The following is a 41,238-nucleotide window of genomic DNA, read 5'->3' as shown; positions in this document are numbered from 1 at the left end:
GCGGGTGTAGTTTAATGGTAAAACCTCAGCCTTCCAAGCTGATGACGAGAGTTCGATTCTCTTCACCCGCTCCAATTACCGACATATACGCGAGAATTTGCTCGCACACATAACCGCACGGTGTCCCGTGCAACAAGCAGAACGTCATTCGACGTTCTGCTTTTTTTGTTTTTCAGCATAATAGCACCGAATTCAACAACGCTTAAATGACGTTAATTCGGGAAAAGGATGGAAGACAAGAAGGAGGGATTCCTATGATTCAAGTACGTCTTCAACCGTTCACCGTATACGAGAGTGCTTTGATGCGCACGACTTCGACGTTAATTGAGACGAACGAAAGCTTGATTGTGATTGATCCGACCTGGTTGCCCGAAGAAATCGCCACGATTCGCCGGGACGTCGAATTACGACGCCGGGGGAAAAAGCTGTATGTCATCTATACGCATCAGCACTATGACCATATCATCGGGGCTTATGCGTTCCCCGATGCCACCGTCATCGCGTCTCAAGCGTTCGTCGAGACGGATGCGAGTTCTCAGCTCGATGAGATTCAATCGTTCTACGAACAGTATTACATCGATCGTCCCATCATCAAACCTGCTGTTGATATTATGATTTCGGAAGATGGTACCCTCGCCCTCGGCTCTACACCCATCACGTTCTTATTGACGCCTGGTCACGAGTCGACCCACATGTCTTTAATCGTCGAGCCGTTACGTCTGCTCGTGTGTGGCGATTATGCCTCCAATATCGAGCCCCCGTTCATCGAACACGATGCCGAGGCGTATTTGACGTCGTTGCAGAAACTTCAAGCTGCCATTTACGAGTATGAGATTCGATGGCTCATTCCTGGCCACGGCGACTTGTGTGACGACCGTAGCAAAATGATGGAACGACTGAGCGCCGCCGAAGAATATATCCTCGCCTTGCCAGAAGAACGCGTCTGGTCTCCGCATTGGCCCGAACACGCTTTCTTCCAGCGCGTCCATGAACGTAATCGGAAGCACGTCGAGCAAAAAGCAAAAGATCGCGAGTCGCGGCAACAAGATTATTGACACAAAAAAATCGCAACGTCTCCCCAAGACGTTGCGATTCCCCCCTATTATGTAGACCTATTTCTTTGTGACGCGTTCTGAACGGACCGTGAACATACGGTCAATCCCATAAATGGTCACGCCGGTGACAGCGAGCAATCCAATCATAGCTGATGAAAACATTGACCATACCCCCATTGTTCACAAATTCGTCATAATCACCCCGTGCCTTCATTATAGAAGAAAATAATTCAAAAAGAAAGCGTTTTCTTCAAAGTTTCTTCACAATTCTGTCACGCTTCTCTTTTTACTTTTGCTTGTCTAGCCTTACGCAAATATGTGTAGGTTTTGTGGAATGTGGGAATACACTCTATAAGAATAAAAGAGACAGAAAGCTGTTCGTTGAGGAGGAAGAGGCATGATCAAGTATGGCACGTTGGTGCGGGTCGAAGGGAAATACGCCGTGTTACGTTGGAACAACGGCTCGAGCTTTATCCCAAGACGATTCTTGCCATCAGAAGCACGTGTTGGCGATACCATCATTCGAGATAACCACCATTACTATCTCGAAGAAGACATGACACCCAATTTCGATGCGCTGATTAAACAACATTATAAAAAGTAGACAAAGACAGACCGGTTTCTTTCCAGTCTGTCTTTGTCCGTTCATTTCGTTCGGTCATGCAGCCAGTCGAAATCGACCGGTCCGACTTGTTTGGCCGTGATGATGCCGTCTGGCCCAATTACGTAGGTGGTCGGGAGCGCGACGACACGATACGTCTTCTCCACCGTCCCCGTCTCGTCCAATAGGATTGGGAAACTGACCGGCACTTCCTGTAAAAACGCATCGACGTCTCGTTTACCGAGCCGTTCGTTTTTCGTCGCATTCACCCCGAGCACAGGGATGCCTGTATCTTCGCCGAATTCAATCAACTCTGGCAACTCTTCCCGACACGGTGGACACCACGTCGCCCAAAAGTTCAGGATGACTTGTTGCCCTTCATAGTCGGCGAGGGACACCGACTGCCCTTCCGTCGTCTCGAGCTCGAACTGTGGCGCCCGCTGTCCGACTTCAAGACCGCCGAGCACGCCGTCGTCCGTGGCGACTTCGACCGTCGGCTCACTCGCTTGGCTCGTCTTGTACTCGTCGTAACCTTTATAAGCCAATCCTCCAATGAGGCCGGCCATGATGAGACTGATCGCTAGTTTATGAAATCGCATGATTTACCCCTTGTTCTGTGGACTGTTCACTCCTAAACTTAACTTATCACATCATTCAAAGGAGAGTAACTATCTTGCAACTTCACAATGAGAAAGTTAGCCTCACCCTAAAAGCGCACGGCGCCGAAATGACAAGTTGGAAAGTCGAAGGAACGGAGCTCCTTTGGCAAGGCGACCCGACGTATTGGGGGCGGCAAGCCCCAATCCTATTCCCTTTCGTCGGAAGGCTGCTTGACGACCGCTACTTATATGAAGGACTGACATACACGATGAGCCAACACGGATTTGCACGAGACGAACTGTTCGAGGTCGCCGAGGCTTCGGACACACACGTCCGGTTCATTCTTCGTGATTCGATCGAGACCCGTAAACACTATCCGTTCTCATTCGAACTGAACGTCATCTATCGCTTGATCGGCGAAGAGTTGAATGTGACGTACCACGTCGTCAATCGGGATGATGTCGTACTCCCATTCAGCATCGGCGGACATCCGGCCTTCAACATTCCGTTTGCCGGGGGCACGTTCGAAGACTATACGATTGACTTTGGGGAGACACGAACACTCGACCGTCTCTTGCTCGAAGGACCTTACTTGACGGGTGCTTATCAACCGCTTGGGGAACGTCGTTATATCCCGTTGACGCATCATTTGTTCGACCAGGACGCCCTTATCTTTGAACAAATCGAATACGCGGCGCTCCGGCATCAGCCGAGCGGCCGGGCCATCGTCATGGAATCCCCCCAGTTCACCCACTTCGGCATCTGGTCACCTCCACATTCCGACGCCCCATTCGCCTGTCTCGAGCCGTGGTTCGGACATGCCGACTATAAAGGGCACCGGAAAGACATCCTCCATAAGGAAGACATGCAACTGCTCGAACCAGGCGAGTCGTTCGAAGCGACTTACACCTTGTATATGGAATGAAAAACGTGCTGACCGCTATGGTCAGCACGTTTTGTTAAAAGCGACTGTCTTGCTCCGCCTCATACTCTGAAGGCGGTTTTTTCATGACGATGGCGAGGACGATATAAATCAGAAGACCTGGACCTCCAAACAGGGCGAGAACGACGAAGATGATTCGCATCAATGTCACATCGACACCTAAGTAGTTCCCGAGTCCCGAACAAACACCAGCAATCATTTGATTCGACGGATCTTTATACAGTTTTCGTTCCATCAAGACACCTTCTCCTCCAGTTTTTCGTTAACGCTGTGGTCGACGGAGCGTCGTTCTGCCACCTGTCGCCACTTCTCCACGACTGTCGAAATCGAGCGCATCGTTGATTGGGGTACTGCCTGATTTGACTTCAATCCGACGTCCGTACAAGCCTCGATTATCGAGCGAGGCGGCGATGATAGTCGCGACGTCCGTTTCAGAAATCGTTGCGTCACTCGCATCACTCAAATCTTCTGATGCCTCAATCGAGCCTTTCCCTGGACCATCTACGATTGTCACTGGGCAAATGATCGTGTAGTTCAAACCGCTATGTTCGATATACTCGTCAGCCGCATTGTTAGCAGACAAGAAGTTGAAATGTTCTTTTGGTGCAGCGTCTGGTTGATCGGCGCCGTAAGCGCTGAGCAAAACGACGTGGCGGACCCGTTCTTTTTTCGCAGCATCGATAGCTTTCATGGCGACGTTGCGGTCCAGCAGTTCGATTTCTTTGCTCGAACCTTCTGCCCCAGCCGTTGCTGCGATGATGACGGCATCCTGTCCGGAAGTCGCCTCGTGTATCCCTTTATCTAATTCTTTCTCGACGTCGACGGTGAGCACACGCGCACCCATTTTTTCATACTCTGCCTGTAGTTCAGGATAACGAATTAAAGCGGTCACTTGATGCGTTTTCGCTAAACTTTTCAATACACGTCTACCGATCTTTCCTGTTGCTCCAATGACTAAAACTTTCATTCAAATTTCCCTCCTCAAAAGAGTAGTTCATTTGATTAAATTTCCTCTTTCGGGATGGAATCAAACCCTTTTCGCAAAATTATCTAACAGTTCCCCACATCGTTAAGTCGAGGGCATCGCGAACGGCTTGAACACTCGCTTCGGTCGGTTGATAGTAATAGACGTTATCGATGTAGGCGTCTTCCCCTTCGATTTGAAGTTTGTCCACCTGTGGTTGTAGCACCATCGTCATTCCGATTGAAGCCATTTGCAACGGGTTCATTTCAAGCCCCATCTCGTCTTTCATAAAGCGATACGTTGCCGGGATTTTTGTCCAGCCTGTTGGACTGGCCAATTTATCGGCGACGGCTGACATGACCTCGGTCTGTCGATTCGATCGCGCCCCATCCGTATCTGTTTTCCGATGACGGGCATAGGCGAGCGCCATATCTCCGTCCATGGCGTACGAGACACCTTCCGTGTATTCATACGTCTGATTGAAGCCTTTCTCACTGAACGAGTGGGTCGCCGTCACGTTGACGCCGCCAACCAAATCAATCAGTTCCATGAACGTTTCGAACGTGATGACGACTTGACCGTCGACAGACGCTTCGGTCAATCCCTCTACCGCTCCAACGGTACAGTCAGCACCGCCATAGGCGAACGCATGGGTGATTTTATCGCCTTCTCGCTCTGGTTCACAAGGAATCGCCGTATACGTGTCACGTGGAATCGAGACGTTTTGGACAGTGCGGGAACGCGGCACGAATTCCATCAGCTGTAACGAGTCGGTCCGTGATCCTGATAACGATTCTCCGACCCGGGCATCGCTGCCCATGACTAAAAACGTGACCGGACGTGTCGCCATATAGCCGGCCCCAATCATCAAGAGCAACAGGACGAGAAGCAATTTCCCTTTCCATTTGCGACGGCGTGCTTTTTCCTTCGGAGCGGCCGTCTCCCGCTTGGCGTGCGTCCGTTCCGGCTCTCGTATTTTCTGTCTAGGCTCACGTCGTTCATCTCGACGCGGCTTCGACTTACGCTTCTTACCGAAGGGAAGACTTAGTTTCGGTTTTTTGACGTTGAGCGATTTCTTCTTACGTTCCGACGGCGTTTCCTCCGAACGATTTAAAAACGGATGCTCGCCCTGCCCTTTATCTGTCGGTCGATTCGAATCATTGTTAAACTTGTCTTCTACATGCCCATGGTGCTGGGGCGTCTCGTGTCGAGCTTGTTCATCTAGTCGAGCTTGTTCGTCTAGCCGGGCTTGTTCGGTTAATCGTTCGCGTTCAAGCTCCCGTTTCCGTCGTTCGACACGTGATAAGTGTTGATCGTCATTCATATGCTGTACCTCTAGTATGGTTAGATTTTTCTACATTATCATCGACAAACGCTATTCTGACAACGGTTAGCGCAAAAATCCGTCTTAAGCATGAGACGGAAGGGTTGTTTTGAATCGAAACCGGGAAAGGAATAATAATTGGTGTCTGCCCATCTGTGGATGGATAGATTGTTCGACGTCCTCTCGAAAGGAGGGAGAGCTAATGCGTATCGGGAAGTTACGGATGTTGCTGGAACAATACGGTGAAGCCACGCTTCGCGATGTAATTGTCGAGATGTATCGCAACATCCCAAAAACCGTGATTGAAGAGAAAGACATCGACTTTATGGTCAGCCAGTTCACGCGCTATAAAGAACAAAAGTCGTCAGACGAACGTCATTCGCTCTCACAGACCATCATCCTCGCTGAGCGCTTTGTCGAATTGGCATATGACCATTTATATTTAGTACCCAATCAAGTGATGAGCGAACGGGATCAAAAAAACTGGTACATTCACGCTAAAAAGATTATTCGCGACCTCGTCCATTACGCTGACGATGAGCCCGAGGCTCGGACGATGTATGAAGAAATGTTTTTGTTGCTGTCGTCTTCAGCGGGAGAAGAACCTCTATTCACGACAAGTGACCCGTTTCGACTATTAAAATTGTCTCAAACCACGATGTTATCCCAACTGATTCAATATTATCAACTCGACGCCCCCGCCCCTGCCGTTTGGATCGATCGGTCTTTGTATACCGCGCTCCACGTCCCAAAAGATGTCGATTCCACCCGGGTCGATTTGCTCTCGACCCTCCTCGAGCAATCGTATAGTATAGCTGAATGGAACTTGCTCCACGAACGCCTCACCACGTTGTGCGACCGTACGTTAGCGAAAGCCCAGACAGACGATAATGCGCTCGCCGATTATCAAGCTTTAAAAATGCTCGAGCTAGAATTGCTCGTCGAACGCGGCTTGTTATCTGAGGCCGAACAAAAATTGTTCGCCGAATATATCCCGTTCTTCTCGCATCGTTCTGAACCGTTCAAAGTGTATGTCAATATGCTTGAAAGTCATGGACATACGAATGAAACGAAACGATTGCGTCGTCTCGCCAAAGAAAAGCGCATCCAGTTGTAACCTCATGCTGCATACGAAAAAAAGGGAGTCAATCGACATCGTCGGTTGACTCCAATACATGATATGAACGAGGGGTGTTCATCTGAAAAGGAGGGGAAGTTGGTGCAGAACTTCCTTCCTACACGTTTAGTATAAATCAGATTTGAAACCGCTTCCGTTTTAGATATTGCATTTTTGTGAACGTTTTCACGTTATTCGATGGCATTAATGATTCCAAGACCGATGACGGACAGTAACACGATCAGCACAAAAATAAAGACCATCTCATTCGGGGAGCGAAACCCCTCATATAGTTCTACCGCCTCGTCGACGATGACATTCTCGTGGACCACAATCGGTTCTTCTGTATCCGCTTGAGCCACGAGCGGCGTCCCCGCCAACAGCACTACTATCAACCACAAGCCTGTCAAATATCGCATAGTCGTCTCCTCGGTTCGTTTCTTTACATCAATTATAGCATGTCGATTTCAAAGTCATGACACGGTTTTCTTCGTTTCCCCCCAGTTAAATAATTCTCACACCCATTTCCGTTTAAAAGATCTGGTTTTGTTTTTTTCGATTCAGTTTGATACAAACCTATTTCTGAAGCCATTCTCCTGTTCTTTTTAAACGGGACTCTCAGGAAAATGCCTTAAATTCATCCCTATTTTAACCAAATAATGTTCATCATTTTAATACGAGTATTTTAAAGTGGTAACGCTTACAATTTAAGGGTGTTCCAATAAATGTAGAAAGTAGGTTGCTTTCATGAAGCACACCTTTATCGTCAAAGAAAGCCGACAACTCAAGCCCCATGAACGGTCTATGCTCCACTCTCTCTATCCAGCAGGTCAACTTCCACATCATTTCTGTCTGCCTGCCGACTGCTACCACTATACTGGATGGTTTCGTAACAAGCCAGTCGCCGCTGTCACAGTTGACTGCAAGGATTTCAAAACCTCGCATTTGATTCGCTTGAGCGACACCACTTGCAAAAATCGCATGATGTTAAGCGGTTTAATCGATCAGGTCCTGTTCCAACTTCGATTAGAGGTTCGTCACAACACAACGGTTTCGGTAACTCTCCCAACTGACGCACCAGGCAATTTGTTGAATGGTTTCAAGGACATTGGATTTCTTCCCCACCTCGAGGCGACGTCGTTTGAGTTCCCTTTCGTTCCGTACACAAAAACAACTTTTGACCAATGGCAATTTTGTATAGAGTATCCGGAGACGCATGGAGATTGGTTACGAAAACGAAATCAATATTTCTGGCTCTTGCCTGGAGCCGTGCCCCTTACGGCTCGGGCACTTGATATGCTCCATCGAAGGCAAACAATCTTTTATTCGTTAAAATGGAAAGGAACCGTGGTCGGTACGATGTACGGCGAGATTAAGCAAGGTCGATTGTACCTCCACGAGTTGCATATCGTTGGCCAAAAAGAATTTACTCAAGAAGGCATCTCATTTTTTCAGCAATCATACTATGACAAATTTAAAAAGACAGAATTGATGAGTGTCACTGCCACTTCGATGCAGACACACGTCCTACACGCTTTATACGAGCAAGGTGCGCGTCCAACGCCATCATCCACTTATACATTATTGAAGTACTTGACCCCAGCGCGAACGGATTAATAAAAAAACACGAAACGTCCGCGGTCCGTCAATCAGACTCGTTCGTTTCGTGTTTTTATTCGGCAGCGTTTGTCGAATCCATCGCGAGCGGTGGCATCTTTTCAAAGAGATCGGTCCGAAGACCCGTATCACGTCGGTCCAACGATTCAATCCGGTCGAACTGAATTTCACGATCCGTCACACTGAACCAGTACGTGATGTGGGGCTCGTCTGTAAACCGCAGGGCGTAGTTCGAACCGTTCAAGTGAAAGTCCACTTCTGTGGATAGAAGTTCAGATGGGCCAATTTTTTTATGGGTCGTCAAGCGTTCCAGAACGACTTGCTCTTCATTGATCCGATAGTCGACAAACGTCGCAAGTGAGAGTCCAAACACAAATGACACCAGCGCGAACGCGCTGACCAATCCAAGAGTGATCTTACCGTTCATTTCGCCGTCCCTCCCTCTTTTAGTATATCGGATTCCGACAAAACGTTGTGAAGTGACAATTTGTTCAAGTTTCGTCAAACTAGAGCGAGAGGAGGGAACAACCATGCACATTGACCATACCGGAATCGCCGTCCGTGACTTAGACGAGGCGATCACATTTTACACGACCGTTCTACAAGGAAAGTTGGTCGACCGTTATACGAACACAGCCATCGGCGTCGAGACGGAGATTGCCGTCATCCACGTGGGTGACGACGTAATTGAACTGTTATTGCCGACGAGTCCGACCAGCCCAATCGCTCGCTTCATGAAAGCGCGTGGTAAAGGTGTTCACCATGTCGCCTATCGCGTCGAGGATTTGGACGAGTCAATCGAGTCACTTAAACGTGACGGTGTAACTTTTTTAGAGGACACGTTGCGGACGACGGCCAAAGGCCGGCGCCTCATCTATATGGACCCCCGTCATTCCGGAGGCGTCATCGTCGAACTATGTGATTATCCAACAATAAAGCAGTGAGGGCTCCCCTCACTGCTTTTGTAATGCCTGTTCGATGATATCCCGGTTCTTCGTTTTCAATCGTTCGTTATGGGATGATACCATTGCGGTTTTCGTCGCGTCCGGATCGATGAACGTTTTCGCTCGGTTGACAGCGTTGGCCGCATCTTGGAAAGCACCCGCAATCAGATGGACTTTCCCTTCATGCGTCAAAATGTCGCCCGCTGCGTATAGACCTGGCACCGACGACTCACTGCTCGCATTGCCTTTCACGTAAAAATCGTTCACCATCTCGACTTGAAGCTCACATTCCCCGAGAAGCGCTGTATCCTGCTCATACCCATGATTGATGACGACCTCGTCCACTTCCACAACCTCGCGGGCGCCTGTTCCGCAATCGACGAGAGCGACGGCATGAATCGTCGTCCCGTCCCGGGAAATTAAATCCTCGATTTGCGTATGCAATCGACAGTCGACGCGTCCACAGAGGAGCTTATCGACTTGCGACTCGTGTCCTTTAAGCGCCTCTTTTCGATACGTCAAAATGACACGCTCGGCAATCGGTTCAAGCTCGTTGGCCCAATCAATCGCACTGTTGCCGCCACCCGAAATCAACACTGTCTTCCCTTTGAACGCCATGAGCGATTTGACCGTATAGTGTAAGTTGGAGACCTCAAAGCGCTCCGCTCCACTAATATCAATTTTCTGCGGTTGCAGGATACCACTTCCTGTCGCGACAATGACCGTTTTCGATCGATGTTGCCCGTGCGTCGTATCCAATACGAAATGGCCATCGTGATCTTTCGTCATCGATTCGACCTTTTCTCCGAGCACGACGGTCGGGTCGAACGTCAAGCCTTGTTCTACCAGTTGTTCGATGAGTCGAGCCCCGGTCGTCGGCGTGACACCCCCGACGTCCCAAATCATCTTCTCTGGATAGACATGGATTTTCCCGCCGAGATGCGGTTGAAACTCAATCAATTTCGTTTTCATCCCCCGCAATCCGCTGTAAAACGTCGCATATAGCCCGGCCGGTCCGCCTCCAATAATCGTTACGTCATATAGGTCCTGTTCGCTCATCGTCCTCACCCTTCCTCAAAACTCCTGCGCCATTGATTCTCATTCTCATTCACTATACCGCGAATTAGACCGCTCGACAATCTATTTTGACATCAAACAAACATTGACACGATGTGTCGCACTTGCTATAGTAAACTCGATATTGAGAATCATTATCACGGGCGTCATTTACGGAAAGGGGAATCCATCATGTCACGGATACATACGACGGATATCGAGGTCGGATATGGGGACAAGACGATTGTAAAACAATTGAGCTTGTCGATTCCCGACCATAAAATCACGACGATTATCGGACCGAACGGTTGTGGAAAATCGACGCTCTTAAAAGCGATGACACGGATTCTTTCTCCATCTGCTGGCGCTGTGCATTTAGACGGGGCCGACATCGCGAAATGTAATACGAAAGAGATTGCCCGTAAAATGGCCATCTTGCCGCAAACGCCGGAAGGCGCCGGCGGCTTGACGGTCGGCGAACTCGTCTCCTACGGTCGATTCCCTTATCAGTCCGGATTTGGACGCCTCTCGAAACATGACCATGAAGTCATCGATTGGGCACTCGATGTGACCGGGACGCTCGCTTATAAAGACCGCAGCGTCGACGCCCTGTCTGGGGGACAACGTCAACGCGTGTGGATTGCGATGGCACTCGCCCAAGAGACCGATTTAATCTTCTTGGACGAACCGACGACTTACCTTGATTTGGCCCATCAGCTCGAAGTGCTCGAACTGCTCGAAACGCTCAATCGAGAGCAAGGGCGGACCATCGTCATGGTGCTCCACGATTTGAACCAGGCCGCTCGCTTTGCCGATCATATCGTTGCGATGAAAGACGGCGAGGTGCTCGCGACCGGTTCGGCCGAGGAAGTCATTTGTCCGCTCGTGCTCAGACAAGTGTTCCATATCGATGCCATCATCGGGCGTGACCCCCGGACCGAAAAACCGATGTGTCTCACTTACCATTTGATTAAAGATGAGTCAAAAGAAGCGCCCCCTGCCCAGCAGACCGCCGCAACCTTGCTTGCCAATGCCCGTTAGGCTTTCTCGACGTCCCGCACATCGCGAGACGTTTTTTCGATTCCTGCACGTTAGTGAGGAGGAAGACACGGGTAATACATCGAAGGTATTGAAAAAGGAGGCACGTTATGGATTGGCTCGATGGATTATTTGTTCTCACCTCGGTCGCTTGGCTATATGAAATTTGGCGATACCGAAACCGGTCCGAACCGACCGATGGTGCCAGTGAGCACGCTAGTTTTTATATCGTCTCATTGATGATGGTTACCGTATTCGCTATCTCAATCGGACTTTCTGTTTGGACCGATACACGTCAGGCCACACTGCAACGCCTGCTCGGCCTGAGCGGGTTCATCGCCGGTGTCTCACTTCGCTATTGGGGCATCCGACAATTGCGCCATCAGTTCACCCGCCACGTCGTCGTCCGGCCCGCGGATGAGCTCGTCAGTTCGGGACCGTATCGTTATTTACGCCACCCCCTCTACACGGGGCTCTTATTTATCACGTTCGGATTTTCACTCTTTTTCGCGCCTTGGACGATTGCTCTCGTCGGTACATGTTTGATGAGTCTCGCTCTCTTATGGCGCATCCATATCGAGGAGAAAATGTTGACATCTCACTTCGGTGTGACGTATCAGACGTGGGCCAAGTCACGTAAACGCTTGATCCCGTTCATTTATTAAGCAAAAAACATGCACGCTCGTCTTCATTGACGGGCGTGCATGTTTGGTTAAACGGAGAAACGTCCAAGTAGACGGACGATGATGAATCCAGCGAAGAACGAGAGGACACTGAGTATCCACATGATTGTCGTGTCCGGCAGACCTGGGAATACGACCGCAAGCGAGCCGATGACCAACCCGATGATGACCGAAAACGTCATGCCCGGAAAATGACCGAGCAAATAGCGAATCACTTTACTGCTGACGATAAAACCGACGGCCACTCCAAGACCGACGATGCCGATAATGAGCAGGTTCAAGTTCGACAACGCGCTGATGACGGTCGGATACACCCCGATCAAAAGCAATACGAATGAGCCACTGATTCCCGGCAACAACATCGCCATACTGCCGAGCCATCCTGAGAAGAACAAGAGAATAGTCGTCCCTGTCGAGAGTTCCGTGATGATGGCCGTATCTGCTGGTTTGATGATCGCCATGCTGGCCACAAGAATCGCCCCGATGACCATCGCGACGATATGTACCGGTCGCATGACGGCTCTCGTTCGAAATTCAAAGAAGAGCATCGGGATAATCCCGAGAATCAATCCGATGAAAAAGAACTGGGTCGGTTCATAATATTCGAGCAAGAGGAACTCAATCACGCGGCTGAGTCCTAAAATCGCCCCTGCCATCCCAATCCCGAGCGGAATCAAGAACAACAAGTGCTGTTTCCAATGCCGACTGAAGATACCGCTGATGGCTTCAATCAAACGGTCATAAATTCCTAAAATGACTGCAATCGTCCCGCCGCTGACGCCAGGAATCAAATCACTCGTTCCCATCGCGATGCCGCGCAACATATTCTTCCACTCCATACACAATCTCCTTTTTCTCTCTCAATGTGATCAAGCCTATAGTATAGCCGAGTCCCGATCGGTTTGCATCGGTTTCGTGACGTGTTCAGGCGTTCTCGCTTACCGTAAACGTCATATAATCGAACCGTCCCCCGGATATCTCAATCTCTTTCTCTTTCATAAAGCCGAGACGTTCATACAATCGACCTGCTGCCGGGTTCGTCTGATCGACGTTGAGCGTGACGCGAGGAATGTTCATGGCACGCGCATGAGCAATCGCCTGTTGAATCAAGCCCGTCCCAATCCCGCGTCCGCCGAACATCGCGTCGACGGCGACCGAGTCGATATACAGGACGTCGCCTTCCGTTTCGACATCCAACTCGCCAGGCTGACCGTTTGTCCGGAGCCAAGCTTTAATCGGTTCATCGAGCATTGCCGCCTGCTCGCCGTGATACGCAATCAGAATGCCTGCAATCGTCGCATCGGATTCGGCCACCCATATGTTCTCGTAGCTCAAGCGGTTGCCAGGCTGACCAATCCACATCGCGAGTCGATCGAGCACGTGCTCTTGATCGGATGTGCCGGTCAATGAATAGGCGATTTCATGAATCGCCGTATAGACGAGCGGTGCAATCTGCAACTGATCGTCCGGTGTCGCTTTTCGAATATTCATCATTATCGCCTCCACTCAACAGTCTAGCATAAAGCTGTCCACAAAGGGTTTGTCAGTTCGTGAAGTGTGGGATGATAGAAACAAAAGGGAGGAATGCATGATGAAAGCAATTTTAACAGGTATGAACGGGACCGTCGCCCCCGTCGTCGCCGAGACGTTAACGCGGCATGGCATCGAGCCCGTGGCCTGGGACCGAACGAAAGTATCGACCACAGATGAGGCCGAGATGCGACGTTTCATCGAATCGGTGCGTCCGAACTACTTTCTTCATATCGGGATGGGTGCCGTCGAATGGGCCGACACGCTAGCTCGGCTATGCGGAGAATATAAGATTCCATTTCTCTTCACGAGCACCGTCTCGGTGTTCTCTGACAACGTGACAGGGCCAATCACACCGGACATGCCTCCTGACGCGACCGATGAATACGGGGCTTATAAGCGGGCCTGCGAAGAGACGATTGCCCGGACCAATCCTGGTGCCCAAATCGTACGGCTCGGTTGGCAAATCGGGCATCGTGCCGGTTCGAATAACATGATGGATTATTTCGAGAACGAGATGAAACGACATGGCGTCATCGTCGCGAGCGCTCACTGGTACCCGTCTTGTTCGTTTTTGGAAGACACGGCCGATGCCTTGTTCGAGATTTTGACGAAGCGAGGGCCTGGGCTGTACCAATTGAATGGCAATTCGAGTCACTCTCTGTATGACATCGCGATGGCGCTCAAAGAGTCACATGATACGTCGTGGCAAATCGAACAGACTGATGAACCGAAACGTGATAATCGAATGGTCGATACGAATATCACGATTCAACCGATTACAAAACGGCTAGCGTTACACACGAAATGAGTCGCCCGCGGGCGACTCATTTATTCGTTCTTTTGAATTTGATTCAGCACGAAACGGCTCTTCGGTAAACTCGGAAAGTCGACAAAGCTATAACTGAGGTCTTGCGGAGGCACCTCGTAACGGTAACGTGTTAGGAACACGTCGATCGTCTCGCGCATGATTGCAATCGTCACGTGCTCCCCCGCACAGCGGTGTCCGAAATCGACATCCCCGCCACCTTGCGGAATGAATGTGAACGGACTTTCTGTCCAGTCTTTGAAGCGATCGGGGTTGAATGTATCCGGTTCCGTCCACAAGGAAGGGTCATGATTCGTCCCATATAAGTCGAGCAAGACGAGCGTCCCTTCTTCGAACGTAAATCCGTTCCACGCGAAATCTTGCTTGACCCTCGCAGCGGTCACAGGGAAAAATGGATAAAAGCGTCTCACTTCTTGGACGAACCATGTGGGTTCGGTCTCACCACGCGCCAATCGGTCCCGCGCTTCCGGAAATTGGTGGAGCGCCAATACAGTGAACAACACATAAATCGAGACGGCCACGGTCGGGCGCAATATATTGATCACTTCGACAGCAACGACGTCGGCCGGAAGCAGATGACCCGCTTCATCCCGATGCCAAGAAAATTCATATAACGCTGTTTGTTCGTTTGGGAGAAGCCGGTTCTTCCGCACTTCTTCGACCATGCCACGCACCCACGCCTCGGCCGAGGAGCGGGCCGCTCGCCCACGAACATGTTTTGGTCCGAGCGCAGTCCCAGATTCAAATAGCAATCGCATCTCGTCCGTCCGGCGAGCTACTTCGCTTTCACGGAGCGGGACCCCCGCCCATTCACAGACGGCCCGCATGAGAACTTCTTGCGCCGTGTCATAGAGCACCGTCTCGTCAGCCGACGCGTCGAGCGCCCGTTCCCACTCCCGGCTGACGAGCTTCGTTAACCGCTTGATATTTTGGGGGAACATGAGCGCCATGAACATCTGTTTGCGATGTGTATGGGCCGAGCCGTCTAACGTCTGCACCCCGTCCTCACCGAATAGTGTTTTCAGCAACCGTTTCGGTGCCGCATCTTTGCGCACGAACTTGTCCGCGTCATAAAACAAGGCTGCCGCCTCGCCGCCTCCGAGACAGATGACTCGTTCGCCGAGCAAACGTGTTTCAAACAGATTGGACTGGAAGCTCTTCCGGCGGTTCGGGACGTATAAGTATCCTTCCCGCAGAAACGCCAGACTATGGTCTAGCCCTTCCTCTTTCGGAATCGGTCGTGTCATCGTCATCATCCTCTCCATCTTTTCTATAAAGGATGTTCCCCTGTTCTTAGCGAACAAACCTATAGGGAAAGGAGGAAATGAAATGCTATCTTTCATCTTGACGTTCCGGCGCATGTTCCGTGGGATTTGGCGTGGCTTGAAGGATGCGGAGTTTCAAGTCTTGTTCAGTCTCGCCTTCCTGACCATCCTCTCCGGGACACTGTTCTACTCACGCTTCGAAGACATGCGTTGGCTCGATGCCCTGTATTTCAGTGTCGTCACACTCACGACAATTGGCTATGGGGATTTTGTCCCGACGACCGATATCGGCAAAGTGTTCACGATCGGCTATGTCATCACGGGTGTCGGCATCATGGTCGGTTTCATCACGAAAGTGTTCGACCATCTTCAACAAGCACGGCTCGAAGAGGTTCGCAAACGCAATACGCCACCGTCCCCGTAAGGATGGTGGCGTATTGGTTTAAGAAGCTTTTCGATTTCGATTTTCGAGTTCGAGCTGTTGATTGAATCGCTTCGTTTCAGCAATGACGACACCCGACAAGAACAGTAAGCCAATCAAGTTCGGGATGGCCATCAAGCCGTTGAACACGTCCGAGAGCGCCCAAACCAAATTGAGGTTCGTCGTCATCGCACCGAGACCGGCGACGAGAACGAACGCAATCCGATAAGGAAGAATCGATTTTTGACCGAACAAGTAATGAATCGACCGTTCCCCGTAGTATGACCAGCCGAGCACCGTCGAATAGGCGAACATGACGAGTCCGATCGTCACGATATAACCGCCGGCCGGTCCAAGGAATTGCTCGAACGTCGCCGTCGTCAATTCGACACCCTCGAGGCCCGATCCGATTTGACCGCCCATGACGAGCGTGATTCCCGTGACAGAACAGACGATGAGCGTATCGAGAAACACTTGCGTCATCGAGACGAGCGCCTGACGTCCCGGCATATCCGTTTTAGCAGCCGCTGCGGCAATCGGCGCCGAACCGAGACCTGCCTCGTTCGAGAAGACGCCGCGCGCCACACCGTAACGAATGGCGGCCCCGATGGCTCCGCCACCGATCGCTTCGGCACTGAACGTGCTGCTGAAGATGAGGGCGATGGCATCCGGAATGAGCGTATAGTTCATCACCATAATCAACAATCCGCTGCCGAGATAAAAGACGATCATGACTGGTACGAAGTAACTGACGACGCGACCGATTGATTTGACACCGCCCAAGATGACCGCACCTGTGAAAATCATAATCAAGATACCGGAGACATACAACGGCACGTCAAAGGTCGTCTTGAGCGCCATCGCGACCGAGTTCGTCTGCACCCCGTTCCCAATCCCAAATGCCGCGAGCGAGGCGAATCCTGCGAATGCGACGGCGAGCCAACGTTGCTTCAAGCCACGTTCTAAGTAATACATCGGCCCCCCAGCCATTTGTCCGCGTTCATCGGTCACCCGATATTTAACGGCGAGCACAGCTTCGGCGTATTTCGTCGCCATACCGAAAAATCCGGATACCCACATCCAGACGATCGCCCCCGGTCCACCGAGCACGACCGCGGTCGCAACCCCGACGATATTCCCCGTACCGACGGTTGCTGCGAGCGCCGTCATGAGCGCTTGGAAGTGACTGATATCCCCTTTCGATGTTTTGTCTTGATTTTTAGAAAACGCGAGCTTCAATGCGTACGGCAACTTCGTGACTTGAAGTCCCCCGAGCCGTACCGTCAAGTAGATGCCTGTCCCCACAAGCAAAATCAATAACGGTGGTCCCCACACAAAGTTCGAAATCGTACCGATGAGTTCACTGAACGATTGACTCATATTGAATTCCCCTTCCCCTTATGTAATCGTACACCTCTATTTTTTCAGAATACTTAGAAGATTGTCAAAAGTATTGTAATAAAACAACGATTTGGTTTTTAAGCTGTATCTAAAACAGCGAGCCGCCGGTTAGACGTCTCGCTGAGAATGGGGTTTTTCACGTTGTAAAGGGGCGCGCCAATCAAATTCATCCGGCACGTAGTCGAGTCCGCCCGAATGGAACGGTTGGCACCGCATTAAGCGGCGAGTCGTCAAATACCCACCTTTAAGGGCACCATGCTTTTCAATCGCCTCGATTCCATAGTGCGAACACGTCGGATAAAAACGGCAAGTCGGCGGTTTCAACGGCGAGATGAACCGTTGATACCCTTGAATCCCCCGCACTAACACTCGTTTCACTCTCATCGCCTCCAGTTTGATTACTGCCATAATAGCTTGCCCGGGCCAGCTTGTCATCTATGGCGCATGCGACAATCAAATGACAAACCGCTCATCTTTTTTTCCTTTGTTTTACAATTTGAGCACGATGGGCGCTATTTGTTGCGTCATTTGTTATGATAAGCAACATGTATATATACGACCGAATCTATATGAAGAGGTGACGAGAATGAATATTTTAATGGTAGGTGCAGGATCGATGAGTGAGTCACTCGTACGCGGATGGCTTGCCTCTGGTGTGTCGCCTGAACAAATCACGATGACGAACCGGAGTGACCGGACCCGTTTGACAGCGTTACAGGCCGAGCTCGGCGTGCAAATCGTCGACGAGGAAGATGTCAACGCGTATGACATCGTCGTCCTCGCGATGCAACCGGACGGGGTCATTCCTTACGTGCAATCTAAAACGTGGAGCACACCGCTCCTCGTCTCCGTAGCAGCTCATATCGAACCGAGCGAGATTGAAGAGGCGTCAGGTCTCCCTGCCGTCTGCGCGATGCCGAATACCCCAGTCGCTTATCGGAGCGGGATGACAGGACTCTGGTTCGGCCCAGAGACCGATGATACGGTCCGCGAAACCGCGACGGCGCTGTTTGAACGCGTCGGACGGACGGCCGTGACGGATGCGAAGACGATGTCCGCCTTCATGGCTGCCGCTGGATGTAGCCCCGCTTTCTTTTATGAAATCGTCGGTTCGATGACGCCCGTCTTGACCGATGCTGGTTTCGATGAAGCGACGGCGCGACAAATCGTCGCCCAGGCAATGAAAGGATCGGCCGAACTGTTACTTCACGAGACACGGCCGACGAACGACTTGATTGCGGACGTGGCCGCGCCAGACGGTCCGACCGACCGCGGTGTCGGCGTGCTTCGCTCGCGCGATTTAGCAGACGTCATGGCTTCTGCCCTTCGCGAAAGTGCGAGAGAAGAAATCGAACAACCGAAGAAATAAAAAATCCGAGAGACGCATCGCGTTTCTCGGATTTTTTATTGGACGATATGTAAAATCGAGACGATAACCGCGACCATCAAGATTCCCGGCAATAAGTTCGCGACGCGAATCCGCGTGATGCCGACCAGGTTCAACCCAATCGCGACAATCATGACACCACCGGTCGCCGTCATCTCTAAAATAAAATCATCCATGAGCGACTCCGGGATGAACTTCATGATTTGAATGGCGAGCAAGGCGATTGCCCCTTGGTATAAGAGTACCGGGACGGCCGAGAACATGACCCCGATGCCGAGCGTCGAGCTGAGGACGAGTGCCGTGAAACCGTCAATCAATCCTTTCGTATAGAGGACGTCATGATCCCCGCGCAATCCGCTGTCGAGCGCGCCGATGACGGCCATCGCCCCGATGACGAAGATGAGCGTCGCCGTGATGAAGCCTTCGGCGATACTTGACTTGCTCTTGCCCCCGAGGCGGCGTTCCAATTGATAGCCGACCTCGTTCAACTTCTCATCGAGCTTCCACCATTCGCCGAGTGCGGCCCCAATGACGAGACTGCCGATGACGATTAAAAAGTTCTCACTTTTCATCCCCATTTGAACGCCAAGCAAGACGACGGCGAGACCGATGGCTGCGGTGACCGTCTCTTTCATTCGTTCGGGGATGCGGTGAAACAAGAGTCCAAGTAATGTGCCAATCACGATCAACGCCGCGTTGACGATTGTTCCGGTTAAGACCATCGTATAATTCCCCGTTTCTGTATGTATTGAGAGGAATATACCAACTGTTTATGTAGGCTGTCAATTGAAAGAAAAACAAAAAAAAAGCCACTTCTCGCAAGAAGTGGCGTCGCGGAAACCCACGTTCCTATGGGTTTCGCATCGGGTTTGGCACCCAAGTGATTCTGACTGGGCTCGAACCAGCGACCTCTACCCTGTCAAGGTAGCGCTCTCCCAGCTGAGCTACAGAATCAGGTCGTGTCCTCTCTTAAGGACACTATTAATATATCAAGAAACTAATGCCTTGGCAACTGTTTTTTAAAATTTTTTTTACTTTTTTTAACGCGTCATTTCTTCCCGTTTCATATGGCGGCATAACCGCTCTAAATCACCGGCATATACCGAGACGAGCATGCCTTGATACTCAGTGTCACGGTCCCAATGCAATCCGTTCGCTTTCGCGACTCGTTGCGATGGGACGTTATCCGGATGAATCAAGGAAATGATCTCTTTCTCACCTTCTTCGAACGCATGACGCATAAGGCGAGCCGCTGCCTCGCGTCCGTAGCCCATATGCCAATGCTTCGGCGCCAACCAATATCCGACTTCAAGTTCAATCGTGCCGTCGAGTTCATGGAGCAACGTGCCGGCATGACCGATTGGCTCGTCATTTTCATGCGACATCAATTTGAGCAACCCGGTTTGACGACCCGTCTGATAGCGGGCCAACTGGCGCTCGAACCATTCGATCGTCTGTTCATCCGTATATGGCTTTCCATCCGAGCTGATGAAACGCATCACGCGCGGATCTTGGAGTAGCGATTTCACGAAATAAAAATCAGCAATCGTGTAAGGTTCGAGTCGTAGACGCTCGGATTGCAGTTTGATATGACTCATCGTCCCCGCCCCTTTCGTTCACAGTCTGAACTATTCAATTCCCGTTTTTATTTCGATTCAATCCTAATTAGGCGACAACTTTCAATCCGATGACACTACCGATAATAAGCAATAAGAAGAAGATACGCCACCGGTCCCGCGATTCGTTCAAATACAGCATGCCGAGCACGACGCCGCCGGCCGCTCCAATCCCGACCCAAATCGAATACGCCAGCCCAAGCGGGAGCGTCTCGAGAGAGCGCGACAACAAATAAAAACTTAAGGCAAACGTTCCGACGGACAAAATCGACCATTTAACAATCTGATAGCCTTTCGATTTTCCCATCCAAAAGACCGCCATCATCTCGGCAAGACCTGCGCCAATCAAAAATACCCAACTCATGCCGATTCTCCTCCTGTCACTTGTTTCAGTCCAATCACACCGATGAGGAGCGTCGCGATAAAGACGAGCTTCATGCCGGTCAGCGCCTCATCGAACAAGACTGCACCGACGATGACCGTTCCGACGGCCCCGATGCCGGTGAACACTGCATAACCGGTCCCGGCCGGTAACGTCCGGAACGACATCGCCAACAACCCAAAGCTCACAACTAATAAGAGAACGGTCACCACGCTCGGACCGAGCACCGTGAAGCCGTTCGACAGTTTCATCGTCGTGGCCCAGACGATTTCAAGCAGGCCGGCTAGAATGAGCCAAACCCAGGCCATTTGATCTTGTTTCATGTCCATCCGACTCCTTTCTTATAGATGGTGAATGCGGCCTGTTGCCGCTTGACGCGATTCGTCTCGAGCGTGAAGAGTGAGATGAGCGCGCCGTCGAGAAAACAATAGTAGGCATCGTAAACGTCCTCGAGCGACTGTTCGGGTAACGCCCCTTGCTCCATCGCCAATCGAAACTGTTCTTTCTCAAACGCTTGCAAGTCCGTCTCGACCGACCCGAGCGTCGTCTCGATGAACAATCGCAATTCAGGCGGCGGGACGAGCAACATCCGCTTCGTCAGCATCCATGTCTCCTCTTCTTCAAAGAAGCGAATCAACGTCTCGACGATGGCCTCGATCCGTTCGAGCGGTGCCGCGCCCTCAGTGGCGTCCCGCGCTTCTCGCCAGACGCGATCGTAACGATCTGCCATGTCCTCGACGACTTGTTTGAACAATTGCTCTTTTCCTTCGATATGGGCGTATAGCGACGCTTTCTTAATGCCAACATCCTCGGCGAGTGCCGCTAATGATAGTCCTTCATACCCTTCAAGCGCAAAGCGCCGCCGTGCCGCCAGCTCGATTCGTTGTTTCGTATTCATCCGTCATCGACCCCTTTCTTCATTATCACTTTACCTAACGAACGGTAGGTAGTCAAGTGTCGCGATTGCATTTCTCGTCCACACCCGGCAAACTAAAACCAGTTGACTGCGAAAGGAGCGCTTTATATGCTCGACCAATTCAGCTTCACCTTACCGACCGAGGCCATACGTGGCCGGAAGCGGATTGTCCGTGTCTATCGTCCCGACTTCGTGTCGGCTGACGAAAAGATCCCGGTCCTCTATATGCACGACGGTCAAAACGTGTTCGACGGCAAGACCGCCACGATCGGCGAAGGTTGGTCAATCGACCGCCACATCGAGGACTTGCAATTGCCGCTCATGGTCGTCGCCATCGCGAGTGCCCCGGACTGGCTCGACCGCTACGATGAGTATTCGTTTTATGAGGATGAGATGCTATATCGCCGAATCGGGCCGGAACTCGCCAAGACACGGCCCACGCTCGGCGGGAGAGGTCGGGCTTACGCCGACTGGCTCATGAAAGAGTTGAAGCCGTGGATTGATGAACGCTACGCGACCGACCCGGACGACGTCGGCGTGATGGGCAGCTCGATGGGCGGGGTCATCTCGCTCTATATGATGACGGCCTATCCGTCCATCCGGCGCGTCGGCTCGCTCTCGACAGCCGCTTGGGCCAATCTCGACTCCCTCATTCGGGATGTGAAGCAGGCCGATGTGACGGCGCGTCTCTATATGGACATCGGGACGAACGAGACGAGCGGACCGATCACGCCCGAGGATTACCTCTATACGAACGCGAAACTCGTCGAGACGGTCGCGCGAACAGGGATCGCCTTCCGCTATGAAGTCGAGCCCGGTGCCGTCCATAATGAAATCGCGTGGCGGCGTCGGCTACCGAACGCCCTCGCCTTCCTCTATGAATTGACATAAAAAAGAGACGAATTCCACGAAGGGATTCGTCTCTTGCTTGATTAAATGACCCAGTTGCCGTCACGCATGATGGCTTCGCGTGAACCGTCTTCGAGTTCGCCGTCGATGTTCATCTCGGCCGAGCCGATCATGAAGTCGACGTGTGTCATCGAGTCGTTCGCACCGTTCTCGGCGAGCTCTTCAGCTGACATTTGCGGTCCGCCTTCGAGACATGTCGAGTAGGCGCGTCCGAGCGCCAAGTGGCATGATGCGTTCTCGTCGAACAACGTGTTATAGAAAAGGAGACCCGAGTTCGAGATTGGTGAGTCGTCCGGCACGAGCGCAACTTCTCCGATACGACGCGCCCCTTCATCGAGGTTCAACAACTCATCGAGTGCCTGTTGGCCTTGTTTCGCTTCCGCCTTCACGACTTTCCCGCCTTCGAACCAAAGTGTGAACCCATCAATCAAGTTGCCGCTGTAGCTGAGCGGTTTCGTGCTCGAGACGTGTCCTTCGACCGAATCTTTATCAGCGAGCGTGAACACTTCTTCGGTCGGCATGTTGGCGATGAAATCGACGCCGTCGATGTTCGGACCGCCGCCGCCAAGGAAGACGTGCTTCTTCGGCAAGCCGATCGTCAATTCCGTGCCCGGTGCTTTGTAATGGAGCTTCGTGTACTTCTTATTCGTGAGTAACGTCGCGCGTTCACGGAGCGATGCGTCATGCGTATCCCACGCCGCGACGACATCCGGTTGGTCCATGCGCGTCGCTTCGAAAATCGCTTTCCAAAGGGCTGGTACGGCGTCTTCACGGTCTGGGAAGACTTTCTTCGCCCATGCTTCCGAAGCGCCAGCGACGATTGACCAGCTGACATTGTCGCTCATGACATATTTGCGCCATTTCGCGAGCGCCACGCCGGCAGCACGGTTCGAGTCCGCGATACGTGACGACTCGACGCCGTTCAGTGCGTCCGGGTCGTCGCTGACGATCGATAGGAACGCCGTCTTCTCTTCGGCCAATTGCTCAAAGCGTGCCTTGAGCCATTCCGGGTATTCTTTGAAGGCATCTGCTGGGGCGTTGAAGTAACGGACTTTCGTCGTCTCTTCGTCGCTCCAGTTCACATACACTTGTTTCGCGCCAGCCGCGTAAGCTGCTTTCACGATTTGACGGACGAGCGGTGCTTGGCTAATATCAGCTCGGACTTCGAGCTGTTGGCCCGGCTGAATGTTGACGCCTTTTTTGACGGCAAGCTCAGCGTAGCGGGCAAATTCTGCCTCAGTCGGCATGGTTACAGTAGACATATGTACAGTTCCTCCTTTTTCACTTATTTCTATTTTCTTAAATTTTCGGAAAAGTTGCAACCAAATCGCAAAAACGGGCATATTAGTAGATGAAGACAGAAGGAGGAATATACATGTCAGATTGGAAAACGACGTACACACACTTTTTAACAAGCGCGACCGAGGACTATACCAACAAAGAAAAATTGGGTGATCTCTTGGTCCAAGGCGAACTCGCTCTCGCTAAAGTGACAGTCGATGTCGCGTCAAGCGAGATTAGCAATATCGAACGGGAAGAAGAACTGACGCTCTACTTCCAAATGAAACAGTTGCTCAATATGTTGCGCGCCCTCTATAACGACCAGTTCGAGATGCAGCCAGACAAACAGCATGCCCTCGTCGCCGCCGTCCTCTACTTCGTATCCCCATTCGATGCGATTCCGGATGACGCTCCGCTCGGCTTATTCGATGACGCTCAAGTCATCGATTACGTTCATGAACAGCTCGCAAGTGATATCGACCGCTTCCATAATGAATTGTAATCATTCGACGCTTGAAATTCCGACATCGTCGGAGTACGCTTGAATGAGTTTATTTCAAAGGGGGCGTATGGCGCCTAGCCATTATCTATGTACGCAAAAACTAGAAAACGGATCGCCGTCGAGACGACCTTGTTCATCATCGCCGGAACGATTCTACAATCGATTTTTGTCGGTCTATTGCTCAAACCAAACGAAATCGGGTCCGGGGGTATCGTCGGGATCACGTTGATCGTCAATGAATTGTTCAACACGCCGATTGGATTCACGCAACTCGTCTTGAATATCCCGCTCTTCATCGTCGGGATTAAATATCTGGGGAAACGGTTCATTCTCATGACCGGCCTCGTCGTCGTCTTATCATCCATCTTGATTGACACGTTGCCCGTGCTCATCCCGCCGACACCGCTCGATGACCCGCTCGTCGCCTCGGTGTTCAGTGGGATTGTTTCCGGCCTCGGGCTCGCCCTGCTGTTATTCGCAGGCGCTTCGACCGGAGGACTCGACATTCTCGGGAAAGTCATTTATACGAACAACCGGAACTTATCACTCCCGAAAATCTTTTTGACACAAGATATCATCGTCTATATCCTCGTGTTCATCACGTTCGACATTAAAGCGGTCATGTATGCGCTCGTTCTCAGTTTCGTCCGGTCGCGGACGTTGTTGACGATTCATCGGTTCTTCTCGGCGCAGAAGCAGTGTTTCATCATCTGTAAGAAAGCCGATGAAATCAACCTCGTCATCAAGCAGAACTTGAAACGCGGCGTCACGATTATGGACGCGACCGGCGGTTACTCGAACGACTCGAAGAAGATGTTGTATGTCGTCGTCCAGAACAACGAAATTCCAAAACTGCGTCAAATCGTCTCCGAGATTGATTCAGAAGCGTTCGTCACCGTCTCCGAAATCGATTCGGTCGTCGGTAACTTCAAAGAACATTCGTATACACTTTAATCGACAGCGAGTTGCTGTCGATTTTTTTGTGTAACAAACGCTTGAACAATCCGATAATAATGGTGAGCCTCTTAGACATATACAGAAGGAGGTGCATGAGTTGACCAACCACTCGTTGCGCCAAACAGTCCCCGCTTTGCTCGTCGGGACCTTTTTTCTCGGACTTTTATTGATTCTGTTCACCCCTTACGCTTTAAGGGAGACGAGTTTGTTCGTCTATTTCACGGCGGTCACACTCATCGCGACCATCTTTAGCGCGACGGCCGTGTTTCAAAATCAAGGGATGCGACGCTACATACATTTACTGATTAGCGCCGGCAATGTCTGCTTCATCGCCTATTTGGTCGGACACCATTTTGGTGCATCGACAGCAATCAACCACATGCCGTTCATTCAGAACTTTTTTTATTTGATTATGTCGCTGATTGTCATCACGCAATCGATTGAAATTCGGACATTGAAACTACGAACGTTCGACATTTTCGCCTTGTTCAGCTTCCTGTTGATTGGGGCGTTGCATCTGTTCGTTTATTCGAACGACGGAGCACGTTATGCGGCTCATTTGAACGGTTTTGAAGAACAGATGGTGTTGATTAGTCTCTACATGATGCTCGGCTTCCTGTACTTGAATCGCATCACCTCGGTCGGCCAAACGTTCCGTGTGCTCTTGTTGATCGGCATTCTCGGCTTCACGACTGCCTCGATTTTGAACCAATTGCTCATCTTCAACGGCATCGGCCATGAGTTGGTGCACCTGCTTCAAGTGAGTAGCATCTTTATCATTTCAATCAGCTACGTGTTCGATGAATCGAGAGAAGATGCCCTCGTCTATGACTCCGTGTTCGACTACGTCGTCTATAGCGCAATCGTCATGCTGTTCATGCTCGCCTCGGATCGTTTGCTCGGCACATCTGTGCTCGACTCGATGACGGCGAACGCCGTCTTGTTGCTGCTCATCCGTCAGTTCGTCGTCGCCAAACAAAACGCATTGATCAGTCACCGTTTACATACCGTCAATACCGACCTCGAAGTCGCGGTGACGACGAAGGCGCATGAACTCGAGGTTCGCGAACAACAGTATCGCTCGCTATTCGCCTATCATGCCGAACCGATTTTCTTGTTCGACCTCCATGGCGAAGTGTTGTCTGTGAACGAGGCCGGCAGCTCGGTGCTTGGTCATGATACGGAAACGTTGATTGGCTCCAACATTTTAGACATTATCGAACAAAAAGACCGGTCCGCCTATGCGACCGTGTTGCACGATTTAACGAACGGTCGCCCCCGGACACTCGACGTCGATGTCGTCACCGAAGACGGGGCGAAACGGGTGTGGCAGTTGATGAATATTCCAATGATTATCGACGGCGAAGTCGAAGGCATCTATGCGATCGTCAAGGACATCACGCAAATGATCGTCCAACAAGAACAGATTTATTATCAAGCGAACCATGACAGTCTGACCGGGCTTCATAACCGCTACGCCCTGCAAGAACAGATTGAACGGCTGATCGCGGAAGGACGTCCGTTCTCGCTCATGTTCTCCGACCTCGACGGTTTTAAAGAAATTAACGACCAGTTCGGCCATCATATGGGTGACGAGTTGTTGCAACATATCGGTAAACGTCTACGGGGCGCCTTGTTGCCGAACGAGTATGCGGGCCGGCTCGGTGGTGACGAATTCATCGTTGTCGCCGAGCATGACGACGATGAGATGCTCGTCGAACGGTTACGACGCTCCGTCTATCGTCCGCCGTACTTCATGGGCGGGACGCTCGTCGAGATTCACGCGTCCATCGGTATCGTCCGCTATCCTGAACACGGTTCGACGCTCAAGCATTTGCTGTCGAACGCCGACCTTGCCATGTATAAGGCGAAGGACAAAGGACGCAACGAGACCGTTTTGTTCGCTCCTGAATTACGGGCCCACAAAGAAGAGCGCAAACTGTTGATGGAAGGGCTTGATACCGCCCTCGAGAAAGGCGAGATCTCGCTTTATCTTCAGCCTCAAGTTGACGCTTCGACGAAAGCCATCATCGGGGCCGAGGCGCTCATGCGTTGGCAACGAGACGGCGTCTTCATCCCGCCAAGCCAGTTCATTCCGATTGCCGAAGAGACGGGGCATATCCATGATCTCGGCCGCTGGATGATTCATGAAACATTCCAATTGATGTACGCCTTCGAGCAAGGCGATATCGATTTACCAAAACTATCGGTCAACCTATCCGTCCGCCAACTGTTCGATGAGCACTTAATCGAATATTTGACGACGTTATTCGAACGGTTCCCGATTGAACCTGGCCGACTTAACTTCGAGTTGACCGAGACGGTCGCGGCACATCAATCCGACCGCGTGTTGACACGGATTCTCGAGTTGAAGGCGCTTGGCATCAAACTGTCGATCGACGATTTCGGTACCGGCTACAGCTCGCTCGCCTACCTCGTCCGCTATCCAATCGATGAGCTGAAAATCCCGCGCGAGTTCACGATGCAACTCGAAGAAAACCGGGAGTATCAGACCGTCACCGCGACCATCGTCGCGATGGCCCGGCAACTCGGGATGGCGCTCGTCGCTGAAGGTGTCGAGACCGAGTATCAAGAGAATTTCTTACGGAAAATCGGCTGTGATTCGATGCAAGGCTATCGCTATGCGAAACCGATGCCACTCGATGAGTTTGTTATTTACTATATGAAGCAGACGATGTAACGAACATGCCCCGAACCGGTATCCGGTTCGGGGCATTTGCTTATTTCATCTCATAAATCTTCACTTCGCCCGGCTTCAAATCGACCCACAGGTCCCAATTCTCGTCGAACGAATGCTCGGCGTACGGCCATGACGTCGGTGAGTACACCATCTCGGCGAAACGGCTCGCGTTCCAGTTGCGGCGTCGCACCCCGTCGAGCGGGACTTTCCCTTGCAACGGTTGGTGCATATCCGTATTGGCCACGACGAGAAGCGTCTCGTTCGTATCCGGACGCAACCAAGCGAGGCCGATGAACGGCGCATCCATATGTGCCATGGCGAGCGGTTCGAAATGACTCGGGTTGACGAGGACGTCCAACCAACGACGACGCACCTCGGCCACTTGATGCATCAGTTCGATCATCTCGTCTCGCTCCGGATGATCCCAATGGAACTGGTACGCATCGAAGAAAGCAAGCTTTCCAAAGTACGGATCGGTCGGGAAGAGTTGATACGCTTCTTCCGGTCGGCAGTCGAGCCCGGTGTTCATCGGCTGTGTCTCATACAGTTCGAGTCCAGAGTTCGTCATCGGGACGCCGTTCGGTACGAAGCCGTTCAAGACGGTGAGCAAGCGACTCGCCTGCCGTCCCCCATCTCGTGTCGCGATACGGCGTGTGTCTGCCGTTTCTCCGGCCGCAAACACCGGTAACGGTAAGAAGCGCGAGTCATATACGAACTGGTGCGTCTCATGTGTATCAAAGCGTGGCTCTTTATAGAACCCGTACCCGATAATCATGTTATAGCCCGCTTCTTTCGCCGCCCACGCACCGATTTCAATCAATTCTTCAGCGATGAAGCTGAAGTTGGCGTCGAGTTCACGCGGTTGCTGTAGAATCCGTTGCGCCAAATCGACCGGCAAGGCGTGCCCCATGTCGATGCGAGCTCCATCAATCCCATATTCACGCTGATAGTGTGGAATGATGTCGGCGAGCATCGCCCAGAGCGGCTCGTTGATTTGATCGCCTCGGAATTGATTCGATTTGATCGAGTCGAACAAGATATAAGGTGCCAAGTTCGCTTCGCTCACGTAAGGCGCTGCCGCTGTCGGGTGGTCCAAGAACAGACGAAAATACGTCACATCCGACCATGGTGGTTGCGGGTCATTGATGCAATCGGAGAAGGCTGGAGCGGTCGTTAATCCGAACTCGCGCTCGATGACGGCAAGCAAGTTCTCTTCTGGATGCTCGAGCAAGTACGCTCTCACCGTCTCCCACTTGTCCGCATCGACGAGATTCGGTGCCATCGAGAAGCGACGTAAGTGCGCCCAGACGTCTTCTGACCCATAAATCATAGGTAAGAAAGCATGCTCTGGTTTCACGTTCTCACCAATTCCTGGTACGTGCGGCGGATGATAGTAATCGAGTTCGGTCACCGGAATCCAATAAAACCATTCCGGATTTTCGAGAATGAGTCGGTTGTCACGGGCACATGTACGCGGGATGACATCGATGACGACACGAATCCCCACCATGTGACATGCTTCGACGAACGCCGCGAACTCTTCTTCGACCGTCAAGCCGTCTCCGGTCAACGTCTCTTTCAGTTCCTCATCGATTCCAAAAAAGTCTTGCACGGCATAAGGAGAACCAAATTCGCCTTTTTTGTTTTTATGACTGTGTTGCGAGATTGGCAATAAGAACAACGTGTCGATTCCCATGTAAAGGAGATGCGGAATCAACGCGAGCGTTTTGACGAACGTCCCCGTGTCTTTCATGCCGATCGAGTTCTCCATTTCGACATAGCCTGATCCATCATGATCCCATGATGTCGACGTCCGGACTTGCATCGAGTAGACCGAGGCCCGCTTGATCCAATCGCCGCCAGTTTGCAAATATCCGTCCGCTTGGGCGACCGATTGATGGTAACCCCGTCCGTCGACCGCATGGGGAAGAATCGCTTTTTCAATCGTCTCGATCAAGAAATCATACGGATTGACCCGTTCGACCCCATCACGTACAGGCTCTGAAGCGAATTGCAGCCGGTTCCATAACGCCGGAATCTCATAATGGACGTTCGTTCGTTTTTCTTTCAAGACTTGGTGCAACTTGATTAACGATGAGTTCTCTGGCATGTGTATTCTCCTTATGAATAAAATCGTTCCTCTATCATTGTAAACGATATCAAGAAACGCATTACTATATATTTATACCTTTACCTGATTTTTTCCTTTTCCAAAAAAATATTTTGCGGTGAAATCAGGAAGTATTGTACGATGTTTACAGAAGGAGGGATGACCATGTCCCAACGAAAATGGCTGACCGTACTCATTTCGTTATCCGTCTTATCCATCCTCGTTCTCGCTAGTTTCGCCTTCCAACTTCGCGACACGACAAGGCAAATCGAATCGATTCACGGTCAACGTCTCGACTCGTATGACGCCATCGAGGATATCATGTATTTCAACATCGAACGAGCCAACGCCATCCGTGGTCTTCTCGCCTATGAAGACCGGCGCTTTTTAGAATCGTATTACAGTATGTCCCAGCAGGCAGAAGAATTGAAAACATCCATTGCGAATGACCCCGGCACTCCGAGCTCACTCATCGATTTGCTCCATCGCGACGGGATTTGGGAGCAAGGGGCCGATCAAGTGCTCGTCCTCTATGAAAGGGGCGACATCGAAGCCGCGACTGACCTCGCTGAAACGATGACTGATCAACGTCAAACGATTCTCGAAGATTTACGAGCCTTAAAAAAGATGCAGTATGACGACATCCGCAAACAATTGATTGCGACCGAGAATCAAATCGATGTGCTAATGCAAGCGCTCACGTCCATCGCCATCCTCCTCAGCGCTGTGATTATCGTCATTTTATTTTTGATTTTCAAAACACGCAAAAAGAACCGACCCCAATGAGTCGGTTCCCAGCCTCGAGCATGCTCGAGGTTTTTTATTTGGCGTGAATCAATCGAGTGGCGTTCCCGATGGCGAGTAAGGCGACCCCGACATCGGCAAACACGGCTTCCCACATTGAGGCGAGTCCGAATACGCCGAGTACGAGGAAGAGCGCCTTCATCCCGAACGCGAACGTGATGTTTTGCCAGACGATTCGTCGTGTCTTTTTGCTCAAATCAATCGCCGCCACAACATCGTGTGGGGCATCATTCATGAGAACAAGGTCAGCTGCTGCGACCGCAGTATCACTACCGACACCACCCATCACGAGTCCGACATCAGCACGCGCAAGCGCCGCCGCATCGTTCAAGCCATCACCGACAAAAGCGACCTTGCCGGTTGTTGCCAACCGCTCGACTTCCGTTACTTTTTGATGTGGAAGCAACTCGCTGTACACTTCATCGATGCCAATCGCTGAACCGACGGCATTCGCGACTTCTTGCCGATCACCCGTCAGCATGACTGTCCGATATCCGTATTGTTTCAACGCACGAATCGTCTGTTCCGCATCCGCCTTCACTTCGTCCCTCAACTCGATTCGTCCGAGCCAGCGATCATTTTTCACGACATGCACAATCGTCCCCGACGTCTCCGTCGGGATCGAGCAGCCCAATTTTTTCATATAGCGGGCACTACCGACGTAAATGCGGTGTTCACCCTCTATAGCCATCAGTCCGTAACCCGGCTCTTCTTGGATTGTTGCGAACGGCGCGACCGGACCGGCTTGCTCGACGATTGCTTTTGCAAGCGGATGCGTCGAAGCCATCTCGACTCGGGACGCAAGTTGGAGCAACTCGTCCTTCGTCAATTCTCCATTCGTCGCGATATCCGTCACTTCAAAACGTCCCGTCGTGAGCGTTCCGGTCTTATCAAAGATAACCGTCTCAACTTCGGCGAGGACGTCCAAATACTCGCCGCCTTTCACTAAAATGCCACGCCGCGAGCCAGCACCAATTCCACCGAAATAACCGAGCGGAATTGAGATCACTAAGGCACACGGACAACTAATGACGAGGAAGATTAAAGCCCGGTACACCCACTCCTCCAAATTTCCGACAAACAATGGCGGGACAAACGCGACCACAGCCGCTAAAACGACGACGATTGGCGTGTACACTTTGGCTAACCTTGTAATCATCTGTTCCGTCTTCGCCTTGTTCATGCTCGCCTGTTCAACGAGGGCAATCATCTTTTGAAGACTCGACTCCGCAGCCGGTCGCTCGACCCGAACTTCGAGCCGCCCTTCGAGGTTGATCATGCCGGCCAATACGTCTTCACCAGGCCCGACTTGGCGTGGCAACGACTCTCCTGTCAGAGAAGCCGTATCCAGTGAGCTGTCCCCTTGTAACACCTGACCATCCATCGGCACTTGTTCACCAGCCCGCACTATGATGACGGAGCCGACCGTTACGTCCTCAGGTCGTTGCTCAACTTCTCGCCCCTCAACAAGAACGCGTGCGCGTGTCGGTTTCAAATTCAATAGCGATTGAATCGACCGCCGTGAAGCGTGGACCGCTTTCGCTTGGAAATACTCACCGAGTTGATAAAACAGCATGACGGCGACCGCTTCCGGATACTCCGAAATCGCAATCGCACCGACCGTCGCAATCGTCATTAAAAATTTCTCATCAAACCATTCCCGATGCCATACGTTACGAAATGCGGCATAGACGACATCATAACCCGCAACCACGTAGGCGATTCCGTACACGACAAGCGAATCGGTATACAGACCGACGAGCAGGAATGCGAATGCAATCCCGAACCGCCATAACAAGCGACTCGACATCGGTACTTCCTCATCATCTTTCACAAAATGAGCACCCGGTTCAATTCGCGCCATCGACGCTTCGATAGCCCGTAGCGTCTCCGTATGATCCTTCGAATCATTCCATTCGATAATCATTCGACTTGTCGCAAAATCAATCTGACAAGCGGCGACACTGTCCTCTCCCGTCACACTCTTCTCGATTTTGGCGGCGCAGTTCGTACATGTAATCCCTTCGACGGGCAATACATCTCGTTTCATCTTAATTTCGCCCCTTTTATATTCAAACGTTCATTTGAATATATCGTAACGCGGTCGCCTCACAATTACAACCGAAAAAAAAGCCGACTGGAATCCCAGTCAGCCTCACGTGTCTGATTCAGTCTCATCTTGCTCGGCGCTATGGGCCATCGCAATCTCGACGAGCAACCGGACGTGGTCATCGTCGAGCGAATAATAAACGACTTTTCCATCCTTGCGATATTTGACAAGTCCTTGCTCGAGCAATGTCCGTAAGTGATGGGACGCCGTGGCATTCGAATGTTTAATCACGGCCGCCACGTCACAGACGCACAGTTCCGCTTCGAGCGTGAGCACGTAGAGCACTTTAAGTCGGGTCGGATCGGCGAACGCTTTGAATAATCGACTGACCCGCGTCGCATCAAGATCGGTCAACGCTTGTTGTAATACCCCGACATCCTCATTCTGAATGGCAATCGTTTCGCATTGGGGTGCTTTCATCCATCTCACCTCATTTTCTATACTCTCATTCTACCAAAATCCGATTTATAAATCTGTTATATATTATTGTTGACTTATCACCCTCTGTTATAATACAATCAAAACAACATAACAGCTACGTTACTTAAATAAAGGGGGCAGTTACAATGAATGAATGGGCAAGCCGACTTGAATCTTCCGTCGAATTTTATCGGAAGTTACCGGACAAGACGTGTCAAGAGTGCGGGAAACAGATGGATGAGCAGTGCGAGTCTTACGAGAACACGTGCCCATCTTGTGCTGAAAAACTCCAACTTAGCGAATAAAACAATCCCTCGGAAACGTGTTCCGAGGGATTTGTCATGGCAGATGATAACCGAGATAGGCCGCCAGCAGACCAAGTACATAGGTCGCAAGCAAATACATCCCGAAACGAAGCCAGTCTTTGGCGACGAACCGCATCACTTCGAGCTTGAACGTCGAGAACGTCGTGAACGAACCGAGAAAGCCGACACCGAGTCCGAGCATGAGCGACGGGCCGGCACTCGACGCATATAAATAGCCGAGACAAAACGACCCACTCACATTGACGAACAGCGTCGCCCACGGGAACATAGATGTCGTCCATGTTTTGACGAGCTGACCAATGCCAAACCGGGCCATCGCTCCAAAGAACGCCCCCAGCATAATGATGGAGATCGTCATCGCACCACCTCTTCTCGCCTGAACTGTTTGAACCGACGCCGTCCGAACCAAAACCCGAGCCACGAACTGAACAGACCGAGCATAAGGCTTAGTGTCACGTAGAGCAAGGCCATGCCAATTGCGCCGGACTCCAGCAACTCAATCGTCTCCACACTGAACGTCGAGAACGTCGTGAACGAGCCGATGAATCCTGTTCCGACCGCGGTGACGACACTCGGGGAGAGTCGTCCGGACCGAAACAAGAAGTGTGTCAGCCAACCGAGCGCGAAACTGCCTGATAAATTGATGAGCAGCGTCCCGAGCGGAAACATACCGACCCAAAACGTCTCGATGCCCGTGCCGATCCCATAACGTGCCAAGGCTCCTAGCGCTCCTGCCAAACCGACGTATACATATAGCATCGCCAGGCCTCCCTTCAAAAAAACACCTGCCGCGCGCACGTCGCGAGACAGGTGTTGAGTCTGTAACCATTATACCAAGCGATGCGTGATCACGAAATAGCTGCTGGTGCGAACACGGCCGAGATGGCCTCGAACGCCTCATCGAGCTCCTCTTTCGTGATGACGAGTGGTGGTGCCAATCGAATCACCGTCTCATGTGTCTCTTTGCAGAGTAGGCCACGTTCTTTAAGCGCCTCACAGTATGGACGGGCTGCTTCCGTCAATTCGATCCCGATGAACAGACCGCGACCGCGCACATCTTTAATGAGCGGATTGTCGATTGATTTCAAACGGTCCATGAAATATGTCCCGAGTTCGAGAGAACGTTGTGGCAACTGCTCTTCTTCTAACACTTCGAGTGACGCGATCGACACGGCCGCCGCGAGCGGATTCCCTCCGAACGTCGAACCGTGTGAGCCTGGATTGAATACACTCAAGACGTTTTCATTGGCCGCCACACACGATACCGGGAACACGCCGCCCCCGAGCGCTTTTCCGAGAATATACATATCTGGCTCCACATCTTCCCATTCGATGGCGAACCATTTACCTGAGCGACCGAGCCCTGACTGAATCTCATCGGCCACAAATAACACGTTATGCTGTTGGCACAGTTCACTGGCTCGTTTCAAGTAACCAGCCGGTGGGATGATGATGCCGGCTTCGCCTTGAATCGGTTCGACGATGAACGCCGCCGTATTTTCAGTGATAGCCGCCTCGAACGCATCGATGTCACCGTACGGCACGACTTTAAACCCTGGCAATAGCGGCCCGAATCCACGTTGGTATTCCGCTTCTGTCGACATCGACACCGCCGCCATCGTCCGGCCGTGGAAGTTGCCCGAGCAGACGATGATTTCCGCCTGACCTGGGATTTGTTTCACTTCATACGCCCAGCGCCGCGACGCTTTGACAGCCGTTTCGACCGCTTCCGCACCCGTATTCATCGGCAACACCATCTCTTTGTTTGTAAGCGCTGCCACTTTTTTGTAGAAACGACCGAGTTGATCATTGTAAAACGCACGTGACGTCAGCGTGATTTTATCGGCTTGGTCCTTAAGCGCTTGAATGATTTTCGGATGACAATGACCTTGGTTGACGGCCGAATAGGCACTCAACATATCCATGTAGCGATTCCCCTCTGGGTCTGTCACCCAGATCCCCCTCGCTTCCGAGATGACGATTGGAAGTGGATGATAATTGTGCGCCCCGAATTTCTCTGTCAATTCAATCACTTCTTGTGTCTTTGACATTTGATTTCCCCCTTATCAAAAAACTATCTTACTCCTTCAGTATATGATGACCGTCTTTCTTTTGACAACGACCAACTTGCCCATTCCTCGGTTTGGCAAAATAAGGTACACTGAACGTAGAATATGATTCATTTGATGTGGATTGGAGGAAACAATGTGGCTTCATTGCGTGATTTGCCGATTGACGAGTTTATCGATGCTTTATCTGTCCCATGCTGTTACATCAATCTCGATGGCAACGTCCTGCTGTGGAACGAATATGCGGAAACGCTGTTCGGATGGGGACGAGACGAGGTGCTTCACCATCCGCTCCCTGTTGTCCAACACTTACAGGATGCGCTTGAATCCTGGTCACCGATGCTCCTTCAATATCCGTTCTCGACGACGGCGATGACGCCGTTCAAACATAAAAACGGATCAGTCGTCTATGCGACTGCTTATTTACAATCTTTTTCCATCAACGACTATACGGGGTACTTCCTTGCGTTCCTGCCGAAAGGATTTGGGCCGCTCATCAGCACGGAACAGTTCAATCTGCTTCACCACTTTCAAGCGATGATTGAACAATCGACGTATTATTTGGCAACAAACGCTTACGGCGAGATTACAGAAATCAATCCGTTGCTATGCGGGTTAATCGGCGCACCCGATCATCAATTCATCGGTCGTAACTGGTTCGAGCTCATCCATCCGTCATTTGAGAATCATCCGCTTGCCGAGGACGTGCTTCAAGCACTTACGACCGACCGCATCTGGAACGGTGAAATGCCTGTCCGTTCCGAGCTGCATGTCCGCAACATGTGTTGGCTCAATTTGACGGTCGTCCCGATTTTGAGTGATGAAGGCGAAATCGTACAGTATACCGCCTTCGGCTTTGACGTCTCAGATAAAAAGCGACTCGAGCAAGAGGTCAATTATCTCGCGTACCATAACGACTTGACCGGACTCTTGAACAAGAAAGGATGGCTCCGTCAGTACAGCCACGTGTTGACGGATGTCGATCAAGGAGATGGCTTGGTTCACGTCGCCTTGTTCGATATCGATCGCTTCAAAATCATCAATGAATCGTTCGGTTCACGCGTCGGCAACGAATTGCTCCTTCAAATCAAGGACCGGGCCGCGCAGTTCTTGCCTGAGACGAGCGTCATGTTCCATCCGTCGGGTGGCTTGTTCGGGTTGATTTTCTTTGAACAGTCGAAAGAAGAAGTATTCCAGTTGCTGCGCCAACTGCAACATGAATTGCAGCGTCCGTTCCGGATTTATCATCACTCCATCATGGTATCGATTTCCATCGGGTGTGTCTTCTATCCGTCCGCCACATCTTCATTAGAAGAACTGTACACGCGCGCCGAGAGCGCCCTGTTCAAAGGCAAACGAATCGGAGTCGGGACAATCCAGTTCGTCACGAAAGATATGGACGATGCGTTCTCACGTCAAATCCATATCGAGAAAGCACTTTATCAAGCACTTGAAGAAAAACATTTCTATTTAGAATATCAACCAAAATATGAGTTAAAGACCGACACGCTCATCGGGTTCGAGGCGCTTCTCCGTTGGCATCATGATGAACTCGGACAGATCCCACCTTCAGAGTTCATCCCACTCGCCGAGGAGATGGCACTCATCGTCCCAATCAACAACTGGGTCATTCTTGAGGCGGCCAAACAGTTGAAAGTCTGGCAGCAACTCGTCGATCGCCCGTTGTCGATGGCCGTCAACATTTCACCGAATCAATTCCGGAGCGACAGCTTCATCAATACGCTCCGTAATATCAAGCAACAGCTCAATTTGAACCCGTCCGACATCATCCTCGAGATTACCGAGAGTCTCGTCATGCAGCAGACGGACGAGATTATCGCCCGGATGGATCAAATCAAACGTCTCGATTATCGCCTATCCATCGACGACTTCGGGACCGGCTTCTCGTCACTGCAATACTTGAAGTCGTTCCCGGTCGACGAGCTAAAAATCGATAAAGTCTTCCTCGATGATTGGTTGACGTCGAAGTCACACTTACTCGATGTCATCGTCCACCTCGGCAAGAGCCTGAATCTGCACGTCGTGGCCGAGGGTGTCGAGGACCAAGAGATGCTCGACCACTTGAAGCAAACCGCTTGCGACTCGTTCCAAGGGTTCTTGTACGCCAAGCCGCTTCCTCCAATTGAAGTCGTTCGCTTATTGACGGACAACAGTCAATGAAAAAAGTCATCGCGCGTCTCCCGACGTACGATGACTTTTTATTATAGGCTAATTGTCGCCGTCCATAGTCCATAGACACCGTACGTGGCTGCCAAGAGGATGACGACCGCAATCATGTATTGCAACCGGCTGAGGTACGGCCGGCCTTGTTCGCGTTCGGCCAACATGAAGACGAACACGCCCGGCGCGTACAAAATCATGGCGATGAGCATATACTCGACACCTGACGCATAAAGGAGCCAGGCCGCATAAACGGTCGCAATCCCGGACATGACGAGCATCGGGCGTGTTCCAGTCCGCCGTGCCTCTTTCCAACCGAACAAGGCCGAGAACAAATACGGCACGAGCGCAGCGATGCCGGCGATGCTCGAGAGCACCAAGTACGTCTGTTCCGAGAAGAGAGCGATGATGGTGACGAGTTGCGTGAACGCTTGTGTGATGAACAAGGCGCTCACCGGCGTCTCATTTCGATTGAGCCGATTGAACAGTTTCGGGAACACGCCGTCACGACTGGCGACGTACGAAATCTCCGTCGCGAGAATCGTCCACCCGAGCAGGGCACCCGAGAGCGAGACGAGGAGTCCGATATTGATGATGGTCGCACCGACCGGTCCGACGACGGCCTCGAGCACGTACGCCATCGACGGTTCCGAAAGTGCCGCGAGTTGTTCCTGGGTCATCACCCCGAACGATAAAATCGAGATCATCATATAAATGACAAGCGTTCCAACGAGTCCGATCACCGTCGCCCGACCGACGTCTCGTTTATGACGAGCCCGTGATGATAGGACGACCGCCCCTTCAATCCCGACGAACGCCCAAAGCGTCACGAGCATCGTCGACTTCACTTGCGGGAACACTTGTGACCAGCTGAATCCAGATTGACCCCAGAAGTCGATTTGGAACGTATCGATTCGAAACGCAAACAAGATGAGGACAATAAACAAAAAGATGGGTACAAGTTTTGCGATCGTCGTGACGATATTGAGTAGCGCCGCTTCTCTCATCCCGCGCGAGATAATCCAAAACAGCCCCCAAATGACGACCGCGCTCATAAGTAAGCGGAACGTCCGGTGCTCGGCCGAAAAGATCGGGAAGAAGTAGCTGAGCGTGCTGAAGATTAACGTGATGTTCGCGACCGTCCCGATCCACGCCGACATCCAGTAGCCCCACCCGCTATTGAATCCGACAAACTTGCCGAATCCTTCTTTCGCATAGGCGTAAATCCCACCTTCAAGTTCAGGACGTGTATTAGCTAAAAATTGGAACACGAACGCGAGCATGACCATCCCGATACCGGTGATCGTCCATCCGATTAACACCGAACCGACTCCAGCACCTTGTGCCATCGCTCCCGGTAAATTAAATGCGCCTCCGCCAATCATCGTTCCAACGACCATGGCAGCAAGCCCAAAAAAGCCGATTCCGGCTGACTGTGACTTCATTTAAAACCCTCCACAAAAAGTTGACGTCTGACGAATAACTATACATCGATAATGTATAATCATTCGATGATTTCCTTATTCTACTGAAACTAATGGTGTTTAGATAGGTATTTTGCTAATGTTTATATTTTCGAATAATTTAAAAAATTTTATTGCGCATTCATCTTGTTTGTAGTTTAATTGCAATATATTCGAAACAATCAGAATTTTCGGGAGGTAACACAATGCGCAACAAAAAATGGTTAGCTTTATCGGGTGTCGCTTTGCTTGCGACAGCAGCATGTGGCGGTGGAGAAGAAACAACAGATTCGTCTGAAGGGTCTTCATCAAGTGATGCGAAAAAGGAAATCACGCTCGTCTCGGCGACAGATTTACCACAGCTCGATCCGACGCTCACAACGGACTCGACGTCAATCATCGTGACGAACAACGTCTTCGAGGGACTGTATCGTCTGGATGAAAATAACCAACCGGTACCGGGAATTGCTGAAGACGTAGAAATTTCAGAAGATGGACTTACATACACCTTCAAATTGCGTGACGCGAACTGGTCAGACGGTTCACCGGTCACAGCTGAAGATTTCGTCTACTCATGGAAACGTGCCCTCAATCCTGAGACAGGTGCCGAGTACGCGTATATCCTTCAAGATTTGAAAAACGCCAATAAGATTCTCGCAGGCGAAGAAGAACTCGATACGCTTGGCGCGAAAGCGCTCGATGAGAAGACACTCGAAGTACAATTGGAGGCACCTGCCCCTTACTTCCTCGGGTTGACAGGATTCCCGACGTACATGCCGCAAAAGCAAGAGTTCGTCGAAGAACAAGGCGAGTCGTTTGCGACAGCTGTCGATAAGACACTTTACAACGGACCATACGTGTTAGATAGCTGGCAAGACAATGAAGGTTGGGTCTATAAAAAGAACCCTGAGTATTGGGACGCTGAAAACGTCAAGATGGATACGATCAACGTCAAGGTCGTTAAAGAAGTCGCGACGGGCGTCAACTTGTTCGAATCGGGCGAAGTCGATTACACGCTCTTGTCATCTGAATTCGTTCCACAATTCCAAGACTCGGATGAGTTCAAGACACGTGCCGACGCACGAATCAACTTCCTTCGTTTCAACCAGAAGAACGAATCACTTCAAAACGTCAACATTCGTGAGGCACTCGCAAAAGGCTTCGATAAGCAAGGCGTCACAGACGTCATCTTGACGGACGGTTCACAGCCGGCCAACTATATCGTCGCGAAAGACTTCACGTTCACAGAAGATGGAGCTGACTTCCGCGAGAAGTATCCAGACCTTCAAAGCTATAACGTCGACGAGGCGAAAGCTGCATGGGAGAAAGGTCTTGCCGAACTCGGTGTCGAGACAATCGAACTTGAGTTCCTCTCACGTGACGAAGAAGCGTTCAAGAAAGTCAACGAGTATATCAAAGGTGAGCTCGAGAAGAACCTTCCTGGCCTCACACTTAACATTAAGCAACAGCCGTTCAAAAACTTCCTTGAACTTGAAGGCGCTGGCGACTATGACGTCTCCGCTGCCGGTTGGGGCCCTGACTATCAAGATCCGATGACGTACCTCGACATGTGGGTCACAGACGGTCCGTTCAACCGCATGGCTTACTCGAACGACGAGTACGACAAGTTGATTCAAGGCGCGAAACAAGAAGCCGATCAAATGAAACGTTGGGAAGCGATGCAAGAAGCCGAACGCATCTTGCTCGAAGATGATT

At 51.2% G+C, this 41,238-nt stretch carries 44 protein-coding genes and 2 tRNA genes (1 of these 46 cut by a window edge); 20 read left to right on the top strand and 26 right to left on the bottom strand.

Annotated features, from left to right (window positions below):
• The 3 genes from M467_RS16710 (at window position 1) to M467_RS16700 (ending at window position 1,659) form a co-directional block, all read left to right on the top strand.
• Window positions 1–74 (top strand) — tRNA-Gly (locus tag M467_RS16710).
• A 180-nt stretch (window positions 75–254) separates the two neighbouring features.
• Window positions 255–1,055 carry an MBL fold metallo-hydrolase gene (locus tag M467_RS16705; RefSeq protein WP_021065283.1) on the top strand — a complete coding sequence of 267 codons (801 nt, stop codon included), beginning with the start codon at window positions 255–257 and terminating at the stop codon, window positions 1,053–1,055.
• Between the two features lie 397 nt (window positions 1,056–1,452).
• On the top strand, window positions 1,453–1,659 hold the full coding sequence (locus tag M467_RS16700; RefSeq protein ID WP_016508383.1) for a DUF3006 domain-containing protein: 207 nt from the start codon (window positions 1,453–1,455) through the stop codon (window positions 1,657–1,659).
• A gap of 41 nt (window positions 1,660–1,700) precedes the next feature.
• Here M467_RS16700 and M467_RS16695 read toward each other — a convergent pair whose 3' ends face one another.
• Window positions 1,701–2,255 (bottom strand): TlpA disulfide reductase family protein, encoded by a 555-nt coding sequence (locus M467_RS16695; RefSeq protein ID WP_021065281.1) that lies wholly within the window; start codon window positions 2,253–2,255, stop codon window positions 1,701–1,703.
• Window positions 2,256–2,329: 74 nt separating this feature from the next.
• Here M467_RS16695 and M467_RS16690 point away from each other — a divergent pair, with 74 nt between their 5' ends.
• A complete protein-coding gene (locus M467_RS16690; protein WP_021065280.1) occupies window positions 2,330–3,181 on the top strand; it encodes an aldose 1-epimerase family protein in 852 nt (283 codons plus the stop codon).
• A 34-nt stretch (window positions 3,182–3,215) separates the two neighbouring features.
• Here the strand turns inward: M467_RS16690 and M467_RS16685 are convergent, their stop codons facing one another.
• The 3 genes from M467_RS16685 to M467_RS16675 all read right to left on the bottom strand — a co-directional run bounded on the left by M467_RS16685 (window position 3,216) and on the right by M467_RS16675 (window position 5,487).
• Window positions 3,216–3,434, bottom strand: a complete 219-nt coding sequence (locus M467_RS16685; protein ID WP_021065279.1) for a PspC domain-containing protein — start codon at window positions 3,432–3,434, stop codon at window positions 3,216–3,218.
• Between the two features lie 27 nt (window positions 3,435–3,461).
• Complete coding sequence (locus tag M467_RS16680) at window positions 3,462–4,166, bottom strand: NAD(P)H-binding protein (protein WP_021065278.1); 705 nt, start codon at window positions 4,164–4,166, stop codon at window positions 3,462–3,464.
• A gap of 79 nt (window positions 4,167–4,245) precedes the next feature.
• A complete protein-coding gene (locus tag M467_RS16675) occupies window positions 4,246–5,487 on the bottom strand; it encodes an LCP family protein (RefSeq protein ID WP_021065277.1) in 1,242 nt (413 codons plus the stop codon).
• A gap of 202 nt (window positions 5,488–5,689) precedes the next feature.
• On the opposite strand from M467_RS16675, the gene M467_RS16670 reads away from it, so the two are divergent.
• Window positions 5,690–6,604 carry a hypothetical protein gene (locus tag M467_RS16670; RefSeq protein WP_021065276.1) on the top strand — a complete coding sequence of 305 codons (915 nt, stop codon included), beginning with the start codon at window positions 5,690–5,692 and terminating at the stop codon, window positions 6,602–6,604.
• A 191-nt stretch (window positions 6,605–6,795) separates the two neighbouring features.
• Here M467_RS16670 and M467_RS16665 read toward each other — a convergent pair whose 3' ends face one another.
• On the bottom strand, window positions 6,796–7,023 hold the full coding sequence (locus tag M467_RS16665) for a hypothetical protein (RefSeq protein WP_021065275.1): 228 nt from the start codon (window positions 7,021–7,023) through the stop codon (window positions 6,796–6,798).
• Window positions 7,024–7,351: 328 nt separating this feature from the next.
• Here M467_RS16665 and M467_RS16660 point away from each other — a divergent pair, with 328 nt between their 5' ends.
• Entirely contained in the window at window positions 7,352–8,221 is an 870-nt protein-coding gene (locus tag M467_RS16660; protein WP_021065274.1) for a hypothetical protein, read from the top strand.
• A 55-nt stretch (window positions 8,222–8,276) separates the two neighbouring features.
• Here M467_RS16660 and M467_RS16655 read toward each other — a convergent pair whose 3' ends face one another.
• Window positions 8,277–8,648, bottom strand: coding sequence for a hypothetical protein (locus tag M467_RS16655; RefSeq protein WP_021065273.1), 372 nt, complete (start codon window positions 8,646–8,648; stop codon window positions 8,277–8,279).
• A 103-nt stretch (window positions 8,649–8,751) separates the two neighbouring features.
• On the opposite strand from M467_RS16655, the gene M467_RS16650 reads away from it, so the two are divergent.
• Window positions 8,752–9,165: a VOC family protein gene (locus tag M467_RS16650; protein ID WP_021065272.1), complete on the top strand. Its 414-nt coding sequence runs from the start codon at window positions 8,752–8,754 to the stop codon at window positions 9,163–9,165.
• 9 nt (window positions 9,166–9,174) lie between these two features.
• On the opposite strand, the gene M467_RS16645 is transcribed toward M467_RS16650, so the two are convergent.
• A complete protein-coding gene (locus M467_RS16645; protein WP_021065271.1) occupies window positions 9,175–10,224 on the bottom strand; it encodes an NAD(P)/FAD-dependent oxidoreductase in 1,050 nt (349 codons plus the stop codon).
• A gap of 189 nt (window positions 10,225–10,413) precedes the next feature.
• Here M467_RS16645 and M467_RS16640 point away from each other — a divergent pair, with 189 nt between their 5' ends.
• Window positions 10,414–11,262: an ABC transporter ATP-binding protein gene (locus M467_RS16640; protein ID WP_021065270.1), complete on the top strand. Its 849-nt coding sequence runs from the start codon at window positions 10,414–10,416 to the stop codon at window positions 11,260–11,262.
• A 107-nt stretch (window positions 11,263–11,369) separates the two neighbouring features.
• Window positions 11,370–11,924, top strand: coding sequence for a methyltransferase family protein (locus tag M467_RS16635; protein ID WP_021065269.1), 555 nt, complete (start codon window positions 11,370–11,372; stop codon window positions 11,922–11,924).
• A 47-nt stretch (window positions 11,925–11,971) separates the two neighbouring features.
• On the opposite strand, the gene M467_RS16630 is transcribed toward M467_RS16635, so the two are convergent.
• Both M467_RS16630 and M467_RS16625 read right to left on the bottom strand, forming a co-directional pair.
• On the bottom strand, window positions 11,972–12,781 hold the full coding sequence (locus tag M467_RS16630; protein ID WP_021065268.1) for a DUF368 domain-containing protein: 810 nt from the start codon (window positions 12,779–12,781) through the stop codon (window positions 11,972–11,974).
• 85 nt (window positions 12,782–12,866) lie between these two features.
• Complete coding sequence (locus M467_RS16625; RefSeq protein WP_021065267.1) at window positions 12,867–13,433, bottom strand: GNAT family N-acetyltransferase; 567 nt, start codon at window positions 13,431–13,433, stop codon at window positions 12,867–12,869.
• A 100-nt stretch (window positions 13,434–13,533) separates the two neighbouring features.
• Between M467_RS16625 and M467_RS16620 the strand changes: the two genes are divergently transcribed.
• On the top strand, window positions 13,534–14,283 hold the full coding sequence (locus M467_RS16620) for a sugar nucleotide-binding protein (RefSeq protein WP_029596072.1): 750 nt from the start codon (window positions 13,534–13,536) through the stop codon (window positions 14,281–14,283).
• Window positions 14,284–14,303: 20 nt separating this feature from the next.
• Here M467_RS16620 and M467_RS16615 read toward each other — a convergent pair whose 3' ends face one another.
• Window positions 14,304–15,548 (bottom strand): CYP152 family fatty-acid peroxygenase CypC, encoded by a 1,245-nt coding sequence (locus M467_RS16615; RefSeq protein ID WP_029596073.1) that lies wholly within the window; start codon window positions 15,546–15,548, stop codon window positions 14,304–14,306.
• A gap of 82 nt (window positions 15,549–15,630) precedes the next feature.
• Between M467_RS16615 and M467_RS16610 the strand changes: the two genes are divergently transcribed.
• Complete coding sequence (locus M467_RS16610) at window positions 15,631–15,990, top strand: potassium channel family protein (RefSeq protein WP_021065264.1); 360 nt, start codon at window positions 15,631–15,633, stop codon at window positions 15,988–15,990.
• Between the two features lie 18 nt (window positions 15,991–16,008).
• On the opposite strand, the gene M467_RS16605 is transcribed toward M467_RS16610, so the two are convergent.
• A complete protein-coding gene (locus M467_RS16605; RefSeq protein WP_021065263.1) occupies window positions 16,009–17,367 on the bottom strand; it encodes an alanine/glycine:cation symporter family protein in 1,359 nt (452 codons plus the stop codon).
• A gap of 129 nt (window positions 17,368–17,496) precedes the next feature.
• Window positions 17,497–17,772 (bottom strand): membrane protein insertion efficiency factor YidD, encoded by a 276-nt coding sequence (gene yidD / locus M467_RS16600; RefSeq protein ID WP_081637891.1) that lies wholly within the window; start codon window positions 17,770–17,772, stop codon window positions 17,497–17,499.
• 202 nt (window positions 17,773–17,974) lie between these two features.
• Between yidD and M467_RS16595 the strand changes: the two genes are divergently transcribed.
• Window positions 17,975–18,757: a pyrroline-5-carboxylate reductase family protein gene (locus M467_RS16595; protein ID WP_021065261.1), complete on the top strand. Its 783-nt coding sequence runs from the start codon at window positions 17,975–17,977 to the stop codon at window positions 18,755–18,757.
• 35 nt (window positions 18,758–18,792) lie between these two features.
• Here M467_RS16595 and M467_RS16590 read toward each other — a convergent pair whose 3' ends face one another.
• From M467_RS16590 to M467_RS16565, 6 genes are all read right to left on the bottom strand, one after another.
• The gene (locus M467_RS16590) at window positions 18,793–19,497 is read right to left on the bottom strand and encodes a DUF554 domain-containing protein (protein ID WP_021065260.1); all 705 of its coding nucleotides are present in this window, start codon (window positions 19,495–19,497) and stop codon (window positions 18,793–18,795) included.
• A 159-nt stretch (window positions 19,498–19,656) separates the two neighbouring features.
• Window positions 19,657–19,729: transfer RNA gene (locus M467_RS16585), tRNA-Val, on the bottom strand.
• 86 nt (window positions 19,730–19,815) lie between these two features.
• Window positions 19,816–20,373 carry a GNAT family N-acetyltransferase gene (locus M467_RS16580; RefSeq protein WP_021065259.1) on the bottom strand — a complete coding sequence of 186 codons (558 nt, stop codon included), beginning with the start codon at window positions 20,371–20,373 and terminating at the stop codon, window positions 19,816–19,818.
• Window positions 20,374–20,440: 67 nt separating this feature from the next.
• Window positions 20,441–20,755 carry a DMT family transporter gene (locus tag M467_RS16575; protein ID WP_021065258.1) on the bottom strand — a complete coding sequence of 105 codons (315 nt, stop codon included), beginning with the start codon at window positions 20,753–20,755 and terminating at the stop codon, window positions 20,441–20,443.
• Window positions 20,752–21,081, bottom strand: a complete 330-nt coding sequence (locus M467_RS16570; RefSeq protein ID WP_029596077.1) for a DMT family transporter — start codon at window positions 21,079–21,081, stop codon at window positions 20,752–20,754. The genes M467_RS16575 and M467_RS16570 overlap by 4 nt, the downstream gene beginning before the upstream one ends.
• A gap of 11 nt (window positions 21,082–21,092) precedes the next feature.
• On the bottom strand, window positions 21,093–21,671 hold the full coding sequence (locus M467_RS16565) for a TetR/AcrR family transcriptional regulator (protein WP_021065256.1): 579 nt from the start codon (window positions 21,669–21,671) through the stop codon (window positions 21,093–21,095).
• 126 nt (window positions 21,672–21,797) lie between these two features.
• Between M467_RS16565 and M467_RS16560 the strand changes: the two genes are divergently transcribed.
• Entirely contained in the window at window positions 21,798–22,580 is a 783-nt protein-coding gene (locus M467_RS16560; protein ID WP_021065255.1) for an alpha/beta hydrolase, read from the top strand.
• A gap of 41 nt (window positions 22,581–22,621) precedes the next feature.
• Here M467_RS16560 and M467_RS16555 read toward each other — a convergent pair whose 3' ends face one another.
• Window positions 22,622–23,860, bottom strand: a complete 1,239-nt coding sequence (locus tag M467_RS16555; RefSeq protein ID WP_200860057.1) for an aminopeptidase — start codon at window positions 23,858–23,860, stop codon at window positions 22,622–22,624.
• A 113-nt stretch (window positions 23,861–23,973) separates the two neighbouring features.
• Between M467_RS16555 and M467_RS16550 the strand changes: the two genes are divergently transcribed.
• The 3 genes from M467_RS16550 to M467_RS16540 all read left to right on the top strand — a co-directional run bounded on the left by M467_RS16550 (window position 23,974) and on the right by M467_RS16540 (window position 28,039).
• Entirely contained in the window at window positions 23,974–24,381 is a 408-nt protein-coding gene (locus M467_RS16550; RefSeq protein WP_021065253.1) for a YkvA family protein, read from the top strand.
• An 87-nt stretch (window positions 24,382–24,468) separates the two neighbouring features.
• Window positions 24,469–25,335 (top strand): YitT family protein, encoded by an 867-nt coding sequence (locus M467_RS16545; RefSeq protein WP_021065252.1) that lies wholly within the window; start codon window positions 24,469–24,471, stop codon window positions 25,333–25,335.
• A gap of 100 nt (window positions 25,336–25,435) precedes the next feature.
• Window positions 25,436–28,039: a putative bifunctional diguanylate cyclase/phosphodiesterase gene (locus tag M467_RS16540; protein WP_021065251.1), complete on the top strand. Its 2,604-nt coding sequence runs from the start codon at window positions 25,436–25,438 to the stop codon at window positions 28,037–28,039.
• Between the two features lie 40 nt (window positions 28,040–28,079).
• On the opposite strand, the gene M467_RS16535 is transcribed toward M467_RS16540, so the two are convergent.
• On the bottom strand, window positions 28,080–30,149 hold the full coding sequence (locus M467_RS16535) for an alpha-amylase family protein (RefSeq protein WP_021065250.1): 2,070 nt from the start codon (window positions 30,147–30,149) through the stop codon (window positions 28,080–28,082).
• A 165-nt stretch (window positions 30,150–30,314) separates the two neighbouring features.
• Here M467_RS16535 and M467_RS16530 point away from each other — a divergent pair, with 165 nt between their 5' ends.
• Entirely contained in the window at window positions 30,315–30,935 is a 621-nt protein-coding gene (locus tag M467_RS16530; protein ID WP_021065249.1) for a CHASE3 domain-containing protein, read from the top strand.
• A 34-nt stretch (window positions 30,936–30,969) separates the two neighbouring features.
• On the opposite strand, the gene M467_RS16525 is transcribed toward M467_RS16530, so the two are convergent.
• Window positions 30,970–33,003, bottom strand: a complete 2,034-nt coding sequence (locus M467_RS16525) for a heavy metal translocating P-type ATPase (protein WP_021065248.1) — start codon at window positions 33,001–33,003, stop codon at window positions 30,970–30,972.
• A 105-nt stretch (window positions 33,004–33,108) separates the two neighbouring features.
• Entirely contained in the window at window positions 33,109–33,483 is a 375-nt protein-coding gene (locus M467_RS16520; protein ID WP_021065247.1) for an ArsR/SmtB family transcription factor, read from the bottom strand.
• 146 nt (window positions 33,484–33,629) lie between these two features.
• Between M467_RS16520 and yhfH the strand changes: the two genes are divergently transcribed.
• On the top strand, window positions 33,630–33,788 hold the full coding sequence (gene yhfH / locus M467_RS31545) for a protein YhfH (protein ID WP_021065246.1): 159 nt from the start codon (window positions 33,630–33,632) through the stop codon (window positions 33,786–33,788).
• 34 nt (window positions 33,789–33,822) lie between these two features.
• On the opposite strand, the gene M467_RS16515 is transcribed toward yhfH, so the two are convergent.
• The 3 genes from M467_RS16515 to M467_RS16505 all read right to left on the bottom strand — a co-directional run bounded on the left by M467_RS16515 (window position 33,823) and on the right by M467_RS16505 (window position 35,860).
• Complete coding sequence (locus tag M467_RS16515; protein ID WP_021065245.1) at window positions 33,823–34,167, bottom strand: fluoride efflux transporter FluC; 345 nt, start codon at window positions 34,165–34,167, stop codon at window positions 33,823–33,825.
• Complete coding sequence (gene crcB, locus M467_RS16510; RefSeq protein ID WP_021065244.1) at window positions 34,164–34,568, bottom strand: fluoride efflux transporter CrcB; 405 nt, start codon at window positions 34,566–34,568, stop codon at window positions 34,164–34,166. Before crcB ends, M467_RS16515 begins: the two co-directional genes overlap by 4 nt.
• Window positions 34,569–34,657: 89 nt before the next feature.
• On the bottom strand, window positions 34,658–35,860 hold the full coding sequence (locus M467_RS16505) for an ornithine--oxo-acid transaminase (protein ID WP_021065243.1): 1,203 nt from the start codon (window positions 35,858–35,860) through the stop codon (window positions 34,658–34,660).
• 156 nt (window positions 35,861–36,016) lie between these two features.
• On the opposite strand from M467_RS16505, the gene M467_RS16500 reads away from it, so the two are divergent.
• Window positions 36,017–38,059 carry a bifunctional diguanylate cyclase/phosphodiesterase gene (locus M467_RS16500; RefSeq protein ID WP_021065242.1) on the top strand — a complete coding sequence of 681 codons (2,043 nt, stop codon included), beginning with the start codon at window positions 36,017–36,019 and terminating at the stop codon, window positions 38,057–38,059.
• Window positions 38,060–38,100: 41 nt separating this feature from the next.
• Here M467_RS16500 and M467_RS16495 read toward each other — a convergent pair whose 3' ends face one another.
• On the bottom strand, window positions 38,101–39,504 hold the full coding sequence (locus M467_RS16495) for a basic amino acid/polyamine antiporter (RefSeq protein WP_021065241.1): 1,404 nt from the start codon (window positions 39,502–39,504) through the stop codon (window positions 38,101–38,103).
• 224 nt (window positions 39,505–39,728) lie between these two features.
• Here M467_RS16495 and M467_RS16490 point away from each other — a divergent pair, with 224 nt between their 5' ends.
• Window positions 39,729–41,238, top strand: partial view of a peptide ABC transporter substrate-binding protein gene (locus M467_RS16490; RefSeq protein WP_021065240.1) — the 5' portion only. 119 nt of this gene lie beyond the right edge of the window; only the first 1,510 of its 1,629 coding nucleotides appear in the window; the start codon lies at window positions 39,729–39,731; its stop codon lies beyond the right edge, outside the window.

Origin of the sequence: Exiguobacterium chiriqhucha RW-2, from assembly GCF_000416965.1 — a bacterium.
GTDB lineage: Bacteria > Bacillota > Bacilli > Exiguobacteriales > Exiguobacteriaceae > Exiguobacterium > Exiguobacterium chiriqhucha.
The sequence above is the reverse complement of the archived record's forward strand: the minus strand, read 5'-3'. Positions and strand labels throughout refer to the sequence as shown.

Excerpts from the sequence above, each read along its gene's own strand:
- M467_RS16705 (WP_021065283.1), top strand. The coding sequence starts at position 255 with ATGATTCAAGTACGTCTTCAACCGTTCACCGTATACGAGAGTGCTTTG.
- M467_RS16700 (WP_016508383.1), top strand. The coding sequence starts at position 1,453 with ATGATCAAGTATGGCACGTTGGTGCGGGTCGAAGGGAAATACGCCGTG.
- M467_RS16695 (WP_021065281.1), bottom strand. The coding sequence starts at position 2,255 with ATGCGATTTCATAAACTAGCGATCAGTCTCATCATGGCCGGCCTCATT.
- M467_RS16685 (WP_021065279.1), bottom strand. The coding sequence starts at position 3,434 with ATGGAACGAAAACTGTATAAAGATCCGTCGAATCAAATGATTGCTGGT.
- M467_RS16680 (WP_021065278.1), bottom strand. The coding sequence starts at position 4,166 with ATGAAAGTTTTAGTCATTGGAGCAACAGGAAAGATCGGTAGACGTGTA.
- M467_RS16675 (WP_021065277.1), bottom strand. The coding sequence starts at position 5,487 with ATGAATGACGATCAACACTTATCACGTGTCGAACGACGGAAACGGGAG.
- M467_RS16670 (WP_021065276.1), top strand. The coding sequence starts at position 5,690 with ATGCGTATCGGGAAGTTACGGATGTTGCTGGAACAATACGGTGAAGCC.
- M467_RS16665 (WP_021065275.1), bottom strand. The coding sequence starts at position 7,023 with ATGCGATATTTGACAGGCTTGTGGTTGATAGTAGTGCTGTTGGCGGGG.
- M467_RS16660 (WP_021065274.1), top strand. The coding sequence starts at position 7,352 with ATGAAGCACACCTTTATCGTCAAAGAAAGCCGACAACTCAAGCCCCAT.
- M467_RS16655 (WP_021065273.1), bottom strand. The coding sequence starts at position 8,648 with ATGAACGGTAAGATCACTCTTGGATTGGTCAGCGCGTTCGCGCTGGTG.
- M467_RS16650 (WP_021065272.1), top strand. The coding sequence starts at position 8,752 with ATGCACATTGACCATACCGGAATCGCCGTCCGTGACTTAGACGAGGCG.
- M467_RS16645 (WP_021065271.1), bottom strand. The coding sequence starts at position 10,224 with ATGAGCGAACAGGACCTATATGACGTAACGATTATTGGAGGCGGACCG.
- M467_RS16640 (WP_021065270.1), top strand. The coding sequence starts at position 10,414 with ATGTCACGGATACATACGACGGATATCGAGGTCGGATATGGGGACAAG.
- M467_RS16635 (WP_021065269.1), top strand. The coding sequence starts at position 11,370 with ATGGATTGGCTCGATGGATTATTTGTTCTCACCTCGGTCGCTTGGCTA.
- M467_RS16630 (WP_021065268.1), bottom strand. The coding sequence starts at position 12,781 with ATGGAGTGGAAGAATATGTTGCGCGGCATCGCGATGGGAACGAGTGAT.
- M467_RS16625 (WP_021065267.1), bottom strand. The coding sequence starts at position 13,433 with ATGAATATTCGAAAAGCGACACCGGACGATCAGTTGCAGATTGCACCG.
- M467_RS16620 (WP_029596072.1), top strand. The coding sequence starts at position 13,534 with ATGAAAGCAATTTTAACAGGTATGAACGGGACCGTCGCCCCCGTCGTC.
- M467_RS16615 (WP_029596073.1), bottom strand. The coding sequence starts at position 15,548 with ATGACACGACCGATTCCGAAAGAGGAAGGGCTAGACCATAGTCTGGCG.
- M467_RS16610 (WP_021065264.1), top strand. The coding sequence starts at position 15,631 with ATGCTATCTTTCATCTTGACGTTCCGGCGCATGTTCCGTGGGATTTGG.
- M467_RS16605 (WP_021065263.1), bottom strand. The coding sequence starts at position 17,367 with ATGAGTCAATCGTTCAGTGAACTCATCGGTACGATTTCGAACTTTGTG.
- yidD (WP_081637891.1), bottom strand. The coding sequence starts at position 17,772 with ATGAGAGTGAAACGAGTGTTAGTGCGGGGGATTCAAGGGTATCAACGG.
- M467_RS16595 (WP_021065261.1), top strand. The coding sequence starts at position 17,975 with ATGAATATTTTAATGGTAGGTGCAGGATCGATGAGTGAGTCACTCGTA.
- M467_RS16590 (WP_021065260.1), bottom strand. The coding sequence starts at position 19,497 with ATGGTCTTAACCGGAACAATCGTCAACGCGGCGTTGATCGTGATTGGC.
- M467_RS16580 (WP_021065259.1), bottom strand. The coding sequence starts at position 20,373 with ATGAGTCATATCAAACTGCAATCCGAGCGTCTACGACTCGAACCTTAC.
- M467_RS16575 (WP_021065258.1), bottom strand. The coding sequence starts at position 20,755 with ATGAGTTGGGTATTTTTGATTGGCGCAGGTCTTGCCGAGATGATGGCG.
- M467_RS16570 (WP_029596077.1), bottom strand. The coding sequence starts at position 21,081 with ATGGCCTGGGTTTGGCTCATTCTAGCCGGCCTGCTTGAAATCGTCTGG.
- M467_RS16565 (WP_021065256.1), bottom strand. The coding sequence starts at position 21,671 with ATGAATACGAAACAACGAATCGAGCTGGCGGCACGGCGGCGCTTTGCG.
- M467_RS16560 (WP_021065255.1), top strand. The coding sequence starts at position 21,798 with ATGCTCGACCAATTCAGCTTCACCTTACCGACCGAGGCCATACGTGGC.
- M467_RS16555 (WP_200860057.1), bottom strand. The coding sequence starts at position 23,860 with ATGTCTACTGTAACCATGCCGACTGAGGCAGAATTTGCCCGCTACGCT.
- M467_RS16550 (WP_021065253.1), top strand. The coding sequence starts at position 23,974 with ATGTCAGATTGGAAAACGACGTACACACACTTTTTAACAAGCGCGACC.
- M467_RS16545 (WP_021065252.1), top strand. The coding sequence starts at position 24,469 with ATGTACGCAAAAACTAGAAAACGGATCGCCGTCGAGACGACCTTGTTC.
- M467_RS16535 (WP_021065250.1), bottom strand. The coding sequence starts at position 30,149 with ATGCCAGAGAACTCATCGTTAATCAAGTTGCACCAAGTCTTGAAAGAA.
- M467_RS16530 (WP_021065249.1), top strand. The coding sequence starts at position 30,315 with ATGTCCCAACGAAAATGGCTGACCGTACTCATTTCGTTATCCGTCTTA.
- M467_RS16525 (WP_021065248.1), bottom strand. The coding sequence starts at position 33,003 with ATGAAACGAGATGTATTGCCCGTCGAAGGGATTACATGTACGAACTGC.
- M467_RS16520 (WP_021065247.1), bottom strand. The coding sequence starts at position 33,483 with ATGAAAGCACCCCAATGCGAAACGATTGCCATTCAGAATGAGGATGTC.
- yhfH (WP_021065246.1), top strand. The coding sequence starts at position 33,630 with ATGAATGAATGGGCAAGCCGACTTGAATCTTCCGTCGAATTTTATCGG.
- M467_RS16515 (WP_021065245.1), bottom strand. The coding sequence starts at position 34,167 with ATGACGATCTCCATCATTATGCTGGGGGCGTTCTTTGGAGCGATGGCC.
- crcB (WP_021065244.1), bottom strand. The coding sequence starts at position 34,568 with ATGCTATATGTATACGTCGGTTTGGCAGGAGCGCTAGGAGCCTTGGCA.
- M467_RS16505 (WP_021065243.1), bottom strand. The coding sequence starts at position 35,860 with ATGTCAAAGACACAAGAAGTGATTGAATTGACAGAGAAATTCGGGGCG.
- M467_RS16495 (WP_021065241.1), bottom strand. The coding sequence starts at position 39,504 with ATGAAGTCACAGTCAGCCGGAATCGGCTTTTTTGGGCTTGCTGCCATG.